The following is a 56,209-nucleotide window of genomic DNA, read 5'->3' as shown; positions in this document are numbered from 1 at the left end:
CGTGGGCGCTCGTCCGGCGCTACCCGGACCGCCGGTCACGCCGGACGAGCGCCCACACCATCAGGCCGGGTCGACGACGATCAGGCCGAGGTAGGCCCGCAGGTCCGCCGCCATGTCCACGCGCTGCGCGCGCGGACCGTCCAGCGAGTAGAGCCACTGGATCTGCAGCCCGTCCATGAGCGCCACGAGCGTGCACGCCGCGACGGCCGGGTCCACGCCGTCGCGGAGCCGCCCCGCGTCACCGAGCCGCTCCAGCTCGCCGCGCATGCGCGACACGGTGTCGCGGTACCGCGCCGCGAAGAAGTCGTGCGCCGGGTGGTCCGTCGACGTCGCCTCCGCCGCGAGCCCGGCGAACACCTCGACCACGGGTCGCCGCAGCGCGTTGCGCTCCACCAGCCGCACGATCGCCTCGAACAACGAGCGCCCCTGCGCGAGGTCGGTGTCGATGTCGGCGAAGTCGACGGCGTCCCGGTGCTCCAGCACGGCCTCCAGCAGCGCCGCCTTGGTCGGGAAGTGGTGCAGCAGGCCCGGGTGCGAGATGCCCACCCGCGACGCGATCTCGCGCAGCGAGGCCCCGTGGTAGCCGACCTCTCCGAACATGCCGATCGCCGCCTGCAGGATCTCCTCGCGCTTGGCCCGGCCCTTGGCGTACCCCCGGCGGGGCGCGGCCTCGTCCTCGATCGTCGTGTCGCTCACGTCGACCATTCTCCCCTCGATTCCCCCGCTCGTCCGACGGGTCGATCCGCCCCACCAGGACTCTTGGCACCAATACCTACCATGCGGTAGCCTCACTTTCCGACCAAGCGGTAGGCATTGGTCGAGCGCGGGTCCGACGGCGGGCCCGGCAGAGAATCAGGAGTCGTCCATGGCAGACGTTCAGGCCCCCGCACCGGCCGGCCAGTCCCCCGCGTCCCCGACCCACGTCCCGGAGGACGGCCGCGCCGCCGCCGGCACCGGGACGGTCGTCGCCTACGTCCTCGCGTTCTTCGCGCTGTACATCGCGGTGCTCACCCCCGTGGTCAGCACGCTGGCGCTCAAGGTCGACGCCCTGTCCACGCCCGAGACCCGCGCCACCAACCTCGCGCTCGTCACCGGCGTCGGGGCCTTCTTCGCCTTCGTCGCCAACCCCGTCGCCGGCGCCCTGTCCGACCGCACGACGTCGCGGCTCGGCATGCGGCGGCCCTGGCTGCTGTGGGGCGTGCTGCTCGGCGCCGTCGGCCTCCTGCTCATCGCGTTCGCGCCGGCGATCTGGATGGTCGTGATCGGGTGGGCCGTCACGCAGGCCGCGATGAACGGCACCCAGGCCGCGCTCCAGGCGCTGCTGCCCGACCAGGTCGCCGAGACCCAGCGCGCCCGCGTCTCCAGCCTGCTCGGCATGGCCCAGCAGCTCGCCCCTCTGGTCGGCATCGCGCTCGCCTTCGGGTTCACCGCCGCCGGGGCGAACGAGATCTGGATCTTCCTCGTCCCCACGTTCCTGGCCGTCGTCGGCGTGCTCGCCCTCGTGGCCGTCCTCAAGGACCGCCACCTCGACCGGGCCGACGTCGCCCCGTTCCGCCTCGGCGCGTTCCTCAAGGGTTTCTGGGTCTCCCCGCGACGGCACCCCGACTTCGCATGGACCTTCCTCGGCCGATTCCTCATGCTGTTCGGTTTCGCGCTCTACAACACCTACCAGCTGTACTTCCTCATCGACCGGTTCGGCTTCGACAACGCCACGGCGCTGAGCTGGCAGCTGCGGCTCATGGTCGTGCAGGCCGTCGTCATGGTGGTGGCGTCCCTCGTGGGCGGCGTGCTGTCCGACCGCACGGGCCGCCGCAAGGTCTTCGTCGTCGTCGCCACCCTGCTGGCCGGCGCCGGCCTCCTCACGTTCGCGCTCGTGCAGGGCCCGAGCATGCTCTACCTGGGGGCGTCCCTGTTCGGCGCCGGCCTCGGCGCCTACTTCGCCGTCGACCTCGCTCTCGTCACCGACGTGCTGCCGAACGCCGAGACCGAGGCCGCGAAGAACATGGGCGTCTTCAACATCGCCAACGCGCTGCCGCAGTCCGTGGCCCCGGCTCTCGCCCCCGCGTTCCTCGCCATCGGCGCCGGCGGCAGCAACTACACCGCCCTGTTCGCCATCTCCGCGGTCATCGTCGCCCTCGGCGCCGTGGCCACCCTGTTCATCCGAGGAGCCCGCTGATGACCGCACCGACCGGCACCGCCGACGCACCCGTCCCTGCCGACGCCCCGTACCGCGACGCGTCGCGCCCCGTCGCCGAGCGCGTGGCCGACCTGCTCGCCCGCATGACGCTCGAGGAGAAGGCCGGCCAGCTCTTCCAGACCATGATCGAGGTGGGCGAGGGCGGCGCGCTGTCCGAGGGCCCGTCCGCGATGGGCGTGCCCGCCACCACCGACATGGTGGTGAAGCGCCAGATGACGCACTTCAACGTGCTCATGGCGCCGCCCACGGCCCGCGAGTTCGCGCTCTGGCACAACCGGCTCCAGGAGCTCGCGGCGTCCACCCGCCTCGGCATCCCCGTGACGGTGTCCACCGACCCGCGGCACGCGTTCACCGACAACCCCGGCACCGCGCTGCTGTCCGGGCCGTTCTCCCAGTGGCCGGAGACGCTCGGCCTCGCCGCCACCCGCGACGAGCGCCTGGTCGAGGAGCACGCCGACGCCGCGCGCCGCGAGTACCTGGCCGTCGGCATCCGCACGGCCCTGCACCCGCAGGTCGACCTCGCCACCGAGCCCCGCTGGTCCCGCGCGAACGGCACGTTCGGCGAGGACGCCGAGCTCACCGGCCGGATGGGCAGCGCGTACGTGCGCGGTTTCCAGGCCACCGGCGACGTCGCCCGCGCGGCCGGCCTGCCCGGCACGTTCGGCGCGCGCTCCGTCTCGACCATGACCAAGCACTTCCCCGGCGGCGGGCCGCAGCAGGACGGCGAGGACCCGCACTTCGCCTACGGCCGCGAGCAGGTGTACCCCGGCGGGCGCTTCGCCGAGCACCTGGAGCCGTTCACGGCGCTGCTGGCTGCGGGGACGCGGCAGATGATGCCGTACTACGGCATGCCGGTGGGCCTCGAGGCGGACCTCGGCGACGGGCCCGAGGCCGTCGAGCAGGTCGGGTTCGGCTTCAACCGGCAGATCCTCACGCGCCTGCTGCGCGACGAGCTCGGCTTCGACGGCGTCGTGTGCACCGACTGGGGCCTGGTGTCCGACGCCGAGATCCTCGGCCAGACGTTCCCGGCCCGCGCCTGGGGCGTCGAGCACCTCGCTCCGGTCGACCGGCTGGAGAGGATCCTCGCGGCCGGCGCCGACCAGCTCGGCGGCGAGGCGTGCCCCGAGCTCGTCGTGGAGCTGGTCCGCGCGGGTCGGGTCACCGAGGCACGGGTCGACGAGTCCGTCGCCCGCCTGCTGCGGGAGAAGTTCGAGCTGGGCCTGTTCGACGGCGCCCGCTACGTCGACGCCGACGCCGCGGCGTCCGTCGTCGGTCACCCGGACCTCGTGGCCGCGGGGCGGCGCGCCCAGTCGCGGTCCGTGACCCCGCTGGCGTCCGCGGCCGACGGCGCGGCCCGCCTCCCGCTGGCCCGCGGCCTCCGCGTGTTCGTGGAGGGCGCCGCCGACGTCGTCGACGGGCTCGAGGGCGCGACCCTGGTCGCCTCCCCCGCCGAGGCCGACGTCGCGCTGGTGCGCCTCAAGGCGCCGTACGTCGACCGCGGGCCCGGCTTCGAGGGCTTCTTCCACGCCGGCTCGCTCGACTTCCCCGCGGAGGTCGTCGCGCACGTGGCCGAGATCGCCGCGCAGGTGCCGACCGTCGTCGACGTCTACCTCGACCGGCCCGCGATTCTCGCCCCCGTGCTCGAGGCGCTGGGCGACCGCGGGTCGCTGGTCGCGAACTTCGGGGCCTCCACCCCGGCGCTGCTCGACGCCCTCACCGGTGTCGTCCCCGCCGAGGGCCGCCTCCCGTTCGACCTGCCCCGGTCGACGGCCGCCGTGGAGGCGTCCCGCGAGGACGTGGCGTTCGACACCGCCGACCCGCTGTTCCGGTTCGGCCACGGCCTGGCGCTCTGACCGGTGGTGGGCGCCCGCCGCGCCCGGCGACGGCCGATGGGAGGATGAGGCGGTGACGTCCTCCTCCCCGGCCCCCGCCCGCACCGTCCGGGACGCCGCGGCAGGGATCGCCGTCCTCGGCGTCGCCAACTTCGTCGCCATCACCGCCGAGGTGCTGCCGGTGGGCCTGCTGCCGCAGGTCGCGCGCGGCGTCGGCGTGAGCGAGTCGACGGCAGGCCTGCTGGTCACGGTCTACGCGTTCGTGGTCGCCGCCTGCGCGGTGCCGCTGACGATCGCCACCCGGTCGCTCGCCCGCAAGCCTCTGCTGCTCGCGACGCTCGCCACGTACGCGGCGAGCAACCTGCTGGTGGCCGTCGCGCCGTCGTACGCCGTGGTCGCGGGCGCGCGCGTGCTCGGCGGGCTGGGGCACGCGGTGTTCTTCTCCGTGTCGATCGCGTACGCCGCGCGCCTCGTGAGCCCCCTGTACACCGGCCGTGCCCTCACCCTCGTGACCGCCGGAGGCACCCTCGGCTTCGTGCTCGGCGTGCCGCTGTCGACGTCGCTCGGGGCCGCGGTGGGCTGGCGCTGGTCGTTCGGCGTGCTCGCCGCCGTCTGCACGGTGACCGCCCTGCTGGTGGCGCGCCTGCTGCCGTCGGTCGCCGTCGAGCCCTCCGCCCCGCGCGACGCCGCGGCCGCCCGCCGCGGGCGCGCCCGCCTCGGACTCGTGGTCGGCACGAACACCGTGCTCTTCGGCGGCCAGTACACCGTGTACACGTACATCTCCGTGCTGCTGCTGGCCGCCGGGCTGTCGGAGGCCGCCGTCGGGCCGGTGCTGCTGGTGTTCGGCGCGCTCGGGCTGGTCGGGCTCTGGGCCGCGGCCCGCTACCTCGACCACAGCCCTCGCGCCCTGACGATCGCGTCCATGGCCGCGATCGCCGTGGCCCTCGTCGCCGTCGCGCTCGCGCTGCCGGGCGCCGTCGGCGTGCTGGTCGCGGCGGGCGTCTGGCTCGCCGCGTTCGGTGCCATCCCCGCCACGTTCCAGGCCGCGGCGCTGCGCACCCAGGGCGCCACGCCCGACATCGCCGGGGCGTTCGTCAACGCGACCTCGAACTTCGGCATCGGGCTCGGCGCGGCCGTGGGCGCGGTGGTGGTCGCCGGTCCCGGGCCGCGCGCCCTGGCGCTGACCGGGGCCGCGATCGTCGCCGTCGCGCTCGTGGCGGTGCTCGTCGCCCGCCAGGCGTTCCCGCGCCACGCGACGTCGTAGGCGTCGGCAGGCCCGGGCGAGTCGTTCCGACGATCCGTTCCCGGGTCGTCACGACGCCGTGACGCGCCCGTAGCACCCGGGTGCGAGCGTGTCCCCATGAACCTGTCGGGGTCCCTGCCGGGAGCGCGGCGCGGCGGCAGCGCCGCGCCCCTCGTGACCGACTACTTCGCGGCGCCCACCGATGCCGTCGCGGCGACGGTGGTGCACCAGGAGGCGGGGCCGTCGGTCCTGGCGCGAGGCTCGGGCCGGCCGCTCTTCGACACCGTGCGGCTGCCGGCGGTGGAGCCGTTCGTGATGCTGGGACGCGTCGCGGAGGCGCTGTGCGCGCGGCCGTACGCGGAGGTCACGGCCCATCCGCGGCACGGCGTCCTCGTGGACGGCGCGGACGAGGGCCCCTGGGTGGTGGCCGTCTCGGACCAGCTCGCGGAGGCGCTGGCCGCCGCGGCCCCGGACCGGCTGCTCGACGTCGCACGCTCGTGGGCCACGGCGAGCGGCGGGAGCCTGCCCGCCGCCGACCGGCTCGCGCCCGCCCTGGTCGCGCTGGGCGGGCTCGCCGACCGCGCACGCCAGGTGCGCCACGGGCTGTACTGCTGGGCGCAGCTCACGCCGTGGGGCCCGCCGGCCGTCGGGACCCCGGCCGGCGGCCCGGTCAGGACGTCGCGCCCGGCCTGAACATCGACGACGCCTTGCGCAGCGTCTCGCGGGCCCGACGGCGGTCGCCCGCGGCGTCGTAGGCGAACGCCAGGTGATACCAGACCTTCCAGTCGTCCGGGTCCTGCTCCGCCGCGGCCCGGCGCTCCTCGAAGGCGGCGTCCGCGGCCGCGCGGTCCACCCGTCCACCGGGCGAGCGCGGCAGGTCGTCCACCGGCAGCTCGCCCGCGGCCGCGAGCACGTCGGCCATGTGCTGCACCCGCGTCGCGAGGCGGTACTCGCGCGCGATGAGCACGATGACGAGCAGCGGGATGACCAGCACGGCCAGGCCGATCGCGATCAGCACCGGCTCGCCGGTGCCGATCATCGACACGCCGCGCCCGGCGATCTGCCAGACGTACAACGCGAGCAGCGCGGTGACGGCGACCGCCCCCGCGAGCCCCCGCGGCAGCCGCCGGCGCGGCGCGTCGCTCACGACAGGTCCAGCACGTTCTCGAGGCCCACGGTCAGCTCGGGCCGCGAGACGACCTCGCGCACCGCCAGCAGCACGCCGGGCATGAACGACACCCGGTCGAACGAGTCCTGCCGGATCACGAGCTGCTCGCCGACGTTCCCGAACAGGATCTCCTCGTGCGCCACGAGGCCCCGCAGCCGGACGGCGTGGACGCGCACCCCGTCGACGTCGGCGCCGCGCGCCTCGACGCCCGTCTCGGTGGCGTCCGGCATCGCGGCCAGGCCGGCCTCGGACCGCGCGCGGGCGATCGCCGCGGCGGTGTGCCGCGCCGTGCCCGACGGGGCGTCGACCTTGTCGGGGTGGTGCAGCTCGACCACCTCGGCGGACTCGAAGTACCGCGCCGCCTTGGCCGCGAACGTCATCGCCAGCACGGCCGACAGGCCGAAGTTCGGCGCGATGAGCACGCCCAGCCCGTCCTGTCCGGCCCGCGCGGCGTTGACGCGCTCCAGGTGCTCCGTGACCCGGCCGCGCGAGGCGTCGTCCCACCCGGTCGTCCCGACGACGGCGTGCGCACCGGCGTCGAGCACCGCGTGCACGTTCGCCTCCGTGGCGGCCGGCACCGTGAAGTCGATCGCCACGTCGGCGCCGGCCAGGGCGTCGGCGTCGACCGCGTCGCCGGCGTCGAGGCGCGCGACCAGCTCGAGGTCCGCCGCCTCCTCGACCGCCCGGCACACGGTGGCGCCCATCCGCCCGGCCGCTCCGAGCACGGCCACCTTGATGCTCTTGGTCATGGGTGAGTCTCCGATCTCGTTCTTCATGTCGTCGGGACCGGTCTCAGTCGCCGAACGGACCGACGCGCACGACGGACCGCGGCCGCGCGGCCAGGTCGGCGGCGAGCTCGCGGACGTCGTCGACGGTCACGGCACGGACCCGCTCGAGGGACTCCTCCAGGGTCAGCAGCTCGCCGTACACCAGCTCGGCCTTGCCCAGCCGGCTCATGCGCGACCCGGAGTCCTCCAGGCCGAGCACGAGGCCGCCCGAGAGCTGCCCGATGCTGCGCTCCAGCTCGGCGTCCGTGATGGGCTCGGTCGCCATCCGCTCCAGCTCGGCGACGAGCAGCTCGGTGACCTGGTCGACCTTCGCGGGCGAGCAGCCGGCGTACAGGCCGAACGTGCCGAGCCCGCCGTGACCGGAGGCGAACGAGTACGTGGTGTACGCCAGTCCGCGGCGCTCGCGCACCTCCTGGAAGAGGCGCGACGACATGCCGCCGCCCAGGACGGCGTTGAGCACGGACAGCGTGAAGCGGCGGTCGTCGGTGGCTGCGAGGCCCGTGGACCCCACGATGACGTTCGCCTGCTCCACCTGGCGCCGCACGGTGAGCTCGACGCCCTCCGTCGGGACGCCGACGGGGTCGGCGGCGGTCGGGCGCCGGTCGCGCGGGGCCGCCCCGGCGGCCAGGTCCCAGCCGCCGGTGGTCAGCGCATCCGTCACCTGCCCGACGAGGGCGTCGTGGTCGACGCCGCCCGCGGCGGAGACCACCAGGGTCTCGGGCCGGTAGTGCCAGCGGTAGTGCTCCCAGACGGCGTCGCGCGGCACGGCCCGGATCGTGTCCGGGGTGCCACCGATCGGCCGGCCGAGCGGATGCGTGCCGAGCACGGCGGCGGAGAACTCCTCGTGCACGACGTCGCCCGGGTCGTCGTCGTTCATCGCGAGCTCTTCGAGGATCACGCCGCGCTCGGTCTCGAGCTCGCCCTCGTCGAGGCGCGCCGAGGTGACCATGTCGGCGATGACGTCGACCGCCATCGGCAGGTCGGCGTCGAGCACGCGGGCGTAGTAGCAGGTGTGCTCCTTGCCCGTGGCCGCGTTGGCCTCGCCGCCGACGGCGTCGAAGGCCTCGGCGATGTCCATCGCCGAGCGGCGGGGCGTGCCCTTGAACAGCAGGTGCTCGAGGAAGTGCGTGGAGCCGAAGTGGCCGTCGGTCTCGTCGCGGGAGCCGACGCCGACCCAGGCGCCCACCGTGGCCGAGCGCAGGCCCGGCATCGACTCGGTGAGCACACGAACACCGCCGGGCAGGACGGTGCGACGGATCGTCGCACCGTCCTGCCCGGCGGTCAGGTCGGCACCGGGCTCGCCCGCGGGGACGAGCGGAAGGTGCCAGGACATCAGAGCGTCAGGCCTCCGCGGGGGCGTCGGCGGCGGGCTCGTCGGCCTTCTCGTCCTCGGTCACCGCGACGAGCGAGAGCTTGCCGCGCGGGTCGATCTCGCCGATCTCGACCTGGACCTTCTGGCCCACGGACAGCACGTCGTCGACGTTCTCGACGCGCTTGCCGCCCACGAGCTTGCGGATCTGGCTGATGTGCAGCAGACCGTCCTTGCCCGGCGAGAGGGAGATGAACGCGCCGAACGACGTCGTCTTGACGACGGTGCCGACGAAGCGCTCGCCCACCTCGGGGACGTGCGGGTTGGCGATCGCGTTGATCGCCGCGCGGGCGGCCTCGGCCGAGGGGCCGTCGGTGGCGCCGATGTAGACGGTGCCGTCGTCCTCGATGGAGATGTCCGCGCCCGTCTCCTCCTGGATCTGGTTGATCATCTTGCCCTTGGGCCCGATGACCTCGCCGATCTTGTCGACCGGCACCTTCACGGAGATGACGCGCGGGGCGTTCGGGGACATCTCGTCGGGCACGTCGATCGCCTCGGCGAGCACCTCGAGGATGGTCAGGCGCGCGTCGCGGGCCTGGGTCAGCGCGCCGGCCAGGACCGACGCCGGGATTCCGTCGAGCTTGGTGTCGAGCTGGATGGCCGTGACGAACTCGCTGGTGCCGGCGACCTTGAAGTCCATGTCGCCGAACGCGTCCTCCGCGCCCAGGATGTCGGTCAGGGCCGCGTAGCGGGTCTCACCGTCGACCGTGTCGGAGATGAGGCCCATGGCGATGCCCGCGACCGGCGCCTTCAGCGGCACACCCGCGTTGAGCAGCGACAGCGTCGAGGCGCAGACGGAGCCCATCGAGGTGGAGCCGTTCGACCCCAGCGCCTCGGACACCTGGCGGATCGCGTAGGGGAACTCCTCGCGCGACGGCAGCACGGGCACGAGGGCACGCTCGGCCAGCGCGCCGTGGCCGATCTCGCGGCGCTTCGGGCTGCCGACGCGGCCCGTCTCACCGGTGGAGAACGGCGGGAAGTTGTAGTTGTGCATGTAGCGCTTGCGCGTGACCGGCCCGAGCGAGTCGATCTGCTGCTCCATGCGCAGCATGTTCAGCGTGGTGACGCCCAGGATCTGGGTCTCGCCGCGCTCGAACAGGGCGGAGCCGTGCACGCGCGGGATGACCTCGACCTCGGCCGACAGGGTGCGGATGTCCGCGAGCCCACGACCGTCGATGCGCACACCGTCGGTGAGAACGCGCTGGCGGATGAGCTTCTTCTGCAGGGCGCGGTACGCGGCCGACAGCTCCTTCTCGCGGCCCTCGAAGCGCTCGCCGAGCGCGCCGAGCAGGCCCTCCTTGAGCTCGTCCAGACGGTTCTCGCGGTCCTGCTTGTCCGCGATCGCGAGCGCGTCGCGCAGCGTCGTGGAGACCTCGTCCTCGACGGCGGCGAACGCGTCGTCCTGGTAGTCGAGGAAGACCGGGTAGTCCTTGACCTCCTTGGCCGCCTGGGCGGCGAGCGAGGCCTGCGCCTCGCAGAGGGCCTTGAGGAACGGCTTCGACGCCTCGATGCCCTGGGCGACGACCTCCTCGGTCGGCGCGGCGACGCCCTCGGTCTTGATGAGCTTCCAGGCGTCGTCGGTCGCCTCGGCCTCGATCATCGCGATGGCGACGTCGTCGCCCACGATGCGGCCGGCCACGACCATGTTGAAGACGGCGCGCTCGAGGTCCGAGTACTTCGGGAACGCGACCCACTGGCCGTCGATCAGCGCGACGCGCACGCCCGCGACCGGGCCGGAGAACGGCAGGCCGGAGATCTGCGTGGACGCCGACGCGGCGTTGATCGCGAGGACGTCGTAGGCGTCGTCGGGGTGGATGGCCAGGACGTCGATGACGACCTGGACCTCGTTGCGCAGGCCCTTCACGAACAGCGGGCGCAGCGGGCGGTCGATGAGGCGGCAGGCCAGGATCGCCTCCGTCGAGGGGCGGCCCTCGCGGCGGAAGAACGAGCCGGGGATCTTGCCGGCGGCGTACTGCCGCTCCTCGACGTCCACCGTCAGCGGGAAGAAGTCGAACTGGTCCTTGGGGTGCTTGCCGGCCGTCGTGGCCGACAGCAGCATCGTCTCGCCGTCCAGGTACGCGGCGACGGAGCCGGCGGCCTGGCGGGCGAGGCGGCCCGTCTCGAAGCGGACGGTGCGGGTGCCGAAGCGGCCGTTGTCGATGACGGCCTCGGCGAACTGGATCTCGGGACCCTCCACGGGTGCCCTCCTTGATCTCGAGGGCGCCGCCGCGGCTCGGCGGTCTTCGATCGAGGCCCACGGAGCCGGGCCCGGCCGCGGGGCCGGACGGTTCGGGGGGCCACTACCGAGGACCGGACGAGGATCCGGCGGCGCGATGGTGGTTATGACAGGGACATCACACCAGACCAGCCCGGCCCCCGCGAGGGTGACCGGGCTGGCAGGCGGAGTCAGCGGCGCAGACCGAGGCGCTGGATCAGCGCGCGGTAACGCTCGATGTCGATCTTCTGCAGGTAGGCCTGCAGGCGGCGGCGCTGGCCGACGAGGAGCAGCAGGCCACGACGCGAGTGGTGGTCGTGCTTGTGCTCCTTGAGGTGCTCGTTCAGGTCGTTGATGCGCTGCGTGAGGAGCGCGATCTGCACCTCGGGCGAGCCGGTGTCGCCCTCGTGAGTGGCGTACTCGGTGATGATGGACTGCTTGGTGGCAGCGTCGAGCGGCATGGCTCTCCTTCGGTGTCGTTGCGCGGTGCTCCGGGACTCGTTCACCGGGGCGCTCTGGATCCGCGGCCGTTCGTACGGCCCCACCATGCTACCAGCGCGCCGCCCGCCGGATCCCGGCGGGCGGCGCGACGTGTGCCACGACACAACGACGAGCGGCTCAGTCCCCGTCGTGCCCCGCCGGGAGCCCGCCGACCTGGCGGAACGTCGTGCCGTCGTCGAGGGCCAGGACGCCGGCGAAGCGGAGCAGGTCGCCGATCGTCGTGATCATCTTCCCGCCGTCGATCCGCACCCCCTGCGCCGGGGTCCAGCCCACGGAGAGGTACGAGGCGTCGTCGGCCCGGAGCAGGTAGACGAAGGTCTCGCACAGGATCCGGCTGCCGACGTCCCCGAGGAAGTTGCCGTTCCCCTGGATCTCCGCCTCCTTGAGCACGTAGTACCACAGCGGCGTCCCGTCCAGCGCCGACAGGGCGTCCTTGACGTCCTGGGACGCACCCCGGGTGAGCTGCTCGGGGGTCAGGGCCGGCACGTGCAGCGCCTCCGCCACCGCCTCGCCGGTGGGCAGGGACAGCCAGTACCCGCGCAGCAGGTTCCGCTGCGCGAGCTGCTTGAGCAGGGCGCTGACCCCCGGGGCCAGGCCCGGGTCGTTGCCCTCCTTGAGCATCGTCGCCAGGCCGTTGGCGAGGAACGGGTCGATCTTCGCCGCCGAGCGCCGGCGGTCCGGGTCGCCCTTGTCGACGAACCGGGCCCAGTCGATCGGCCAGTTCGACGGGAGCACCTCGCCGGGAGGCGCGCCCGTGGGCACGAGGCCTCCGCCGCCGGTGAACTCGAACAGCTGCACCAGGCTCCCGAACGCGGCCCGCGGCGGTGCGGCCGGCGGGGCGACCTTCCCGAAGTTGAGGTTGTAGTCGTAGCCGCCCCGCACCATCGAGTGCCCGAAACGGAAGGCCGCGACCGCGAACTCGAGCGGCATCGCGATCTTGCGGCGGGGCCGGAACAGCAGGGAGGGCTCCACGAGCACCTCGTCGAGCACCCCCGGCTTGGTCAGCGTGCGCAGGTAGTCGTGCACGACCAGCCACTGGTAGTGGTGCTGCGTGAGCTGCTGGGCGCGGTCGAAGACCGCCCGCTCGTCCACCGTGAGCCACGGCTCGGTGCGGCGGACCCACTCGACGACGGCGTTGTGGAACCGGATGAACCCGAGGTGGAGCTGGGCCACGACGAGGTTCTCGTCGTTGCGCCCGTCCGGGATCTTCGCGGACCCGGGGGCCGGTCGGTCGCTTTCGGGGACGTCGAGCTCCGCGATCTCCTCGGACGAGAACCGCGGCAGGTCGCGCTGCGGGTCGTCGCCCGGGGGGACCAGCTCGAACCCCGGGATCGGGGTCGTCGCCACGCGGCCGAGCGCGAGCTTGGTCGGGTCGGTCGTGGCGTACGCGGCCTCGCTGCGGGTTGTCCTCCGACCGGGCTCGCCCGGGAACCGCGGTCCGCTGCCGTACAGGCTGTCGAGGTTGAGGAACGGGTGCCGGCCGTTGTGCAGGCTGCGGACCACGACCTCGGGCGGGAACGCCGTGAACGGGTCGGACACGATGTCGCCCAGCACCAGGTCACCGGGTCGCGGCCGCTCCCCCGCCCCTGGCGGGCCGTCGGGCCCGTTGGTGTTGAGGGTGATGTCGTGGTCGATGAACTGACCCCAGTAGGTGTAGATCGCGGGGACCGTGGAGTCCAGGGCCGGGTTCGGCGGACCTGCCGGCTCGATCATCCCCGCGCCGAGCTTCTTCAGCGCCGCGGCGACCGCGTCCACGGTCGGTCCACCGATCGGCCCCTCGGGCGGGTCGTCGCCGTCGCCGACCGGCAGGTGAGCGGCGGGGAAGCGCCCGCGCAGGCCGCGGAAGAGGTAGTCGAACGACGTCGTCGCCTCGAAGCGGTCCTCGACGATGTCGCGCAGGACGGCGAGCTCCGTCTCGTGCAGCAGGGGTGCGGGCGACGACCCCGGGTCGGGATCGGGTCGCGGACGGGGTCGAGGGCGCGGGCGGACCTGGCCGCCGTGGCGCACGCTGCGCACCGTCCGGCCGACCGGGTCCGAGTGGAGGTCGTGCCCGGGCTCGGGCGCTTCCTGCTCGATGGCTTGCTGAGCCGCCATGGCTCTGCCCCTCTCGGGAGAAGCGGGCGCCGGGCGCCGCCCGACGCGGGGCGAGTCCCGGGCCGCCGCCGCTCAGGGAGGGAGACGGCCCGGGACAGCGCGCTGCGACGCGGCCACCGCAGTGGATCAGGGAGTGCGATGGCACGCCGCGACGGGTCCGCGGTACCACCGCGGCCCACGGACCGGGCACGCCCGCTCCGTCACGCCAGGAGAGAGGGCCGCCGACCGCGCCCGTGACCGGTCACGCGCGCTTTCACCCGCTCCCGCGTCGCGGGAGGCGTCAGCGCAGGATCGCAGCGCGGGATCTCAGCGCAGGATGTCGCGTGCCCGCGCGACGTCGGCGTGCATCTGCTCGATGAGCGGCTCGACGCCGTCGAACCGCAGCGTGGGACGGAGCCGCTCCACGAGCTCCAGCACGACCGTCTCCCCGTACAGGTCCAGGTCATCGCGGCCGAGCACGTAGGCCTCGACGCGACGCTCCACGCCGTCGAACGTCGGGTTGGTGCCCACGGAGATGGCCGCGGGCAGGTCGGCGTCAGGGTTGCCCGGGTCCTCCTGCGCGAGCTGCGGCCGCAGCAGCCGGCCCGCGTACACGCCGTCGGCGGGGACCATGCCCTCGGCGTGCCCGAGGTTCGCCGTCGGGAAGCCGAGCTCGCGCCCGCGCGCGTCCCCGTGCACCACGGTGCCGCGCACGCGGTGGGGCCGGCCGAGCACCTCGGCCGCCTGGGCCACGTCACCCTCCGCCAGCAGCGCCCGCGCGGCCGACGACGACCAGCGCTCGCGCGCCCCGGCGCTGCCGGGCGCGCACTCGCCGACGTCGTCCACGGCCACGACCTCGAAGCCGTGGGTGCCGCCGAGCTCCACCATCGTGGCCAGCGTGCCGGCGTTGCCCTTGCCGAAGCGGACGTCGTGCCCGACGACGACGGAGCGCGCGCCCAGGCCGTCCACCAGGTAGCGGGTGACGAACTCCTCCGGCGTCTGCGCAGCGAGATCGAGCGTGTACGGCACGACCAGCACGGCGTCGAGGCCCGCACGGGCCAGGAGGTCGAGCCGGTCGCGCAGCCCCGTCAGCAGCTCGGGCGCCGTCTCCGGACGGTGCACCTGGGCCGGGTGCGGGTCGAAGGTGAGAGCCACCGCGAGGCGGTCGTCGGCGCGGGCCAGGTCCACGAGGCGCCCCAGCACGGCCTGGTGGCCGCGGTGGACGCCGTCGAAGTTGCCGATCGTGACGACCGACGGGCCGAAGCCGCCGGGGACCTGGTCCAGGTCCGTGAACACCTGCACGCGTCGCGCTCCGTCTCGTCGAGGTCGGCTGCCGGCGCCCCCTGCGGGCACCGACCGTCAAGAATAGACCGACGATCCCGCACCGGACGGACGCGCGCCCCGCTCATCGCGGCAGCACCGCCGCGGCGGCGGCGAGGTACCGCTCGGGGTCGAAGTCGTCGAGCATCGCCCGCTGCATGAGGAACCCCTGGCCCAGGCCCAGCATCACGGGCAGCAGGAGCTCGGCCGCGGCGTCCGGGCCGTCGGGGGCGAGGTCGGGCCGCGTGGCGTACCAGGTGCGCAGCGCGCCGCGGAGGACGCCCTTGAGCGTCGACACGACCTCCTGGACGACGTCGTGGATCACCTCGTCGACGGTGGACTCCGCCCAGAGCTGCACGAGGAGGCGGCCGTCCTCGAGGTCCCGGCTCATGCCGCCCGTGAGGATGGTCAGCACCGTCAGCGGCGGGGGCGGCCCCCCGGTGCCCGAGGCGTCCTCGATCTCCGCCCCGCGCCGGGAGAGCACCTCCTCGGCGACGGCGGCGAAGAGGGCCTGCTTGCCGTCGTAGTGGCCGTAGATCGCCCCCGCGGACAGCCCCGACTCCGCGACGACGTCGGAGATGGAGGTGCGCTGGTATCCCTTGGCCGTGAACGCGCGGAGCGCCGCCGCCCGGATCTGCGCGCGTCGCGCCTCGCGGTGCGCGTCGGTCACACGTGGCATCGGACCCCTTCCCGAGGGCGGTGGCGGACGGTTGACAAGTCTAGGGACCGGCGCGCACTCTTGCGATAAAGAACGAACATTCGTTTTTTGAGATTCGCACCTCCGGGAGCCCCCCATGTCGTCCACCTCGGACACCACCGCACCACCCGTCGAGCGCCCTGCGCCGCACACGCCGTGGGGCCGCGTCGTCGGCCTCGGCGTCGCGGTCGCCGCCGTCGTCGGCGTGCTCGTGCTCGCCTTCTCCTGGCCCGCCGTCACGGCCGAGCCGAAGGACCTCCCCGTGGCCGTCGCCGGCCCGCCGCAGGCCGTCGCCGGCGTGGGGGCCGCCCTCGTCGAGGCGCAGCCCGGCGCCGTCGACCTCCTCCCGGTCGCGGACCGCGACGCGGCCGTCGCCGCGATCCAGGAGCGCGACGCCTACGGCGCGATCGTGCTCGGCGAGGCGCCCGAGGTGCTCACGGCCTCGGCGGCCGGCAGCGTCACGAACCAGCTCCTCACCGGGCTCGCGCCCCGGCTGCAGGCGGGTCTCGCGCAGCAAGCGGCCGCCGCCGGAGGTGACCCGGCCGCCGCCCCGTCCGTCACCGTGACCGACGTCGTCCCCCTGTCCCCGGACGACCCGCGCGGGACCGGCCTGACCGCGGCGATGTTCCCCCTGCTGCTGGGCGGGATGCTCGGCGGCATCGCGATCTCCGTGCTGGTGGTGGGCGCCCTGCGCCGGGTGCTCGCCGTCGCCGTGTACGCGGCGGTGGGCGGGGGCGTCCTCGTGGCCGTGCTGCAGTCGTGGTTCGGGGCGCTGCAGGGCGACTGGTGGACGAACGCAGGGGCCGCGGCGCTCGCGCTCGCGGCCGTGGCCGCGCCGATCACCGGGTTCGTGGCGCTGCTCGGGCGGGCCGGGATCGCGGTCGGCGCGGTGACGATGATGCTCGCCGCCAACCCGATCTCCGGCGCCACCATGCCGCCGGAGTTCCTCCCGTGGCACTGGGGCGAGATCGGCCAGTGGTTCCCGCCGGGTGCGGGCGCCACCCTGCTGCGCGACCTGTCGTACTTCCCGTCGGCGGACGCCGCGCCCGCCTGGCTCGCCCTCGGCCTCTGGGCCGCGGCGGGGGTGCTCCTGTCGCTGGTGGGCCACCTGCGCACCGCCGGCGGCGTCGAGCCCGACGCCGAGGCCGCGCGCGACGAGGCGCTGGAGCGCGCCGCGCGCCATGGCGAGCCGGCGCTCCACGCCTGACGGACGCCCCCGACCGCGCCGGTCGCGGGGTGCGCTTCAGCCGCCGGCCGGGGCGAGGACGAGGACGGGCTTCGCCAGCGCCTCGCCGCGGCGACGGGTGTCCTCCAGCAGTGCGACGAGCACGCCGTCCGGGCCGATCGCGGCGACCGTGCCGCGCTCTCCGCTCGCAGGCACCCACTGGCCGTAGCCGAGGGCGCGAGCCTCGTCGGCCGTCAGCTCCCTCACCGGGAACGTCGCGCGGGCGGCCTCCGCGAGCGGCAGCGTCGCGAGCACGCCGTCGGCGTCCGCCTGGGCCTCGAGCTCCTCGAGCGTGCGTGCCGCGGCGAGCTCGTAGCCGCCCACCCTCGTGCGGCGCAGCGCCGTGAGGTGGCCGCCCGTCCCGAGCGCGGCGCCCAGGTCGCGGGCCAGCGCGCGGACGTACGTCCCCGAGGACACGACCACGGTCACGTCGACGTCGAGCACGGCCACGCCGTCGTCCGTCGTCGCGGGGCGTGTGCCGAGCACGTCGAAGCGGCTCACGGTGACCGGGCGGGCCTCGAGGACCACGTCCTCCCCCGCCCGGGCGCGCGCGTAGGCACGCTTGCCGTCCACCTTGATCGCGCTCACCGTCGTGGGCACCTGCCGGATGTCCCCCGTCAGGACGGCAACCTCGCGTGCCAGGTCGGCGCCGTCGACGCCGGCGCCGACCCCGAGGGCCTCGACGACCTCGCCCTCCGCGTCGTCCGTCGCGGTGGCGACGCCGAGGCGGATCGTCGCGTCGTACGCCTTGTCCGCGCCGACCACGTAGGTGAGCAGCTTCGTGGCCCGCCCGACCCCGACGACGAGCACGCCCGTCGCCATCGGGTCGAGGGTGCCCGCGTGGCCGACCTTGCGCGTCCCGGCCAGCCGGCGGCACCGCCCGACGACGTCGTGACTGGTCCAGCCCGCCGGCTTGTCGACGACGAGGAACCCGTCAGGAGCGGTCGGGCGGCGGGGCGGGCGCGCGTGGCCGTCGGTCATGAGTTCTCCGGGGTCGTCCGTGGCGGTGGTGGGGAGCGGGGCGCTCAGGCGAGCGTGGCGTCGAGCTGCGCCTTCGTGAGGACGGCGCGGACCTCGAGCCCCAGGTCCGCGAGGGGTTCGGCGGCGGCCGGGCTGCGATCGATCGCGCAGAGCACAGTCTCGACGACAGCGCCGGCGGCCCGCAGCGCGAGCGTCGCGTCGCGGACCGCGCCGCCCGTGGTGACGACGTCCTCGACGAGCGTCACCCGTCGCCCGGCAACGGGCGGGCCCTCGGCCAACTTCGCGGTGCCGTACCGCTTGGCCTCCTTGCGGACGAACAGCGCGGGCCGCCCCGTCAGCGCGCTGAGCACCGTCACCAGCGGCACGCCACCCAGCTCGAGGCCGCCGAGCAGGTCCGTGCCGTCCGGGACCAGCGGCGCCATCCGCGCCGCGACACGGGCCAGCAGCACCGGGTCCGTCTCGAACAGGTACTTGTCGAAGTACTCGGACGCCGTCTGCCCGCTGCGCAGCCTGAAGGTGCCGGAGCACCGGCACGCCCGGTCGACGTCGCGGGCCAGGTCGGGGTCGTCGTCGCGGAATGTCATACCCCCACCCTGGCGCAGGACGCCGACCGGGCGTTGGCTCACGCCTCGTCCTCGTCGTCCTCGCGCGGCTTGCGGTACGGGTCCTCCTCGCCGGCGAAGCCCTTGCCCTCGCGCAGGGCGGCGAGCTCGGCGTCCCGGCGCTGCGCCTCGAGGAGCGCGGCGTCCAGGTGCGCGGCGTTCTCCGGCATCGAGTCCAGGAAGAACTCGAGGGTCGGGGTGAGCCGCACGCCGGTCTGCTTGCCGACCTCCGAGCGGATCACGCCCTTGGCGCTCTCCAGGGCCGCCGCGGTGCCCGCCCGCTCCTCGTCCGTGCCGAGCACCGTGTAGAACACCGAGGCGTTCTGCAGGTCGCCCGTGACCCGGACGTCCGTCACGGTGACGAAGCCGAGACGCGGGTCCTTGATCCGTGTGTCGAGCAGCTGCGCGACGATCTCCTTGATGCGGTCCGCGAGCTTGCGGGCACGCGGGTTCTCGGGCCTTTCGCCCTTGGGTCCGGGCATGGGTGTCTCCCTCTCTCGACGCCGACGGCGCCCCGCCCTGCCCTGCTCCTGTCGAAGCGGGGCGGGTCGGGACGCCGTCGGGCTGTACCTTGCGGCGCGACCGTCAGGCGCGCGGCTTCTCGCGCATCTCGAAGGTCTCGATGATGTCACCCTCGGTGACGTCGTTGAACGACCCCAGGCCGATACCGCACTCGAAGCCCTCGCGGACCTCGGTGACGTCGTCCTTCTCGCGACGCAGCGACTCGATCGTGAGGTCGTCCCCGACGATCTTGCCGTTGCGCAGGACGCGCGCCTTCGTGTTGCGGCGGATGGTGCCCGACCGGACGATCGAGCCCGCGATGTTGCCGAACTTCGAGGAGCGGAAGACCTGGCGGATCTCCGCCGTGCCCAGCTGGGCCTCCTCGTACTCCGGCTTGAGCATCCCCTTGAGGGCCGCCTCGACGTCGTCGATCGCCTGGTAGATGACCGAGTAGAACTTGACCTCGACGCCCTCGCGGTCCGCGAGGTCCTCGACGCGCTCGCCGAACTTCACGTTGAAGCCGATGATGACCGCGTTGTCGACCGTGGCCAGGTTGACGTCGTTCTGCGTGATCGCACCCACACCGCGGTGGATGACGCGCAGCTCGACCTCGTCGCCGACGTCGATCTTGAGCAGGGCGTCCTCCAGGGCCTCCACGGCACCGGAGACGTCGCCCTTGAGGACCAGGTTGAGGGTCTCGACCTTGCCCTGCTGGAGCGCCTGCGTGAAGTCCTCGAGGCTGATGCGCTTGCGGCGCTTGGCCAGGAGGGCGGCACGCTCGGCGGCCTCGCGCTTCTCGGCGATCTGGCGGGCCGTGCGCTCGTCCGGCGCCACCAGGAAGGTGTCGCCGGCGCTCGGCACCGACGCGAGACCGAGCACCAGGACCGGCCGGGCCGGGCCCGCCTCGGTCACGGCTTCGCCGTGCTCGTCGAACATGGCGCGCACGCGGCCGTGAGCCGTGCCCGCGACGATCGCGTCACCGACGCGCAGGGTGCCCGACTGGACGAGGACGGTCGCGACGGCGCCGCGGCCCTTGTCGAGGTTGGCCTCGATGGCCACGCCTCGGGCGTCCTTGTCCGGGTTCGCCCGCAGGTCCAGCGAGGCGTCCGCCGTGAGCAGCACCGCCTCGAGGAGCTGGTCGATGCCCTGGTTCTGCTTCGCGGAGACGTCGACGAACATCGTCTCGCCGCCGTACTCCTCGGCCACCAGGTTGTACTCGGTGAGCTGCTGGCGGATCTTGTCGGGGTTCGCCCCCTCCTTGTCCACCTTGTTCACCGCGACCACGATCGGCACGTTGGCCGCCTGGGCGTGGTTCAGCGCCTCCACCGTCTGCGGCATGACGCCGTCGTCGGCGGCGACCACGAGGATCGCGATGTCCGTCACCTGGGCACCACGGGCACGCATGGCGGTGAACGCCTCGTGACCCGGGGTGTCGATGAAGGTGATCGGACGGTCGACGCCCTCGTGCTCACGACGCACCTGGTACGCACCGATGTGCTGGGTGATGCCGCCGGCCTCGCCGGAGACGACGTCGGTCTGGCGGATCGCGTCGAGAAGACGCGTCTTGCCGTGGTCGACGTGACCCATGACGGTGACGACCGGCGGACGCGGCATGAGCTCGTCGTCCGACTCGCCCTCGAGCTCGGCGTCGAGGTCGATGTCGAAGGCCCCGAGCAGCTCGCGGTCCTCCTCCTCGGCCGACACCATCTCGATGACGTAGCCGAGCTCGGAGGCCAGCGTGCCGAACGTGTCCTCGTCCAGCGACTGCGTCGCGGTCGCCATCTCACCGAGGTGGAACAGCACCGTGACCAGGCTCGCGGGGTTCGCGTCGATCTTGTCGGCGAAGTCGTTCAACGACGAGCCGTGACGCAGGCGGACGACGGTCGAACCGTTGCCGCGGGGCACCTGCACGCCGCCGAGCGACGGCGCCTGCATCTGCTCGAACTCCTGCCGCTTCGCGCGCTTCGACTTCCGCCCACGGACCGGACGGCCGCCTGCACGGCCGAACGCACCCTGCGTGGAACCGCGACCGGCACCGCCGCGACCGCCGGGACGGCCGCCGAAGCCGCCGCCACCGCCGGGACGGAAGCCGCCGCCACCACCGCCGCCGGGGCCACCACCGCGACCGCCGCCACGGCCGCCGCCCGCGGGCGCGGGGCGCTCGCCGGGACGCGGCATCGAGGTCTTGCCCGGCATCATGCCGGGGTTGGGGCGCGGGCCGCCGGGACGAGGCGCCGCGGGACGCGGGCCGCCGGGGCGGGGACCGCCCGGACGGGGACCGCCGGGACGCTCGCCCGAACGCTCGGGCGCGGCCTCGCCGCGGTCCGGGCGCTGGCCGGGGCGCGGCATGCCCTGGCTCGACGCGAACGGGTTGTTGCCCGGGCGCGGGCCACCGGCGCCGCCGGGGCGCTGCCCCTGGCGCGGCATGCCCTGGCTGGACGCGAACGGGTTGTTGCCGGGGCGCGGGGCGCGGCCGCCCTTGCCGTCACGACCACCGTCACGGCCGCCGTCGCGCTGCTCGCGCGCGGCCGGCGCCGGCTTCGGCGCCGCGGGACGCGGACCGGGGGTCGGCGCACCGGGACGGGTGGCGGGCTTGGCCGGGGCCTCCGGCGCCGCCGCGGCGGGGGTCGCGGCCGCCGCCGGGGCGGCGGGCGCCTCGGCCTCGGGCGCGGGGGTCGGCTTCTGCGCGGCGGGCTTGGGGGCGGGCTTCGCCGGAACCGCCTGCTGCTCGGCGCGGGGCGCCGCAGCCTTCGGCTCGGCGGACTTGCTCGCCGGGGCGCCCGAGGACGCGGGGGCCGCGTCCTTGTACTTGTCGCGCATGGCTCGCTCGACCGGTGCCTCGAGCGTCGAGGACGCCGAACGGACGAACTCGCCCGCCGACTTCAGGTCGGCGAGCAGGGTCTTGCTCTCCACCCCGAGCTGCTTGGCCAGCTCGTGAACGCGGATCTTCGCCACAACTCTCCTGTCTCGGCCCTCCTGCGAGACAGGGAGGACCGTCGTTAGTACCGAGTACTCATCGCACGGAACTCATCGGGTGCCCATCGGCTTCTGACCCGCTTCCTTGTCGACTTCAGTGGGTGCGGCCGAGCGTGCTCGGTCGCGATGGTCCGGCCGCCGGGTGGCGGTGCGGACCGGAGGGACTCAACGGTCTCGCCGCTCCAGGTGTTCCCGGACGCCGGAGAGGTCGAGGGGACCGGTGACGCGCAGAGCGCGCGGCACGGCCCGACGACGCTCGGCGAGCGCCAGGCAGGCGGGCGTCGGATGGATCCAGGCGCCACGCCCCGGCAGGCACCCTCGCATGTCGACCACGAGGACTTCCTCGCGTCCCGACGGCTCGAGCACCAGCCGCAGAAGAGCGGACCGCTGGTCACGCTCCCGGCACCCGACGCACGTCCGCACCGGGCCGGAGGTTTCCGGAGGGGTGCGAGGGGAGGTCGAGGGCTGGGCGCGTGGCCCGGTCCCCGACAGTCTAGCGCGACGACCCACGTGCCGTGACCGGCCTCAGTCCTCGGCCCCGCGGCTCGCCGCGGCCCCACCTGCGTCGTCGCCCTCGGCAGCGCCCCCGGCGGGCGCCGCCTCGTCCGACCGGATGTCGATCCGCCAGCCCGTCAGCTTCGCGGCGAGACGGGCGTTCTGCCCCTCCTTGCCGATCGCGAGCGACAGCTGGTAGTCCGGCACCACGGCCCGCGCGGCCTTGGCGTCGGCGTCGACCACGGTGACGGAGGTCACACGGGCGGGCGAGAGCGCGTTGGCCACGAAGCGGGCCGGGTCGTCGCTGTGGTCGACGATGTCGATCTTCTCCCCGTGCAGCTCCGCCATGACGGCACGCACGCGCGCGCCCATCGGGCCGATGCAGGCGCCCTTGGCGTTCAGCCCGGCCACCTTGGACCGGACGGCGACCTTGGAGCGGTGGCCCGCCTCGCGGGCGATCGCCGTGATCTCGACGGCGCCGTCCGCGATCTCCGGGACCTCGAGCTCGAACAGCTTGCGCACGAGGCCCGGGTGCGTGCGGCTCAGCACCACCTGGGCGCCCTTCATGCCGCGGGACACCTCGACCACGTAGGCGCGCAGCCGCTCGCCGTGCACGTACTCCTCGGTGGGCACCTGCTCGTGCGGGGGCAGGACGGCCTCCGTGCCGCCGACGTCCACGAGGACGACGCGCGGGTCGCGGCCCTGCTGGATGACGCCCGCGAGGACCTCGCCCTCCTTGCCGCGGAACATGCCGAGCACCTGGTCGTCCTCGGCGTCGCGCAGGCGCTGCACGATGACCTGCCGGGCCGTCGCGGTCGCGATGCGGCCGAAGTCGGCGGGCGTGTGGTCGAACTCGGGCCCGAGCTCGATCGTGGGCCGCGCCTCCGGGTCCTCGGGGTCCGGCGTACGGATCTCCTCGCGCGCCCACACGGCGACGTGCCCGGACTTGCGGTCCACCTCGACGCGGGCGCGCGGGTAGGCGTCGGGCGTGCGGTGGTAGGCCGACAGCAGCGCCTGCTCGATCGCTTCCACGAGGACGTCGAGGCTGATGTCCCGCTCCCGCTCCAGCAGCCGAAGCGTGCTCATGTCGATGTCCATCGTCAGCCCTCCTCGTGACGGGCGGAGCCCGTGGTGTGGTCCCGGGCGGCGCCCGTGTCCGTGTCTGTCTCGTGGGGCGCCTCGTCCAGGCGCTTCAGCTCGACCTCGATCTTGCCCTGGCGCACGTCGGCGAGGGGCACCCGGGTGCCGTCCTCGAGCACCAGCACCGCGTCCTCGCCCGCGTCGCCCGTGCCGGGCTCGACCTCCGTCAGGCGGCCCGACGTCGTGCCGCCGGCGCGCAGCCGCAGCACGACCAGGCGGCCGCGCGCGCGCCGGAAGTGGCGCAGCTCGGTCAGCGGCCGGGAGGTGCCGGGCGTCGAGATCTCGAGCGTGTACGCACCGGGGACGACGTCGTCGGCGTCCAGCGCCGCGGAGACCGCGCGCGAGACGTCGCCGAGCGTGTCGGAGTCGAGGCTGCCCAGCACGTCCTCGGGGAGGTCCACGGTGACGCGCACGACCGACTTCGCGCCGGCCTGCGTGACGACGACGTCCTCGAGGTACAGGCCCGCGCCGTCGACCGCCGGGGTGACGACCCGCCGCACCGCCTCGGCCTTCGCTCCGCCCGCCGTGGTGCGGCCGTGCTGCGCTGCCATCCCTGCCTCCCGTGGGTCACGTCGTGGACTGCCGTGTGCTCCCGCGCCGGGACGTCCCGCGGCCGGTGTGTCGTTGTGTGCAGCGACCAGCGTAACGAACGACGGGGCCGTCCCGCGCCGTCCGGCGCCCGTGACGGGCGGAGGAACGTCACACGGACGGGGTCGCGCGCGTGGCATCATCGGCCTCGATGGAACCTCAGCCCGCCCCCGACCGGTCCGCCGCCGACGACGTGACCGGCGCGGGCGTGCCCACCGCCCGGCAGCACCGCCCCGTGGCCGTCGCCGCGGGGGCGCTGCTCGCCGTCGGGCTCCTGGCGGGGTGCGGCGTGCGGCTGGAGGCCCCGCCCGCGGGCGAGCCGGTGCCCGACAGCCTCGAGGTGGTGCGCCGCACCGCCGTCGCGGACGCCCTCCTCGTGGCCGACGGCGCCGAGGCCGCGCTCGAGGAGCTCCCCACGTCGCGCAAGCGGGTCGTCGCCGAGCTCACGCGCATCGCCGCGGACTCGCGCGAGCAGGCCGAGGCGCTGGGCGGCGAGTACGACTCCGGGCTCGCCACCGGCGCCCCCACGGACGCACCGTCCTCGGCCTGGGACAAGGCGACCCCGGCCGACGTCGTCGAGGCGCTCGACGACGCGGCCGCCCGGTCGCGGACGGCCGCCGGGAGCACCGGCGACGGGCCGCTGGCCCGGCTGCTGGCGTCGGTCGGCGCGGCGCAGACCGTCTCGGGCGAGCGCCTCGCGGCGCTGGTCGACGTCGACGGTCCCGACATCGTCGAACCCCGCGTGCCGGAGCCTGCGGACGCCGACGCGGGCGACGAGGGCGACGAGGGCGACGAGGGCGACGAGGGCGACGAGGACGACGCCGAGGAGGACGCCCCGCAGGAGGCGGCCTCCCCCGGCTCCCCGACGGACGACGCCACGGCGACCGGGCAGGACGCCGGGGACAGCAGCGCGCAGGACGACGACACCGTGCCCGAGGGGCTCACACCCCACGACCTGAGCACTCTCGTCGTGTCCGAGGACGCGACCCGCTACGCGCTGCAGCTGCGCGCGGCGATCGGCTCCGGCACGACGCGCGACCGGCTGCTCGAGCGGGTCGCCGTGCACGCGCAGCGGGCGGACGGGTGGGCCGCCGTGGCGGGCACGCAGGCGACGGCGGACGACCCGCGGCGCGCCGCCTACGCCGTGCCGCGGGTCGCGGACCAGGGGGACAAGGCCCTGGTGATCGACCTGGAGACCGACCTCGCCACCGACTACGCGACCCTCGTGGGCACGACGGCGGCCGGCACCCGCGCGGTGCTCGTCGACCTGCTGGTCGACTCCGCCGTGGCCCTCGACGACTGGGGCGCCGAGCCCGAGCCGTTCCCCGGCCTGCCGGAGCAGGCCGGGGACGACGCGGCCGCCTAGGCTTCCGCGGGGACCGTCCGGTGGGTCAGTCCGCCAGCAGGGCGGCCACGCGCTCGGTCACGACCCGCGCGGCGTCGGCCACCGGGACCTGCTCCGACGCCCCCGCGCGGGGTCGCACCTCCACCAGGCCGTCCGCCAGGCCGCGGCCGACGACGACGATCAACGGCACCCCGAACAGCTCCGCGTCGGCGAACTTCACGCCGGGCGACACCTTGGGGCGGTCGTCGTAGATCACCTCGACGCCCGCGTCGACCAGCTCGGTGGCGAACTTCTCGGCGGCGTCGAAGACCTCGGTGCCCTTGCCCGTCGCGACGACGTGCACGTGCGCGGGCGCCACCTGGGCGGGCCAGGCGAGGCCCTTGTCGTCGTGGTTGTCCTCGGCGATCGCGGCGACCGCGCGGGTGACCCCCACGCCGTAGGAGCCCATCGTGACGGTGACGGCCTTGCCGTTCTCGTCCAGCACCTTGAGGTCGAGCGCCTCCGCGAACTTGCGGCCGAGCTGGAACACGTGGCCCATCTCGATGCCGCGGGCCGTCTCGAGGATGCCGTCGCCGTTGGGGCACGGGTCGCCGGGCCACACCTCGGCGACCTCGATGGTGCCGTCCGCAGTGAAGTCGCGGCCCGCGACGAGGTCGAGCACGTGGCGCCCGGCGACATCGGCACCGGTCACCCAGCGGGTGCCCTCGACCACGCGGGGGTCGAGCAGGTAGCGGACCTTCGACGGCTTGTCCTCGCCCAGGGCCCCCGGCCCGATGTACCCCTTGGCGAGGTCCGGCCGGGCGGCGAAGTCCTCGTCGCCGAACGGCGTGAACTCGGCCGGGTAGAACGCGGCCTCCATGCGCTTGACGTCCACCTCGCGGTCGCCGGGGACGCCGATCGCGACGGCCTCGGTGCTGCCGTCGGGGAGGTCCAGCCGGAACAGGACGTTCTTGAGCGTGTCCCCCGCCGCCCAGGGGCGGTCCTCGCGCGGGAAGCGCTCGTTGAGGTGGTCCACCAGCGAGTCGATCGTCGGCGTGCCCGGGGTGTCCTCGGCGTGGGCCTCGGCGGTGCCCTCGAACGGGACCGGGTCGGGCACGGGCGCCCGCGCGGCCTCGACGTTCGCGGCGTAGCCGCACGCCTTGCACTCGACGTAGGTGTCCTCGCCGATCGCCGACTTGGCGAGGAACTCCTCCGACTTCGAGCCACCCATCGCGCCGGCGTGCGCCGACACGATGACGTACTCGAAGCCGAAGCGGTCGAAGATCCTCTGGTAGGCGGCGCGGTGCTTGGCGTAGCTCGCGTCGAGGCCGGCGTCGTCGACGTCGAAGGAGTACGAGTCCTTCATGATGAACTCGCGGCCGCGGATGAGGCCCGCCCGGGGCCGCGCCTCGTCGCGGTACTTGGTCTGGATCTGGTACAGCGACAGGGGCAGGTCCTTGTACGAGGAGTACAGGTCCTTCACCAGCAGGGTGAACATCTCCTCGTGCGTGGGCGCGAGGAGGTAGTCGGCCTCCTTGCGGTCCTTCAGCCGGAAGATGTTGGGCCCGTACTCGGTCCAGCGGCCGGTGGCCTCGTACGGCTCCCGCGGCAGCAGCGCCGGGAAGTGCACCTCCTGCGCGCCGATCGCGTCCATCTCCTCGCGGACGACGGCCTCGACCTTGGCGAGGACCCGCAGGCCCAGCGGCAGCCAGGAGTAGACGCCGGGGGCGGCGCGGCGGATGTAGCCGGCGCGCACCAGCAGGCGGTGGCTCGCGACCTCGGCGTCGGCCGGGTCCTCCCGCAGGGTGCGGACGAAGAGCTGGGACAGGCGGAGCAGGTCGCCCCGGGGCTGACGGGCGGACACGATCGACATGGGGGCAAGCCTAGCGGCGCCCCGGGGTTCCCCCGGTCGCCCGGATCCCCGGTCGCCCGCAGGATCCTTCCCCTGGTCGGCGTCGGGCCCGGCTGGCAGCATGGCCGCATGCCCGAGCTTCCCGAGGTGCAGGCGCTGGCGGAGTTCCTCGACGCTCGTACGTCCGGCCACCGCGTCGTCGCCGCCGACGTCGCGGCCATCGCCGCGCTCAAGACCTTCGACCCGCCGGTGACGGCGCTCGTCGGGCAGGAGGTCCGCGGCGTCGCGCGCCACGGCAAGTGGCTCGATCTCACGGCCGGCCCGGACGGCGACCAGGTGCACCTGCTGTTCCACCTCTCCCGCGGCGGGTGGGTGCGCTGGTCGGACCAGGCTCCCACGACACCGGTCCGCCCGCGGATGGGCGGATCGTCGCGCGGGTCCGCGCTGGCCCTGCGCGTGCGGCTGGACGACGGCGCCGGGTTCGACCTCACCGAGGCGGGCACCCGCAAGCGCCTGGCGGTGCACGTGGTGCGCGACCCGCGGGAGGTGGAGCAGGTCGCCACGCTCGGCGTGGACCCGCTCTCGGACGACTTCACCCCGGAGGCGCTCGCCGCGCTGATGCAGGAGAGGAACCAGCAGGTCAAGGGCCTGCTGCGCGACCAGCGCGCGATCGCCGGCATCGGCAACGCCTACTCCGACGAGATCCTGCACGTCGCGAAGGTCTCGCCGTTCAAGCTCACCCGGTCGTTCACGCCGCCGGAGGCCGCGGCGCTGCACGACGCCGTCGCGACCACCCTGCGCGACGCCGTCGCGGCGTCGTCGGGCAAGCCGGCCAAGGAGCTCAAGGACGCCAAGCGCGCCGGGATGCGCGTGCACGGCCGGACGGGCGAGGCGTGCCCCGTCTGCGGCGACGTCGTGCGCGAGGTGAGCTTCGCCGACCGTTCGCTGCAGTACTGCGCCACCTGCCAGACCGGCGGGCAGGTGCTCGCCGACCGGAGGATGTCGAGGCTGCTGAAGTAGCCGGTCAGCCCGCCGCGACGGCGTCGCGCGAGGCGACGAAGGCGTCGACGCACGCACGGACCTGCTCGGGCGTGTGCGCGGCGGACAGCTGCACGCGGATGCGGGCCTCGCCGCGCGGCACGACCGGGAACGAGAAGGCCGTGACGTACACGCCGCGCTCCCCCATCGCCGCCGCCACCCTCGCCGCGAGCACGGCGTCGCCGAACATCACGGGCACGATCGGGTGCTCGCCGGGCAGCAGGTCGAAGCCCGCCTCCGTCATGAGCCGGCGGAACAGGGCGGCGTTCTCGGTCAGGCGGGCGCGCAGGTCCCCCGACCCCTCCACGAGGTCGAGCGCCGTGAGGGTGCCCGCCACGATCGTCGGCGCGAGGGTGTTCGAGAACAGGTACGGGCGGGCGCGCTGGCGCAGCAGGTCGACGATCTCCTGGTGCGCCGCGACGTAGCCGCCGGACGCGCCGCCGAGGGCCTTGCCGAACGTGCCCGTGAGGATGTCCACGCGGTCGGCGACTCCGAGCAGCTCCGGCGTCCCCCGCCCGTGCTCGCCCATGAAGCCCACCGCGTGCGAGTCGTCGACCAGGACGAGGGCGGAGTACCGGTCGGCCAGGTCGCAGATCTCCCGCAGCGGCGCCAGGTAGCCGTCCATCGAGAAGACGCCGTCGGTGACGACCACGACGTGCCTGGCCCCGCCGTCGCGGGCGGCGCGCAGCTGGTCCTCGAGGTCGGCCATGTCCCGGTTGCGGTAGCGGAAGCGGGCGGCCTTGGACAGGCGGATGCCGTCGATGAGCGAGGCGTGGTTGAGGGCGTCGGACACGATCGCGTCGTCCGCGCCGAACAGCGTCTCGAAGACCCCGCCGTTGGCATCGAAGCACGACGAGAACAGGATCGAGTCGTCCGTCCCGAGGAACCCCGCCAGGCGCTCCTCCAGGGCGCGGTGCTGGTCCTGCGTGCCGCAGATGAACCGGACGCTGGCCAGCCCGTAGCCCCACGTGTCGAGGGCGTGCCGGGCCGCCGCGACGATGCGCGGGTCGTCGGCCAGCCCGAGGTAGTTGTTGGCGCAGAAGTTCAGCAGCTCGGCGCCGTCCGCGCGGATGCGCGCGCCCTGCGGGCCGGCGATGCCGCGCTCGTGCTTCGTGAGGCCCGCGCTCTCGATCTCGGCGAGCTGCCCCGCCAGGTGCTCCCGGAACGTCCCGTACATCGCTACGCCTTCCCCTCGTCGTCCTGCGCCTCGTGCTGCGCGCCGTCCCGCGCACCGTCGTCCCAGTCCGTCCAGTCGAGCACGACCTTGCCGCCGTGCGCGGACGCCGCGGCCTCGAAGCCATCGCGCCAGCGGCTCGCGGGGAGCCGGTCCGTGACGACGGACGCGATCGCCGTGCGCAGCGTCGCGCTGGTGCGCAGCATCGCGTCCATCGCCTGCCAGGTCTCGAACATCTCGCGCCCGTAGATGCCCTTGAGCGTGAGCATGTGGGTCACGACCGTGCCCCAGTCGACGGCGATCGGCCCCGACGGCAGGCCGAGCATCGCGATCCGCCCGCCGTGGTTCATGTTGGCGATCATCTCCGGCAGCGCGCTCGGCGCGCCGCTCATCTCGAAGCCGACGTCGAACCCCTCGCGCAGCCCCAGCTCGCGCTGCGCGTCGGCCACCCGCGCCGTGCGGACGTCGAGGGCGGCATCGGCGCCCATGGCCTTCGCCATCTCGAGCCTCGCCGGGCTGACGTCGGTGCCGACCACGAGGTGCGCGCCCGCGTGCCGCGCGACGGCGATCGCCATGAGCCCGATGGGGCCGCAGCCCGAGACGAGGACGTCCTCCCCGATCACCGGGAACGCGAGCGCCGTGTGCACCGCGTTGCCCAGCGGGTCGAAGATCGCCGCGACGTCCAGGTCGACGTCGGCGTGGTGCACCCACACGTTCGTGGCCGGCAGCACGACGTACTCGGCGAACGCGCCGTCGCGGTGCAGGCCGAGGCCCTGGGTGCGGATGCACATCTGGCGGCGCCCGGCGCGGCAGTTGCGGCAGGTGCCGCACACGATGTGCCCCTCGCCCGACACGAGGTCGCCCACGGCGACGTCGTGCACCATCTCACCGACCGCGACGACCTCGCCGACGAACTCGTGGCCCGGCACCAGCGGCGCCGCGATGGTCGAGGCGGCCCAGTCGTCCCAGCGGTCGATGTGCAGGTCGGTGCCACAGATGCCGGTGCGCAGCACGCGGATCTTCACGTCGCCGATGCCGGCCTCCGGCTCGGGACGCTCCACCAGCTCCAGCCCGGGGCCCGGCCCCGGCTTGTACAGCGCCCTCACTCGGCACCCACCAGCGCCTCGGACACCCGTGCACCCCACGTCGCATGCGTCGTCACGCCGCGTACCATCTCACGATCCGGACGGATCCGGTAACGCCGGCACGTCAGAACAGCACCGTCGTGAACGTGCCGACCTGCTCGAAGCCCACGCGTCGGTAGGTGGCGAGCGCCGGCGCGTTGAACGCGTTGACGTACAGGGAGACCACGGGAGCCACCTCGCGCCGCGTCGCGACGACGACGGCGGCCATGCCGGGCGCGGCCAGGCCGCGGCCGCGGCGCAGCGGGTCGACCCACACGCCCTGCACCTGCGCGACCCCGCCCGCGACCGCGCCCAGCTCTGCCTTGAAGGCGACGAACGGCCCCGGCCCCGGCCCCGTGCCCGTGCCCGGGGCGGAGCCGGGCGCCTCCATGCGCACGAACGACCGCCCCTCGGCCACGAGGGAGCGCACCCGCAGGGCGTACGCGCTGCCGGGCGACGCGGCCGGCGCGTACCCGACCTCCTCCGCGAACATGCGCACGCAGGCGGGCAGCACGGCATCCACCTCGCCGAGGGTGGAACGGCGCACCAGCGCGTCAGGCTCGACGTCCGGGTCGCGGGCGATCGCCAGCGACGGCTGGTCGGCGCGCACCTCGCGCGCAGGGGGCCAGCGGGGCGCGAGCAGGTCCCACAGCGCGAGGGCCGCCGTCCGGTCCCCCACGATCGACGACGAGCGCCGGCCCTGCGCGCGGGCCGTCGCGGCGAACGCGGCGACGGCGTCGTCCGCGTCGCGACCCACGAGGTCCGGGGACAGCACGGGGACGAGGTTCGCCCCGGACCAGCAGACCGCGACGAGCGGGCCCGTGGCGGGGAAGCCCCACGCCTGCCCGCCTGCCGCGGCGAAGCCCGCCACTGCCGCCACCTCGAGCCGCGCCGCGGCGAGCACCGACGTCACCGGGTCGCGGGCGCACAGGGCGCGCGCCTCGGCGAGGTCCTCCTGGCCGAGGACACGGGCCCGGGGTCGCCGCGCGTCGAGGCCGCGCGCGTCGCCGCGCGCCCGCACCGCCGGTCGCCAGCCGCCCATCACGCCCCCTTCGCCGTCGTGGGCCCTCCCGCCATCGTCCCCGATGCGGCCCCTCGGTGCGGCCCCTCGGGCCGAACCGTCAGCCGACCGTGACCTCCGGGGCCCCGGCCTGGGCCTCGTTCTCGGGGGCGGGCATCGTCTCGGCGATGCGCATCGCCTCCTCGATGAGGGTCTCGACGATCATCGCCTCCGGGACGGTCTTGATGACCTCGCCCTTGACGAAGATCTGGCCCTTGCCGTTGCCCGACGCGACACCGAGGTCGGCCTCGCGCGCCTCGCCCGGGCCGTTGACGACGCAGCCCATGACCGCGACGCGCAGCGGGACCGTCATGCCCTCGAGACCCGCCGTGACCTTCTCGGCCAGCGTGTAGACGTCGACCTGGGCCCGGCCGCACGACGGGCAGGAGACGATCTCGAGCTTGCGGGGCCGCAGGTTCAGCGCCTGCAGGATCTGCGTGCCGACCTTGACCTCCTCGACCGGCGGCGCGGACAGCGACACCCGGATCGTGTCGCCGATGCCCTGGCTCAGCAGCGCGCCGAACGCGGTGGCGGACTTGATCGTGCCCTGGAACGCGGGGCCCGCCTCGGTGACGCCGAGGTGCAGGGGCCAGTCGCCGCGCTGGGCGAGCAGCTCGTACGCGCGCACCATGACCACCGGGTCGTTGTGCTTCACGGAGATCTTGAAGTCGTGGAAGCCGTGCTCCTCGAACAGGCTCGCCTCCCACACCGCGGACTCGACCAGCGCCTCCGCGGTCGGCTTGCCGTACTTCTCCAGCAGGCGCTTGTCGAGGGACCCGGCGTTGACGCCGATCCGCAGCGAGACCCCGGCGTCGGAGGCGGCCTTGGCGATCTCCTTGACCTGGTCGTCGAACTTGCGGATGTTGCCCGGGTTCACACGCACGGCGGCGCAGCCGGCGTCGATCGCGGCGAACACGTACTTGGGCTGGAAGTGGATGTCCGCGATCACGGGGATCTGCGACTTCTTCGCGATGGCGGGCAGCGCGTCGGCGTCGTCGATGGTCGGCACCGCGACGCGCACGATGTCGCAGCCCGCGGCGGTCAGCTCGGCGATCTGCTGCAGCGTCGCGTTGATGTCCGTGGTCGGGGTCGTCGTCATGGACTGGATGCTGATCGGTGCGTCGCCGCCGACGGCCACTTTGCCCACCTGGATCTTGCGGGACTTGCGGCGCGGGGCCAACGTGGGCGCGGGCGGGGTAGGCATGCCGAGATTGATCGCAGTCACGGTGCCAGTATCGCGCCTGCGGGCGGGTGCTACGCACGCGGGCACCTGACGGGCACGGAATCACCGCGCGTTCGTCCGCAGGACCTTCACCCGGCGCGGGCCCGCTCGGGTCCGGGCGTCAGCCCAGGCGGACCGGGTCCACCAGGTCCGCGACGATGAGGATCGCTCCCGTGCCCACGAGCACGACGAACATCACGTACGCCACCGGCATCATCCGCGCGACGTCGGCCGGGCCTGGTCGCGGGAGCCCGCGCAGCCGCGCGACCGTGCGCTTGGCGCCCTCGTACAGGGCGTTGACGACGTGCCCGCCGTCCAGCGGCAGCAGCGGGATGAGGTTGAAGACGAAGAGCGCCACGTTGAGCGCGGCCAGCAGGCTCAGCAGGAACTGCAGCGTGCTGATCACGGGCGCGTCCGCGGCGACGGCGTCCACGGCCATCCGGCCGACCCCGACGACCGACACGACGGAGTCCTGCGACCGCGGCTCGTCGGTGAACGCCTGCACGGCCGCGTCGCCGATGCGCACCGGGAGCGTGACGATCATGCCCGCCGTGCCCGAGACCTGCTGCCAGACCGCCTCCGGGACGGTCGAGACCGGCAGCGGCTCGTACTCCTGGGTCGGTGTGACGCCCAGGAACCCCGCCGTCTCGGTGACCGGCTGCCCGTCGGCGCCGACCTTCGCGGTGCCGTCGGCCTCGACCACGGGGACCTGCCGGTCCGACGTCGTCACGGTCAGCGGGACCTCGGCGCCGTCGCGCAGCACCACCACCGGGACCTGCTGGTCGGGGGCGTCCGCGATGGCTCCGGAGAGCTCGTCCCACGACGTCACCGCCGTGCCGTCCCACTCGACGATCTCGTCGCCCGGCTGCAGGCCCGCCGCGGCGGCCGGCGAGGGCGCGGCGCCGTCCCCGCACACCGGCGCCCCGTCCGCCGTGGTCGACGTGGGCGTGCACTCGCTCACCGCACCGACGGTCGTGGTCACGGTCGGCGCACCGATGCCCACGAGCACGACGAACGTGAGCACCACCGCGATGAGGAGGTTCATCACCGGGCCACCCAGCATGACGACCAGCTTCTTGGGCGTGGACAGGTGGTAGAAGGCGCGGTGCTCCTCGCCGGGGAGGATCTCGCTCACGGACGCGTCGCGCGCGTCGGCGATCGCCTGCCCGAAGAACCCCCCGCGGCGGCGGGTGCCCTCGGGCGCGGGCGGCATCATGCCGACCATCCGCACGTAGCCGCCGAGCGGGATGGCCTTGACCCCGTACTCCGTCTCCCCCTTGGTGCGCGACCACAGCGTGGGGCCGAAGCCCACCATGTACTGGCTCACCCGCACGCCGAACTTCTTCGCGGGGACCATGTGGCCCACCTCGTGCAGGCCGATGGAGAGGGCGAGGCCCACCACCATCACCGCGATGCCGACCACCCAGGAGAAAACGTCCACGGCCTCGAGCCTAGGACACCCGCGGCCACCCGCCGCACGCCCCTGCCGCGCGCGCGTGGAGGGTTCGTCAGGACCGCGCGAGGATCTCGTCGGCGCGCGCCCGCGCCCAGCGCTCGACGCCCTCGACGACATCGAGGGTGACGTCGGCGGCGGCCACCCCGTCGTGCTCGGCCAGCACCCGCTCCACGGTCTCGACGATGTCGAGGAAGCCGATGCGCCCGCCGAGGAAGGCCGCGACGCCCTGCTCGTTCGCGGCGTTGTAGACCGCGGGGTGCGTGGCGGACGCCGCGACGGCCGCGCGGGCCAGCCCGACAGCGGGGAACGTCGTCTCGTCGAGGGGCTCGAACGTCCACGACGCCGCTCGGCTCCAGTCGCACGGCGGCGAGACGACGTCGAGGCGATCCGGCCAGGACAGCCCGAGCGCGATGGGCAGCCTCATGTCGGGCGGGGAGGCCTGCGCGAGCGTGGAGCCGTCGTGGAACTCGACCATCGAGTGCACGACCGACTGCGGGTGCACCACCACGGTGATGTCCTCCGCCGGCACGTCGAACAGCAGGTGCGCCTCGATGAGCTCGAGGCCCTTGTTCATCAGCGAGGCGGAGTTCACCGTCACCACGGGCCCCATGGCCCAGGTGGGGTGGGCGAGCGCCTCGTCGACCGTGACCTTCTTGATGTCGTCGCGGCTGCGGCCGCGGAACGGCCCGCCGGAGGCCGTGAGGACCAGCCGTCGCACCTCGTCGCGCGCGCCCCCGCGCAGCGCCTGGGCGATCGCCGAGTGCTCGGAGTCCACCGGCACGATCTGCCCGGGCGCGGCCGCGGCCTTGACCAGCGAGCCGCCCACCACGAGCGACTCCTTGTTCGCCAGCGCCAGCGTCGAGCCGCCCGCGAGCGCCGCGAGCGTGGGCCGCAGGCCCACCGACCCGGTGATGCCGTTGAGGAGGACGTCGCTGCCGCGACCCGCGAGCTCGGTCGCCGCGTCGGGCCCGGCGAGCACCTCGACGTCGCCCGCCGCGGCGCCGAGCCGCTCGACCAGGGCGGCCCGCAGGTCGTCCGCACGGGCGTCGTCCGCGACGGCCACCGCGCGCGCCCCCACGGTCGCGACCTGCTGCGCGAGCAGCGCGACGTCGGACCCGCCCGCGCTCAGCGCCTCGACCCGGAACCGCCCGGGGTGGGCACGCACGACGTCGATCGCCTGGGTACCGATCGAGCCGGTGGAGCCGAGGAGCGTGACGGTACGGGTGTGCTGGTCGGACACCTGCTCGGTCCTGTGGTCGGGCGTGTGGTCGGGCGTGTGGTCGGGCGTGTGGTCGGGCGTGTGGTCGGGCATGGCGCCCATCATCCCAGGCGTTCTCGCGCCTCTACCGCCCGTCGCCCGGTTGGCCGACACACCGCGGAACGGCGTGGAATTAATTCACCCGCTCCGGTGCTTGACTTCCGGACGGGACCTTCCCCGCGCCCGGTCGCGACGGGATGTGACGCCGGTTACGTTCGCATCCATGTGTACTTATCGCGTGATAGTCGGCAAGCGCGCCATGGCCACCTTCGCCGGGATCGCCACCCTCGTCACCGGGGCGGTCGTCGGGCTGGCGGCACCCGCCGCCGCGGACGGCGACGGCGAGACCCACCGCATCTTCGCGACCCGCGAGGGCCTGGTGGGCAAGCACACCGCGAACGGCCACAAGATCGAGAAGCGGGACCACTTCGTCGCCCTGCCTTCGCGCCGGGCCCTGTCCGCGGACGGCGACGGCGCGTTCAGCGTCCGGGCGTGCCGGGCGGACAGCACGCGGTGCGAGTACGCGCCGGTGTGGGACGTCGGCCCGTGGAACACCACCGACGACTACTGGAGCTCCACCCGTCATGCCGCCCGCGACCTGCCGCGGGGCACCCCGCAGGCCTCCGCGGCCTACCGGCTCGGCCACCACGGCGGCAAGGACCTCTTCGGGCGCACCGTGACCAACCCGGCGGGCATCGACCTCGCGGACGGCACCTACCGGGACGGCCTGGGCCTGCGTTCCAACGCCTGGATCGACGTGACCTACCTCTGGCAGGGGTCCGCACATACGGGGATCGTCTCGGCCGACGGCGGCACCCTCAACGTCCGCACCGGGCCGGGCACCGGCTACCGGTGGACCGGCGCCGCCGCCGACGCCGCGCGCGTGCCGCTGCTGTGCAGCGCGCGCGGGCAGACGGTCACGGGCACCCGCGGCACGACGAACCTCTGGTACCGCATCGGCCCGAGCAACTGGGTGTCCGACGCCTACCTCGACACGGGCAGCGGCGACGCCCTCGCCCCCGCCTGCTGACGGACGGGGCTCAGACCCCGGCGGGCCTCTCTGCCACCGTGCCACCGGCGCGGCCGCCGTCGCCCTCCACGGCTGCCGGCGTCGACCAGACCCGCGCCCCGGCGCCGAGCGCGACGGCGGTCACGGCGACCACGACGGCGGCCGGGACCGGCAGCGCCCCGACGCCGCCGCCGGCCACGACCCACGACGCCAGCGCGGCACCGACGGCGATGCCGCCGTTGAACACCACCGGGATCAGCGCCGACGACGTCGCCCGCCGCTCGGGCCCGCCGAGGCGCAGGATCAGCGTCTGCGCCAGGGGCGGCAGCGCGCCCGACGACACGCCCCACAGCACGACGACGGCCACGCCGAGGGCGGGATGCACGTCCACCACCGCCAGCCCGAGCAGGGCGAGCGCGGTCCCGCCGGCGGCGAGCGCGAGCACCGGCGCGGTCCGGGCCCCGAACCGGCCGGCGAGGACCACGCCCAGGGCGGACGCGAGGCCGAACACCAGGAGCAGCCCGCTCACGCCGCCCGGCAGCGCGTCGGCCGGCACCTCGACGATGCGCGTCACGTACGTGTACGCGCCGTAGTGCCCTACCAGCAGCACCCCGACGATCGCCGTGACCGTGATCATCGGACCGGGCCCTCCGGCCGGCGCGGGCCCCGGGGCGCCCGGAGTCACCCCCTCACCGGGCCGGGCCGTGGCGGGCGCGGCCGCACGCGCGACGACGAGCCGCACCAGGACGGCGACCACCAGCGTCAGCAGCGCGAGACCGGCGAACGCCGCCCGCCAGCCCACCGCACGGGTCACGAGGCTGGCGAGCGGCGTTCCGAGCACCATGCCCAGGGTGGCGCCGCCCAGCACCACGGCGATCGAGCGGGCGAGCAGCCGGTCGGGCACCAGGTCGGCGACGTGCGCGTTCGCGGACGCCCACAGGAGGCCGACGGCGGCCGCGCCCACCAGCCGCGCCCCCACGGCGACGCCGTAGGTCGGCGCCAGCGCCGTGGCGAGGGAGGACGCGGCCAGGACGCCGAGCGCGACCGTGATCACGGCACGCCGGTCCGTGCCGGCGACGAGCCGCACGAGCGGGAAGCTCGCCACCACGACGGTGGCCGCCCACACGGACACGAGCAGACCGGTGCTCGCCTCGTCCACCCCGAGCCCGGCGCTCATCTGCGGCAGCACGGCGGTCGGCAGCATCTCGGCCGTGACCATGGTGAACGTGGCCGCGCCGAGGACGAGGAGCGAGAGCCACGGGAGCCGGTCGGACATGGTGGGGGTCGTGCGTGGTGTCGTCATGCGACCGACGCTAGAGTTTGACATTGATGTCAATGTCAAGCGTGACCTCGGTCACCTCGGGAGGAGCACGATGAAGATCGGCGAGCTCGCGCGTCGCGCGGGAGTGGCACCGCGCCTCGTGCGCTACTACGAGCAGCAGGGCCTGCTCGTGGCCGACCGCGCGCCGAACGGGTACCGCACCTACTCCGACGACGACGTCGAGCGCGTGTCCAGGGTGGCCGGGATGGTGCGCGCCGGCATCCCCACGCGCCTGATCAAGGTGCTGCTCGACATGGAGGAGACGAGCACCGCCGAGGCGCCGACCTGCCCCCGCACCGTCGCGGAGATGCTGGCCGGCGAGCTCGTCGGCATCGAGGACAAGATCGCCTGCCTCACCCGCAGCCGCGACACGATCCGTGACGTCCTCACCCGCACCGAGCAGGCCGCCCTCCTGTCGGAGGCCGCGGCCACCTCGCCCGCCGGCCGGTGACGGACGCGACGAGGGCCGCCGACTCGTCGTCGGCGGCCCTCGTGGCGTCGGTCCTGGTGCGGCGGCGGGATCACTCGACCCCGAGCAGCACCTCGATCGCGCGGGCGAAGAAGCGGTCCACGGGACCCTCCGCGTAGCCGTCCGAACCCTTGGCCCGGCCGAACGTCGCGGAACGGATCTCCCCGGAGGACAGCGGCTCCTGCCGGTCGAAGTACGCGACGAGCCGGTCGCACAACGCGTCGACGTCGTCGGGGTCGTAGCCCTGCTCGCCGCGCTCGGCCGGGGCGAACTTCTCGCCGTCGGGCCGGCCCAGGCGCCCGTACATCGTGCGGGCGCGGTCCGCCAGCGCGGCCATCCAGGCCTCCTGACCGTGCGCTGCCACGTACTCGGCGCGCTGACGGGCGATGAACGCCGCCTCGAGCCGGTCCAGCGCCGCGTCGACCTCGTGCGTGTCGTAGCCACCGCGCACCAGGTCGAACGTCGACACCTGGATGTCGGCGTGCGACAGGGGCTCCGCGGTGCGTCCCTCGTACGCCTGCCGAGCGTGGTCGAAGAAGTCCTCGACCTCGTCCCGCTCGTACCCGGTGCGCATCGCGGACACCGTGCTGAACAGTGCGCTCACTCGTCCTCCTCGGCCGCCAGCTGCCCGCAGGCGCCGTCGATGTCGCTCCCGCGGGTGTCACGGATCGTGGTGGGGATGCCGTGCCCGCGCAAGCGTGCCACAAACTCGTCCTCGACGGCACGCTCGCTCGCGGTCCAGATCGAGCCGGGCGTGGGGTTCAGCGGGATGGGGTTGACGTGCACCCAGCCGCGCCCGCGGGCGTTGAGCTTCTCCCCGAGCAGGTCGGCGCGCCAGCCGTGGTCGTTCATGTCCTTGATCAGCGCGTACTCGATCGACACGCGCCGCCCCGTCACCTCGAAGTAGCGCCGGGCGGCGTCGAGCGCCTCGTCCACGCTCCACCGGGTGTTGATCGGCACGAGCTCGCTGCGCAGGTCGTCGTCCGGAGCGTGCAGGCTGAGGGCGAGCGTCACCGGGATCTCGAGCTTCGTGAGCTTCTCGATCGCGGGCACCAGCCCCACGGTCGAGACGGTGATGTTCCGCGCCGACATGCCGAAGCCCTCGGGCTGCGGCGCGACCAGCGCGCGCACCGTCTCGAAGACCGCCTTCGGGTTGGCCAACGGCTCGCCCATGCCCATGAAGACGAGGTTGTTGAGCCGCGTGGGCCCACCGGGGATCTCGCCCTCCGCGAGCGACCGGTTCGCCGCGCGCACCTGCTCGAGGATCTCCGCCGTCGACAGGTTCCGCGTGAGCCCGAGCTGGCCCGTGGCGCAGAACGGGCACGCCATGCCGCAGCCCGCCTGCGACGACACGCACAACGTGGTGCGGTGCGGGTAGCGCATGAGCACCGACTCGACCTTGGCGTCGTCGAAGAGGTGCCACAGCGTCTTGACGGTCGTGCCGCCGTCGGCCTCGAGGCGCCGGGTGGGGCGGATGAGCTGCGGGAACATCGTGGTCGCGATGGCCTCGCGCGTCTTCGCGGGCAGGTCGGTCATCTGCTCCGGGTCGGACGTGTAGTGCTGGAAGTAGTGCGTCGCGAGCTGCTTGGCCCGGAACGGCTTCTCCCCCATCTCCTCCATCGACGCGACGCGCTCGGCCGGCGTGAGGTCGGCGAAGTGCTTCGGCGGCTTGCCCCGGCGGCGCGGCGCCATCTGCAGGGGCATCGGCGCGGTCTCGTCGCCGGGCCGGACCGCGGGGATCCCGAGGTCGGCGCCGGACGTCGCGGGACGGGCGGTGGTGGGGGGCATGACGGTTCCTTACAGGGCGCCGGGCGGCGCCATGGTGAGCACGAGGTACACGAACGGGGCGGTGACGACCAGCGAGTCGAGGCGGTCCAGCACGCCCCCGTGACCCGGGAGCAGCGAACCCATGTCCTTCAATTCTAGGTCCCGCTTGATGAGCGACTCGGCGAGGTCGCCCACGGTGGCCGTGATCGCGGTGAGCACACCGAGCACGATGCCGAGCACCGGGCTCGCGTCGAGGGCGAGCACCGCGCCCGCGACGCCCACGGCCGTGGCCAGGACCAGCGATCCTGCCAGGCCCTCCCAGGTCTTCTTCGGGCTCACGGTGGGTGCCAGCGGGTGGCGGCCCATCGTCACGCCGGCGATGTACCCACCGGTGTCGTTCGCCACGGCCAGGAGGATGAACAGGGCCACCCGGAGCTCGCCGTCCGGCTGCGCGAGCAGCAGCATGACGAAGCCCGCCAGGAACGGCACGTAGGTGGCCGCGAAGACCGCGGCCGCGCAGTCGCGCAGCGCCTGCGGCCCGGGGCCGTCCAGCACCCGCCAGACGACGACGGCGCCGACGGTCAGCACGTACGCGACGAGCAGCGCCTCGGGCCCCGCCGTGTAGGCCGAGACCACCATGCCCGCGCCGCCCACGAGCAGCGGCAGGATCGGCAGGTGGATGTCCCGGCGGGCGAACGCCTGCCGCAGCTCCCACAGCGCGGCACCGACCGCGACCGCGGCGACGGCGACGAACGGCTCCGGCCGGAACCACAGGGACGCCGCGACGCCGACGAGCAGCAGGACGCCGACCGTGATGGCCACGGGGAGGTTGCGGCCGGCGCGCGACGACGTCGGGTCGGCCGCCCCGCCGGTGGCCGGGTCGAGCGGGGACGCGTCCTCGCCCGGTTCGAGGGGATGGGTCACCATCAGACCTCGAGCAGCTCGCTCTCCTTGCCGGCGAGCAGCACGTCGATCGCGTCGACGTGCTTCTTCGTCAGCGACTCGAGCTCCTTCTCCGCCCGGGTGACCTCGTCCTCGCCGGCCTCGCCGTCCTTGACGATGCGGTCCAGCTCCTCCTTGGCCTTGCGGCGGACGTTCCGCACGGAGATGCGGGCGTCCTCCGCCTTCGTCTTGGCCATCTTCACGTAGTCGCGGCGACGCTCCTCCGTGAGGGCGGGCATGACGATGCGGATCGCGTTGCCGTCGTTCGACGGGTTGACGCCCAGGTCGGACTCGCGGAGCGCCTTCTCGATGGTCGTCATCGAGCTCTTGTCGAACGGGGTGATGAGCACCGTGCGCGCGTCCGGGATGTTGAACGACGCGAGCTGCTGCAGGGGCGTCGGGGCGCCGTAGTAGTCCACGGTGATCTTCGAGAACATGCCCGAGTTGGCGCGACCCGTGCGGATCCCCGCGAACTCCTCCTTGGCGACGTCGATCGCCCTGTCCATCTTCTCCTCGGCCTCGAGGAGGGTGTCGTCGATCACCGGTGCTCCATTCTCGTCGTCGTGCGTCGTCGTGCTGCTGAAGTGTCGTACGGCTGGTGCGGCGTCAGTGGGTGGTGACCAGCGTGCCAATCTTCTCGCCCAGCAGCGCGCGGGTCACGTTACCCGGCTCCTCGAGGCCGAAGACACGCATCCGCACGTCGTTGTCGCGGCACAGGGACAGCGCGGTGGCGTCCATCACGTTCAGGCCGCGCACCAGGGCGTCGGTGTAGGTGAGGTGCTCGAGGCGCTCGGCGTCCGGGTCCGTGCGCGGGTCGGCCGAGTAGACGGCGTCCACGCCGTTCTTGCCCATGAGGACCTCGTCGCAGTGCGTCTCCAGGGCACGCTGGACCGACACGGTGTCGGTGGAGAAGTACGGCATGCCGGCGCCCGCGCCGAAGATGACGACGCGACCCTTCTCCAGGTGCCGGATCGCGCGCAGCGGGATGTACGGCTCGGCGACCTGTCCCATGGTGATCGCGGTCTGCACCCGCGTCTTGACGCCGTCCTGCTCGAGGAAGTCCTGCAGCGCGAGGCAGTTCATCACCGTGCCGAGCATGCCCATGTAGTCGGCGCGCGCCCGGTCCAGGCCCGCGCGGGAGAGCTCGGCGCCGCGGAAGAAGTTGCCGCCGCCGGAGACGATCGCGACCTGCACGCCCTGCCGGACCGCGTCGCCGATCTCCTGGGCGATCCGCCGCACGACGTCGGTCGCGAGGCCCACGCTGCCGCCCCCGAACGTCTCGCCGGAGAGCTTGAGGAGCACGCGGCGCGCGGGTGCGGTCTCGCCCGTCGCCCCGCCCGTCGCCTCACCCGTCGTGGTCGTCGGCTCGGTCTGGTTGGTCTCGGTCACGTGCGTCACCGTCGCTCTCTGATCTGTTCCGCATGCCCTGCGGCATGTTCCGCGTCCGCCGGCCGTCGCGCTCGACGGACCGGCAGGTCGGGCGGGTGCGCGCCCGGTGGTCCTGTGTCGCCCTCCGCGCATCCTGGCACCGGACGGCGGCTCCCGCCCCGTCAGCGGGCGGGCGCGGGCGGGTACGCGAAGGCCCGACCGCACCGCGCACGGTGCGGTCGGGCCTGAGCGCTGGGAGGCGTCAGCTGCCGACGCGGAAGCGGACGAAGCCGAGCAGGGCGCCGCCGGTGGTGGCGACGTGCTTGGCGACGGTCGTCTTCGTGTCCTTGGCCAGCGGCTGGTCCACGAGGACGGCGTCCTTGAAGAAGCCGTTGAGGCGACCCTCGACGATCTTCGGGAGCGCGGCCTCGGGCTTGCCCTCGGCGATCGAGACCTCGCGCGCGATCTCGCGCTCCTTCTCGACGACGTCCGCGGGGACGTCCTCGCGGGACAGGAACCGGGGCGCCAGCGCGGCGATGTGCTGCGCGACGTCCTTGGCGACCGGCTCGGCGGCGTCGTCGGTGGCGACGAGCACGCCGATCGACGGCGGCAGGTCCTTGGCCGTCTTGTGCAGGTAGGTCGTCACCTTGGGGGCCTCGAGGCGGGCCACGCGACGCAGCACGACCTTCTCCCCCATCGTGGCGCCCTGAGCGGCGATCGTGTCGGCCACGGTGCCCTCGGCGGCCGGGGCGGCGAGGCCGGACTCGGCGTCCGTGGCACCCGCGGCGGCGACGGCCTCGAGGACCGCGTCGGCGAGCGCGATGAACTTCTCGTTCTTGACGACGAAGTCCGTCTCGGCGTCGAGCTCGATCATCGTGGCGACCTGGCCGGCCGCGGAGTCGGCGACCTTGACGGCCACGAGGCCCTCGGTGGTCGCGTTGCCCTCGCGCTTGGCGGCGCGGGCCAGACCCTTCTTGCGGATGATCTCGATCGCCTGGTCGGTGTTGCCGTCAGCCTCGTCGAGCGCCTTCTTGACGTCGAGCATGCCGGCACCGGTGCGCTCGCGCAGCGCCTTGATGTCAGCGGCGGTGTAGTTCGCCATGGATGTCCTCCGTGCTGGTTCGAGGTCCGCCCGGACCCGGTCGGGGTGCCGGGCGGAGTGGGTCGTGCGGCGGTCCGCGGGCCGGTCACCCGGGGGTGACCGGCCCGCGAGGACTCACTCGGACTTCTCGGCGGCCTGCTCGCCCTCGGCGGCAGGCGTCTCCTCGGCGGCGGGGGCCTCCTCGGCAGCCGGGGCGGCCTCGGTCGCCTCGGCGGCCGGCGCCTCCTCGGCGGCGGGGGCCTCGGCCTGCGCGGCCTCGGCACCGGCCAGGAGCTCGCGCTCCCACTCGGCCAGCGGCTCGGCCTCGGCGGTCTCCGCGGCCTCGCCCTTCTTGCCGGAGTGGCGCTGCAGCAGGCCCTCGGCCGCGGCGTCGGCGATCACGCGGGTGAGCAGCGTGACGGAGCGGATCGCGTCGTCGTTGCCCGGGATGGCGTAGTCGACGTCGTCGGGGTCGCAGTTGGTGTCGAGGATCGCGACGACGGGGATGCCCAGCTTCTTCGCCTCGTTGACGGCCAGGTGCTCCTTGTTCGTGTCCACGATCCAGACCGCCGAGGGGGTCTTGGCCATGTCACGGATGCCGCCCAGCGTGCGCGCGAGCTTGTCCTTCTCGCGACGCAGGACGAGGAGCTCCTTCTTCGTCAGCGCCGAACCGGCGACGTCGTCGAAGTCGATCTCCTCGAGCTCCTTGAGGCGCTGGAGGCGCTTGTGCACGGTGGTGAAGTTGGTGAGCATGCCACCGAGCCAGCGGTGGTTCACGTACGGCATACCGACGCGGGCGGCCTGCTCGGCCACGGGCTCCTGCGCCTGCTTCTTGGTGCCGACGAACAGGATGCTGCCGCCGTGGGCGACGGTCTCCTTGACGAACTCGTAGGCGCGGTCGATGTACGACAGCGACTGCTGCAGGTCGACGATGTAGATGCCGTTGCGCTCCGTGAAGATGAACCGCTTCATCTTCGGGTTCCAACGGCGGGTCTGGTGTCCGAAGTGGACACCGCTCTCGAGGAGCTGGCGCATGGTCACGACGGCCATGACACGTCCTTTCGCCGCGTGCGCCGGATCCTCCGGGCTGCACGCGCGTCGGGCGACCGGGCTGCTGCTGCAGGCTCCGGTCGCGGTACTCGGTTCGTCGGTGACGGGCATCGGGCCCGGCACCCCTGGCGTCACGCCGGGTCGGCACCGTTCCCAGGGGACCCGGGGACGGACCGCTGCCGACGCGGCCGCACCCTGCACCCGGCGGGCCGGGTCGCGGGGCGCGTGCGTGACGCGCGATGTCGACCGGTTCGCGTCCGCTCCCCCGGCCCGGCGAGCCCGCAGGACGTCGAGGACGGTCCACGGGATCCACCGGGATGAATCGGGGGGCGAGGCGCAAGCCGATCGCGGCAGCCAGTCTACCCGACGGTTCCGGGCCTCTCTGCCCACCGGCGATCGCCCACCTGCCGCACCGCCCGACGCGGCCGGCGCCACCCGGCGGATGACGCGGCGCGGGGCGCGAACGCCTCGAGCCTGCCCCCAGGAGTCGGCCGCCGCGGGCGGATCCACAGCGCTTCGGCCGACGCTCGAAGCGGTCCGCCTGCTCCGCCAGCCTGCTCCCATGAAGCTTCCCACCACGACCGTCCGGGCACCGGCCCGCCGTGGCCGGCAGGTCGGTCGTGCCACCGCGTGCCCCGTCGGGTCGTCCGTCCCCGCCACGACGGTCGCCAGACCCCTCATGAGACTCGTCATCGGGCTCGCCACGGTCGGCGTCGTGGGCCTCCTGGCCGCCGCGCCGCTCGCCGGCGCGGCGCCTCCGGTCCCGGCCCTGCACGCTGACGGCGACGGCGGCGGATGGACGCGTCCCGTGCCCGGCGACGTCGTGCACCCGTTCGACCCTCCCGCCGAGGAGTGGGCCGCGGGCCACCGCGGGGTGGACCTCGCCGCCGCGACGGGCGAGCGGGTGCGGTCACCGGCCACGGGAACGGTGTCGTTCGCCGGGCAGGTCGCCGGCAAGCCCGTCGTGGTGGTCGCGCACCCCGGTGGCCTGCGGTCCACGTTCGAGCCCGTTACCGCCTCAGTGGGTCTCGGCGACCCGGTGGCCGCGGGCGACGTCGTGGGCGCGCTCACCGCCGGGCCGGGGCACTGCGCGCCCGCCGGGTGCCTGCACTGGGGCGTCCTGCGCGGCGAGGTGTACCTCGACCCGCTCGCGCTGCTCGGCCAGGCGCCACCGATCGTGCTGCTGCCCGGCGGTCCGTGAGCGGAGGCGGGCGCGCCGGTCGGGCCGACGCTCACGAGCCTGTACCGACGGACGGGACGGGCGAACGGAGGCCCGCACAGCTCAGGCGCGCGGGAACGCCTGCACGAACACCTGGCGCAGCCGCTCGTCGTCCACGTGGGTGTACCGCTGCGTGGTGCCGAGGTCGGAGTGCCCCAGCACCTCCTGGACGGACCGCAGGTCCGAGCCGCCCTGCAGCAGGTGCGTCGCCGCGGAGTGCCGCAGCGCGTGCGGGGCCACGTCCTCCACGCCCGCCTGGGCCGCGAGCTGATGCACCGCGTCGCGGACCTGTCGCTGCCCCCAGCGGCCACCGCGCGCCCCCAGGAGGAGCGCGGCCCCGGACGTCGGCTGCAGCAGGGCCGGCCGGCCGTGCGCCAGCCACTCGGACACCGCGCGCGCCGCCGGGACGCCGAACGGCACCACCCGCTCCTTGCCGCCCTTGCCGAGCACCCGCACGAGACGGTCCGTGAGGTCGACGGCAGGCACGTCCACCTGCACCAGCTCGCCGACGCGGATGCCGCTGCCGTACAGGAGCTCGGACGCGGCCCACGCGCGCAGGGCCGCGGGGCGATCCTCCGGCTCCGCGGCGTGCGCGACCTCGCGGGCGGTGTCGAGCAGCGTCGCGGCCGCGTCCGCGCTCAGCACCGTCGGCAGGGTCCGCGACACCTTCGGGCTCGCCAACCGCGCCGTCGGGTCCGTCTGCACCAGCCCCACGCGGTACGCCCACCGCAGGAAGGTCCGCGCCGCGGCGCCGCGACGGGCGATCGTCGCCCGGGCCAGGCCGCGCTCGGCCTGCGCGGCGAGCCAGCCGCGCAGCACGACCACGTCGACCCCCGGCAGGCCGTCGACCCCGTGCCGCACCGCGTACCGCAGGAGCGACCCGACGTCGGCACGGTACGCACGACGCGTGTGCGCCGAGTGCCCGCGCTGGACCTCGAGATACTCGTCGAAACGCGCCAGCGCCCCCGCGAGCGGCGCCGGCAGCGGCGGCAGGTCCGGATCGGTGTCCATCCAGGTCAGTGTGCCCCTGAGCCGTCTCAGGACGGGTGAGGCGCCGCGCGTGTCGAGGTCGTCCACCGGTGCGACACCCCTCGTGCGCCCCCCTGGCGGACGACCTCTCGCACCGGCCCGCCGCCTCAGCCGTTCGACGTCGTCCTGCCCGCCCCGCCGTCGGCACGGCGGACCCGGCGCCACCGGCCGGCCTCCTGGGCGGCGAGCCCGTGCAGCTCGAGTGCACCGAGACCGGCGAGCAGCTCGCCCGGGGCGAGGCCGGCCACCCGTGCCAGCGCGTCCAGGGCGGTCGCGCCCCGTGCCGGCAGCGCGTCCCACACCTGGCGCGCGCGCTCGCCGAGGGCCTCGACCTCCGCCGGCATCCGTCGGCGCGACAGCGCACGGGCGGCGCGCCCCGGTACGGGAGCCCCGTCGTGCGGGGCCGGCGCCGCCTCGCCGTCGTACGGACCGGCGAGCTCGGCCACCTCGGCGGCGTCCGTCACGCAGACCGCCGCCCCGTCCCGCAGGAGCGCGTGGCACCCGGTCGAGGTCCCCGACGTCACCGGGCCGGGCACGGCACCGAGGGGGCGCAGCAGTCGCGTCGCGTGCCGTGCCGTCGACAGCGCCCCCGACCGCCAGGCGGCCTCCACCACGACGGTCGCGCACGACACGGCGGCGATGATCCGGTTGCGGGCGAGGAAGCGCTGCTTGAACGGTGCCGACCCGGGCGGGACCTCGCTCACCACCGCACCCGCGCCGTCCGCCAGGCGTCGCAGGAGATCCTGGTTGCCCGGCGGGTAGAAGCGGTCCACGCCGCCGGCGAGCACCGCCAGGGTGGCAGCCCCGCCGGCGACCGCACCGCGATGGGCCGCGGCGTCGATCCCGTACGCCCCGCCCGACACGACGGCAAAGCCGCGGTCGGCGACACCGGCCGCCAGGTCCGCCGCCACGTGGTCCCCGTAGGCGCTCGACGCCCGCGCCCCGACGAGTGCGACCGACCGCTCCGTCAGCGCGGCGAGATCGGCGTCGCCGCGCACCCACAGGGCGAAGGGCTCTTCCGGGCCCAGCGCGGCGAGCCGGGCCGGCCAGCGTGCGTCCCCGGGCACCAGCAGCGTGCCGCCGAGCCGTTCGAGGACCCGCAGCTCCCGCCGCGGGTCGAGCCGCTCGAGCCGCGGCGCCCACCGGGCGACCCCCTCCATGAGCCGGTCGGCCGCGACCTCGCTGCCCAGCGGCTCGACCGCGGACCCCCGCAGGGCGCGTGCCGGGTCGCGGACCGCGTCGACGACCCACTCCAGCGCCGCCGGGGCCCCGAGGTGCGTGACGAGGGCGCCCGCCACCGCGTCGGCCGGCTCGGCCAACCGGCTCCACGCGGCGCGGGCGAGCACCGGGTCGTCCGCCGCGAAGGGCAGCCCTCCGGCGCCGAGCGACCGCGTCGCGGTCGGTCTCGGTTCCGCGGCCGGCCCCACGACCGCCCCCACGACTGGCTCCACTGCCGGCTCACGCATGGCTCCCCCTCGTGCGCATCGTCACGGCCGTGGAGACGTCGTCGACCGTCGGTGCGGCGCGCCCCGCGAGGTCGGCGTGCGTCCACGCGATCCGCAGCACTCGGTCGGCCCCGCGCAGGCTGAGCACCCCCCGGTCGACCATCTGCTCGATCGGCTGCAGCACCCCCGGTGCTCGTGACCGCTCCCGCAACCACCGCCCGGGCACCTCCGCGTTCGTGGTCCAGGGTGTCCCGGCCAGCCGCTCGCGGGCTGCGGCCCGCGCCTGGGCGACCCGGGCCGCGACCACCGCCGACGACTCCCCCTCCGACCGTGCCGTCCGTTCCGCCCGCGTCACGGGCAGGACCTCCACCTGAAGGTCGACGCGGTCGAGCAGCGGCCCCGACAGACGACCGAAGTACCGGCGCTTCGCCATGGGCGTGCAGGAGCAGTCCAGCCCTTTGTTCACCGACGCCATCCCGCACGGGCAGGGGTTCGCCGCCAGCACCAGCTGGAAGCGTGCCGGGTAGCGGGCGGCTCCCCCGGAGCGGTGCAGCACCAGCTCCCCCTGCTCGAGCGGCTGGCGCAGCGTCTCCAGCACGCGGGACGGGAACTCGGGGGCCTCGTCCAGGAGCAGCACCCCCCGGTGCGCGCGGGACACCGCGCCGGGCCGGGCCAGGCCGCTGCCCCCGCCGACGATCGCCGCCGGGGTGGCCGTGTGGTGCGGGTCCTCGAAGGGCGGGCGCGTCAGGAGGCCGTTCCCGGGGTCGAACGTCCCGGCCACCGAGTGCACGGACGTCACCTCCACGGCCTCGGAGGGCGTGAGGTCCGGCAGGATGCCCGGCAGCCTGGCGGCGAGCATCGTCTTGCCCGCGCCCGGTGGCCCGACCAGGAGCAGATGGTGCCCACCGGCGGCCGCGACCTCGAGCGCCATCCTCGCGTGCACCTGCCCGACCACCTCCGCGAGGTCCCCCGGCGACCGGCGCGGCGCGGACTGCCGCGCCGCCCGGACCGGGTCCAGCACCGGCGGCTCGGCGAGCTCCCCGCCGTGGAGCAGCACCACCTCGGCCAGGCTCGACGCCGCGTGGACGCGCGCACCGGGGACCAGCCGGGCCTCGTCCGCGTCCCCGGTCGCGACCACGACGTCGGGGCAGCCCGCCTCGACGGCCGCGGCGACCGCAGGGAGCACCCCGCGCACGGGCTGGAGGCGCCCGTCGAGGCCGAGCTCTGCCAGGTGCACCACCCGGTCCAGCCCGGCCCGGGGTACCACGCCGTCCCCCGCGAGCACGGCGACCGCGATGGCGACGTCGAACGACGAACCGGACTTGCGCAGCGACGCGGGCGACAGGTTGACGGTGATCTTGCGGTGCGGCCACTTGATGCCGGTGGAGAGCACCGCGGCCCGCACCCGCTCGCGCGACTCGTTGAGCGCCGTGTCCGGCAGCCCCACCAGAGTGAACCCGGGGACGGACGCCGCGAGCTGCGCCTGCACCTCCACGACGTGCCCGGTCAGCCCGGTGAGGGCGACCGCCGCCGTCGTCCCGAGGCCCATCAGAGCACCCCCACGAGGTGCTCGACCTGCGCGGCGCCCGCCCGCGGCAGCACCACGGCCACCACGTCGACCCGGATCTCGCGGCAGCGCACGTCCCGGTGCTCCACCAGCCACTGCCCCGTGAGCCGGCGGATCCGGGACAGCTTGGCGGCCGTCACCGCCTCCGCGGGGTGGCCGAACGCGGTGCCCCGTCGCGTCTTCACCTCGAGAGCGACCAGCACGTCGCCGTCGCGCGCGACGAGGTCGAGCTCGCCTCCCGTGCCGTGCCAGTTGCGCTCGAGCACCTCCATGCCCTGCGCCTCGACGTGGCGCGCGGCCACCCGCTCCCCGTACCGCCCGACGGCGTCCTTCGCCCGCATCGAACCACCTCCGCGGGGAAGCCTCGCGGCCCGGTGCAGGGCCGACGCGCACGCGGACGGTGTCCTGTGGACGAGGGGCGCAGGGGGGCCGCCTGGGGGCAGCCTCCGTGCCTACCGGCGCCTCGTGGCGTCGACAGGGAGCGAGCTACAGGGCGAGCTCGGCCTTCGCGAGCTCCTCCACGTTGACGTCCTTGAACGTCACCACGCGCACCGACTTCACGAACCGCGCGGAGCGGTAGACGTCCCATACCCACGCGTCGGCCAGCCGGAGCTCGAAGTAGACCTCCCCGGCGGCGGACCGCACCTGCAGGTCCACCTGGTTGGCGAGGTAGAACCGCCGCTCCGTCTCCACGACGTACGAGAACAGGCCCACCACGTCGCGGTACTCGCGGTACAGCGCGAGCTCCATCTCGGTCTCGTAGTTCTCGAGGTCTTCGGCGCTCACAGGGCCATCATCCCATCGGGCGGGTCGAGGGCGAGGCCTGCGGCGGGCGTGCCGGGCGCCGGGACCGCGCCGTCGTCCGCGAGGGCGCGCAGGTTCCACGACCGGCGGTGCTGCGGCGTCGGGCCGAGCCGGCGCAGCGCGTCCAGGTGGGCGGGCGCCGAGTACCCCTTGTTCTGGTCCCACGCGTACGCCGGGTACTGGCGCGCCAGACGCACGAGCAGCCCGTCGCGCTCCACCTTGGCGAGCACGCTCGCGGCCGCGACCGAGGAGCACTGAAGGTCCGCCTTGACGAGGGTGCGCACCCCCGGCTCCGGCGCCTCGGGCCCGAGCGGGTCGAGGGCCGCCGCCTCGAACAGGTCGACGTCGCCCCGGCTCAGCCAGTCGTGCGAGCCGTCGAGGAGCACCACGTCCACGTCGCCGCACGTCCGCCGGACCTGGGCGAGCGCCCGCCGCCCGGCGAGCCGCAGCGCGGCCACGATCCCGTGCGCGTCGATCTCCGCCGGCCCCGCGTGCCCGACGGCCCACGCGACCCCCCAGCGCTGCAGCTGCGGCACCATCGCGACCCGCGCCGCCGGGGTGAGGAGCTTCGAGTCGGTCAGCCCCTGGGGCGCCGTCCGCGTCGCCGCGTCCACGACGACGACCCCCACGCTCACGGGCCCGGCGAGGGAGCCGCGCCCCACCTCGTCCATGCCCGCGACCAGCCGTGCGCCTCCCGTGAGCAGCGCACGCTCCTGGCGCAGCGTCGGGCTCCGGCGCTGCTTGGCGCCGGCGCCGGCCGTGCGGCGGCGGGGCGGCGTGGGCCGGCGCACCGTCTCCGGCCCGGACGTCGCCCGGACGGGCTCGGCGCCGTCCTGCCCTGCGTCCTGCTCGGGGCCGCGCTCGACCAGCGACGTCACGGCTCCGGGACCTTCGCGAAGACGTCGCCCGGGTTGCGCAGGAGCTTCGCGTCGCCCAGCGGCCACACGGTGGCGAACGCCGACCCGACGACGTTGTCCATCGGCACGAACCCGCCGCCGGGCTTGCCCGTGTTGTAGCGGGAGTCCTGCGAGTTCTGCCGGTTGTCGCCCATGACGAACAGGAAGCCGTCAGGCACGACCGTGTCGAACGGGTCCTGGCTCGGTACCGAGCCCGGCTTGATGTACGACTCCTCGTCGATCGGCTCGCCGTTGATGCTCACGCGGCCCTGGTCGTCGCAGCACGTCACGTGGTCGCCGGGCGTCCCGACGACCCGCTTGATCAGGTGGTCGCCCGTCTCCTGCGGCAGCAGCCCCACGAACGTCAGGACGTTCGTCACCGCCTGCCCCACGGGGGTCCGCTCGGGCGGCTCGTACGGCGGCAGCCAGCCGCCGGGGTCCTTGAACACCACGATGTCGCCACGGTGGACGTCGAACACGTCCGGCACCATGCGCGAGACCATCACCCGGTCGCCGATCTCCAGCGTGTCCTCCATCGACCCGCTGGGGATGTAGAACGCCTGAACCAGGAACGTCTTGATGAGCCACGACAGGACCAGCGCGCTGACCACGATGATCGCGGTCTCGCGCAGGACACCGAGCCCGCGACTCGGGGTCGGGCCTTCGGCGGGGGCGGGGCGGCCCGCTCCGACCACGGCGTCGAAGCCCTCGACCCCGTCGCCGGAGCCGCTGCCCGCGGGGTCGTGGGGACGGGGATCGCGCGCGCTGGGCCGGTCTGTCACGGGATCGGAGTCTGCCACGCCCTCACTCTTTCACTCGCCACCGTCCACGGCGAAACCGCGACAGGCCCCCGCTCGCGCTCCGGCGGCGGCCCTGGCCGACCCCGGGGACGACGACGGACGGGCGGCCCTGCCATCGGCAGGAACCGCCCGTCCGGGGGTGCGCGTCAGCGCGTCGCGACGCGGCGCATCACGCCGCACGGCCTCACTTCGAGGTCGGCGCGGTCTCGCGCTTCTCGCGGATCTTCGCCTTCTTGCCGCGCAGGTTGCGCAGGTAGTACAGCTTCGCCCGGCGGACGACGCCGCGGGAGACGACCTCGATCGAGTCGATGGTCGGGGCGTGCAGGGGGAACGTCCGCTCCACGCCGACGCCGAAGCTGATCTTGCGGACGGTGAACGTCTCGCGGACGCCGCCGCCCTGGCGCGCGATGACGATGCCCTGGAACGCCTGGACGCGCGAGCGGTTGCCCTCGACGACCTTGACGTTGACCTTGACGGTGTCGCCGGCGCGGAAGTCCGGGACGTCGGAGCGCAGCGAGGCTGCGTCGACGGAGTCGAGCGTGTGCATGGTGGTCTCCCCGCCCTGCCACAGGTCAGGAGCAAGATCGTGGCGCGCCCGCAGGGGCACGCGGAATCTGACGTGTCGGTGGGTGCGTCGGCTCCTCGACCAGGCGGGCTGACCAGCAGCCCGTCGTGACCTCCCCTGTGGCAGAGGCCGGGTCGGCGAACGCACCAGCGCCCTATTCTGCCACACGTCCCGGCGCGGAACCCGGCTCGGGCTCCGCCGCGGGACGGAGGCGTCCGTCACGCACCTCCCAGCCGAGGCCGGCGAGGACGGCGCGGTCCGCCTCGTCCAGCGACGCGGGGTCGAGCGCGGCCACCATGTCGGGGCGCCGTGCGGCGGTCCGCTCCAGCGCCCGGTCGCGACGCCAGCGCTCGATCCGGGCGTGGTGGCCGGACAGGAGCACCTCGGGCACCTCGAGCCCCGCCCACTCCGGCGGCTTCGTGTACACCGGGTACTCCAGCAGGCCGGCTGCGCCGTGCGACTCCTCGACCAGCGAGTGCGGGTTGCCGACGACGCCCGGCAGCAGCCGCCCGAACGCCTCGATCATCACGAGCGCGGCCACCTCCCCGCCGTTGAGCACGTAGTCGCCGATGGACAGCTCGCTGACGCGGTGGCCGGCGGCGCGGGTGCGCTCGGCGACGCGCGCGTCGATGCCCTCGTACCGCCCGCACGCGATGACCACGTGCTCCTCGGCCGCCAGCGCCTCCGCGTGCCGCTGCGTGAAGACGTCGCCCGACGGCGTCGGCACGACCAGGTGCCCGCCCCCGCCCGCCGGCAGGACGTCGTCGAGCGCCCGCCCCCAGACGTCCGGGCGCATGACCATGCCCGCTCCCCCGCCGAACGGGGTGTCGTCGACCGTGCGGTGCCGGTCGGTGGTCCAGTCCCGCAGGTCGTGCACCCGCAGGTCGAGCAGCCCGGCCTGGCGCGCCTTGCCGACCAGCGACAGGTCCAGCGCGGCGAGGTAGTCGGGGAAGATCGAGACGACGTCGACGCGCACGTCAGCCCTCGCCCTGGGCGTCGTCCGCCCGGTCGACGACGGCGGACGCCGCGTCCCGGGCGAGCAGCCCGCCGGGGGGCGTCAGGACGACGCGCCCGCCCGCGACGTCGACCTCCGGCACGATGGCGCGGACGAACGGTACGAGCGTGCGCTCGCCGCCGGTCTCCCGCACGACGAGCGCGTCGTGCGCCGGCAGGTGCTCGAGGCCGGTCACCTCGCCGACCACGGTCCCGTCCTCGAGCTCGGCCCGCAGGCCCTGGACCTCGTGCGGGTACCAGGCGTCCTCCTCGTCGGAGACGTCGGCCTCGACGACGAGCTCGACGCCCCGCAGCGCCTCGGCCGCGGTGCGGTCGGCCACCTCCGCGAAGGACACGAGCCAGCGGCCCTGGTGCACCCGCGCGGCGGTCACCGTCAGCGGCCCGGCCTCGGCCGGCTCGGTCGCGAGGGTGAGCCCCACCGCGAGCCGCTCCTCGGGGTTGTCGGTGCGCAGGTCGAGGCCGACCTCGCCCCGGAGCCCGTGCGCCCGCCCGACGCGCGCCACCACCAGCTGCATGACCACTCCTGTCTCGAACTGTTCTCGTGGGCCGGTGACCACCGGTCCCAGCATGCCTCGCGGCAGACGACGAGGCCCGGCCCCACTCTCGGTGGGGTCGGGCCTCGTCAGTGCTACGGCAGCGGGTGCGGCACGCGTCAGCGCCGGTCGACGTCCACGACGTCGACCCGCACGGGGCCGTCCGTCGCGAGGGCGCCGACCACCGTGCGCAGCGCCTTCGCCGTCCGTCCGCCCCGGCCGATCACGCGGCCGAGGTCGTCGGGGTGCACCCGCACCTCGAGCAGGTCGCCCCGGCGCTGCGTCCGCGAAGCCACCCGGACGTCGTCCGGGTTGTCCACGATGCCGCGCACCAGGTGCTCGAGGGCCTCGGCGAGCATCAGGCCTCGGCCTCAGCCTCGGTGGCCTCGGCCGCCGGCTCCTCGGCCTTCTTCTCGGCAGCCTTCGCCTTGGCCTTCTCGGCCTCGGCGGCGACGGCCTCGACCGCGGCGGCGCTGTCAGCCTTCGCGGTCTTGGTCTTGAGGGTGCCCTCGGCGCCCGGAAGACCCTTGAACTTCTGCCAGTCACCGGTGATCTTGAGCAGCGCGGCGACCTGCTCGGTCGGCTGCGCACCGACGCCGAGCCAGTACTGCGCCCGCTCGGACTTGATCTCGATGAACGACGGCTCCTCGGTCGGGTGGTACTTCCCGATCTCCTCGATGACGCGCCCGTCGCGCTTGGAGCGCGAGTCGGCCACGACGACGCGGTAGTACGGGGCCCGGATCTTGCCGAGGCGCTTCAGACGAATCTTGACGGCCACTGTGGTGGTGTCTCCTGGTTCTGGTGGGGCGACCTCACGCGCCGCCGGGTGGGGTCCTGGCGGTGTCCGGAGGTCAGGAACGCGACCTGCGCAGGAGAGAGGGGCCTGGGCACGCCGAGTACCCCGCCATTGTGCCAGACCGGGCGTGCCCGCTCCAACCACGGGTGACGCACCTCTCGCCCCGGCGCGGGGAGGTCAGCCGCGGACGACCTGCCCGCGCAGCACGACGGCGGTCGGGTGCCGCAGCACCTCGATGTCCTCGCGCGGGTCGGCGGGGTAGACCACCAGGTCCGCGCTGGACCCCTCGACGAGGGCGCCGAAGCCCAGCAGCTCGCGCGCCCGCCAGGTCGCCATCGCGACGACGTCGGCGGCGGGGATGCCGGCCGCGACCAGCTCGGCGCACTCGTCCACGACCCGCCCGTGCCCGAGCGTGCCGCCGGCGTCGGTCCCGACGAGCAGGGGCACGCCCGCCTCGTGGAGCGCGCGCACGTGCTCGTACCGGCGGGCGTGCATGCGCCGCATCCGCGCCGCGTACTCCGGGTACTTCCCCTCCGCCTGCCGGGCGATCTCCTCGAAGCGGGCCACCTGGAGCAGCGTGGGGGTCACGGGGATGCGCCGCGCCGCGACCTCGTCCACGAGCGCCCCCATGACGCCCGTCCCGTGCTCGATGCCGTCCACGCCCGCGGCGAGCAGGTCGGGCACGACCTCCTCGGAGAAGGCGTGCACCGTGACGCGCGCGGCCTCCGCGTGCGCGGCGGCGACCGCCTCCGTGAGCACGTCGCGCGGCCACAGCGGGCCGAGGTCGCCCGCCTCGCGGTCGATCCAGTCCCCGACCAGCTTGACCCAGCCGTCCGCGCGGCGCGCCTGGGCGCGCACCGCGTCGGGGAGCGCTCCCACGTCGTCGAGCTCGAGGCCGAAGCCCCGCAGGTAGCGCTTGGGGCGTGCCAGGTGCCGGCCGGCGCGCACGAGGCGCGGCAGGTCGGGGCGCTCCTGGACCCAGGACGTGTCCACGGGCGAGCCCGCGTCGCGCACGAGCAGGACGCCGGAGTCGCGGTCGGCGACGGCCTGGGCCTCCGCCGTCGCCTGGTCGACCGCGCCGTCGGGGCCGAGGCCCACGTGGCAGTGCACGTCCA

General features: G+C 74.4%; 54 protein-coding genes (1 of these 54 only partly in view). 10 read left to right on the top strand and 44 right to left on the bottom strand.

Annotated elements, in window-relative coordinates:
- Positions 1-60: 60 nt before the first annotated feature.
- Positions 61-696, bottom strand: a complete 636-nt coding sequence (locus ACH443_RS05140; protein ID WP_430589649.1) for a TetR/AcrR family transcriptional regulator — start codon at positions 694-696, stop codon at positions 61-63.
- Between the two features lie 169 nt (positions 697-865).
- Here ACH443_RS05140 and ACH443_RS05135 point away from each other — a divergent pair, with 169 nt between their 5' ends.
- The 4 genes from ACH443_RS05135 (at position 866) to ACH443_RS05120 (ending at position 5,965) form a co-directional block, all read left to right on the top strand.
- Positions 866-2,176 (top strand): MFS transporter, encoded by a 1,311-nt coding sequence (locus ACH443_RS05135; protein WP_430555869.1) that lies wholly within the window; start codon positions 866-868, stop codon positions 2,174-2,176.
- Complete coding sequence (locus ACH443_RS05130; protein WP_430589648.1) at positions 2,176-4,050, top strand: glycoside hydrolase family 3 protein; 1,875 nt, start codon at positions 2,176-2,178, stop codon at positions 4,048-4,050. Before ACH443_RS05135 ends, ACH443_RS05130 begins: the two co-directional genes overlap by 1 nt.
- A gap of 52 nt (positions 4,051-4,102) precedes the next feature.
- Positions 4,103-5,293, top strand: a complete 1,191-nt coding sequence (locus tag ACH443_RS05125; RefSeq protein WP_430589647.1) for an MFS transporter — start codon at positions 4,103-4,105, stop codon at positions 5,291-5,293.
- Positions 5,294-5,389: 96 nt separating this feature from the next.
- Complete coding sequence (locus ACH443_RS05120) at positions 5,390-5,965, top strand: hypothetical protein (RefSeq protein WP_430589646.1); 576 nt, start codon at positions 5,390-5,392, stop codon at positions 5,963-5,965.
- On the opposite strand, the gene ACH443_RS05115 is transcribed toward ACH443_RS05120, so the two are convergent.
- The 8 genes from ACH443_RS05115 to ACH443_RS05080 all read right to left on the bottom strand — a co-directional run bounded on the left by ACH443_RS05115 (position 5,943) and on the right by ACH443_RS05080 (position 15,385).
- On the bottom strand, positions 5,943-6,419 hold the full coding sequence (locus ACH443_RS05115) for a tetratricopeptide repeat protein (protein WP_429762250.1): 477 nt from the start codon (positions 6,417-6,419) through the stop codon (positions 5,943-5,945). The genes ACH443_RS05120 and ACH443_RS05115 overlap by 23 nt on opposite strands.
- Positions 6,416-7,189 carry a 4-hydroxy-tetrahydrodipicolinate reductase gene (gene dapB, locus ACH443_RS05110; RefSeq protein WP_430589645.1) on the bottom strand — a complete coding sequence of 258 codons (774 nt, stop codon included), beginning with the start codon at positions 7,187-7,189 and terminating at the stop codon, positions 6,416-6,418. The genes ACH443_RS05115 and dapB overlap by 4 nt, the downstream gene beginning before the upstream one ends.
- A gap of 43 nt (positions 7,190-7,232) precedes the next feature.
- Positions 7,233-8,561, bottom strand: coding sequence for a M16 family metallopeptidase (locus ACH443_RS05105; RefSeq protein ID WP_430555864.1), 1,329 nt, complete (start codon positions 8,559-8,561; stop codon positions 7,233-7,235).
- 7 nt (positions 8,562-8,568) lie between these two features.
- The gene (locus tag ACH443_RS05100) at positions 8,569-10,794 is read right to left on the bottom strand and encodes a polyribonucleotide nucleotidyltransferase (RefSeq protein ID WP_429762253.1); all 2,226 of its coding nucleotides are present in this window, start codon (positions 10,792-10,794) and stop codon (positions 8,569-8,571) included.
- A 209-nt stretch (positions 10,795-11,003) separates the two neighbouring features.
- Positions 11,004-11,273 (bottom strand): 30S ribosomal protein S15, encoded by a 270-nt coding sequence (gene rpsO / locus ACH443_RS05095; protein WP_429762254.1) that lies wholly within the window; start codon positions 11,271-11,273, stop codon positions 11,004-11,006.
- A 157-nt stretch (positions 11,274-11,430) separates the two neighbouring features.
- Positions 11,431-13,407 (bottom strand): heme peroxidase family protein, encoded by a 1,977-nt coding sequence (locus ACH443_RS05090; RefSeq protein WP_430589644.1) that lies wholly within the window; start codon positions 13,405-13,407, stop codon positions 11,431-11,433.
- A gap of 306 nt (positions 13,408-13,713) precedes the next feature.
- On the bottom strand, positions 13,714-14,688 hold the full coding sequence (locus ACH443_RS05085) for a bifunctional riboflavin kinase/FAD synthetase (protein WP_429762256.1): 975 nt from the start codon (positions 14,686-14,688) through the stop codon (positions 13,714-13,716).
- 103 nt (positions 14,689-14,791) lie between these two features.
- Positions 14,792-15,385 (bottom strand): TetR/AcrR family transcriptional regulator, encoded by a 594-nt coding sequence (locus ACH443_RS05080; protein ID WP_430555862.1) that lies wholly within the window; start codon positions 15,383-15,385, stop codon positions 14,792-14,794.
- Positions 15,386-15,500: 115 nt separating this feature from the next.
- Here ACH443_RS05080 and ACH443_RS05075 point away from each other — a divergent pair, with 115 nt between their 5' ends.
- Positions 15,501-16,610 carry a hypothetical protein gene (locus ACH443_RS05075; protein WP_430589643.1) on the top strand — a complete coding sequence of 370 codons (1,110 nt, stop codon included), beginning with the start codon at positions 15,501-15,503 and terminating at the stop codon, positions 16,608-16,610.
- A 36-nt stretch (positions 16,611-16,646) separates the two neighbouring features.
- Here the strand turns inward: ACH443_RS05075 and truB are convergent, their stop codons facing one another.
- The 7 genes from truB to rimP all read right to left on the bottom strand — a co-directional run bounded on the left by truB (position 16,647) and on the right by rimP (position 23,874).
- Entirely contained in the window at positions 16,647-17,609 is a 963-nt protein-coding gene (truB, locus tag ACH443_RS05070) for a tRNA pseudouridine(55) synthase TruB (protein ID WP_430589642.1), read from the bottom strand.
- Positions 17,610-17,653: 44 nt separating this feature from the next.
- A complete protein-coding gene (gene pyrE / locus ACH443_RS05065; RefSeq protein WP_430589641.1) occupies positions 17,654-18,193 on the bottom strand; it encodes an orotate phosphoribosyltransferase in 540 nt (179 codons plus the stop codon).
- Between the two features lie 38 nt (positions 18,194-18,231).
- Positions 18,232-18,693, bottom strand: a complete 462-nt coding sequence (rbfA, locus tag ACH443_RS05060; RefSeq protein ID WP_430589640.1) for a 30S ribosome-binding factor RbfA — start codon at positions 18,691-18,693, stop codon at positions 18,232-18,234.
- Positions 18,694-18,796: 103 nt separating this feature from the next.
- Positions 18,797-21,667: a translation initiation factor IF-2 gene (gene infB / locus ACH443_RS05055; RefSeq protein ID WP_430555858.1), complete on the bottom strand. Its 2,871-nt coding sequence runs from the start codon at positions 21,665-21,667 to the stop codon at positions 18,797-18,799.
- 186 nt (positions 21,668-21,853) lie between these two features.
- On the bottom strand, positions 21,854-22,111 hold the full coding sequence (locus tag ACH443_RS05050) for a YlxR family protein (RefSeq protein ID WP_430589639.1): 258 nt from the start codon (positions 22,109-22,111) through the stop codon (positions 21,854-21,856).
- Positions 22,112-22,213: 102 nt separating this feature from the next.
- Positions 22,214-23,281 carry a transcription termination factor NusA gene (gene nusA, locus ACH443_RS05045; protein WP_430589638.1) on the bottom strand — a complete coding sequence of 356 codons (1,068 nt, stop codon included), beginning with the start codon at positions 23,279-23,281 and terminating at the stop codon, positions 22,214-22,216.
- A 2-nt stretch (positions 23,282-23,283) separates the two neighbouring features.
- Positions 23,284-23,874, bottom strand: a complete 591-nt coding sequence (rimP, locus tag ACH443_RS05040) for a ribosome maturation factor RimP (RefSeq protein WP_429762264.1) — start codon at positions 23,872-23,874, stop codon at positions 23,284-23,286.
- A 188-nt stretch (positions 23,875-24,062) separates the two neighbouring features.
- Between rimP and ACH443_RS05035 the strand changes: the two genes are divergently transcribed.
- Complete coding sequence (locus ACH443_RS05035) at positions 24,063-25,277, top strand: DUF4439 domain-containing protein (protein ID WP_430589637.1); 1,215 nt, start codon at positions 24,063-24,065, stop codon at positions 25,275-25,277.
- Positions 25,278-25,302: 25 nt separating this feature from the next.
- On the opposite strand, the gene ACH443_RS05030 is transcribed toward ACH443_RS05035, so the two are convergent.
- Positions 25,303-27,108, bottom strand: coding sequence for a proline--tRNA ligase (locus ACH443_RS05030; protein WP_430589636.1), 1,806 nt, complete (start codon positions 27,106-27,108; stop codon positions 25,303-25,305).
- 108 nt (positions 27,109-27,216) lie between these two features.
- Between ACH443_RS05030 and ACH443_RS05025 the strand changes: the two genes are divergently transcribed.
- Positions 27,217-28,107: an Fpg/Nei family DNA glycosylase gene (locus tag ACH443_RS05025; protein ID WP_430589635.1), complete on the top strand. Its 891-nt coding sequence runs from the start codon at positions 27,217-27,219 to the stop codon at positions 28,105-28,107.
- 4 nt (positions 28,108-28,111) lie between these two features.
- Here ACH443_RS05025 and ACH443_RS05020 read toward each other — a convergent pair whose 3' ends face one another.
- The 6 genes from ACH443_RS05020 to dxr all read right to left on the bottom strand — a co-directional run bounded on the left by ACH443_RS05020 (position 28,112) and on the right by dxr (position 35,401).
- Entirely contained in the window at positions 28,112-29,302 is a 1,191-nt protein-coding gene (locus ACH443_RS05020) for a glycine C-acetyltransferase (protein ID WP_429762269.1), read from the bottom strand.
- A 2-nt stretch (positions 29,303-29,304) separates the two neighbouring features.
- Complete coding sequence (gene tdh, locus ACH443_RS05015) at positions 29,305-30,405, bottom strand: L-threonine 3-dehydrogenase (protein ID WP_430589634.1); 1,101 nt, start codon at positions 30,403-30,405, stop codon at positions 29,305-29,307.
- Between the two features lie 103 nt (positions 30,406-30,508).
- The gene (locus ACH443_RS05010; RefSeq protein WP_430589633.1) at positions 30,509-31,465 is read right to left on the bottom strand and encodes a GNAT family N-acetyltransferase; all 957 of its coding nucleotides are present in this window, start codon (positions 31,463-31,465) and stop codon (positions 30,509-30,511) included.
- Positions 31,466-31,544: 79 nt separating this feature from the next.
- The gene (gene ispG, locus ACH443_RS05005) at positions 31,545-32,687 is read right to left on the bottom strand and encodes a flavodoxin-dependent (E)-4-hydroxy-3-methylbut-2-enyl-diphosphate synthase (RefSeq protein WP_430555850.1); all 1,143 of its coding nucleotides are present in this window, start codon (positions 32,685-32,687) and stop codon (positions 31,545-31,547) included.
- A 139-nt stretch (positions 32,688-32,826) separates the two neighbouring features.
- Positions 32,827-34,146 (bottom strand): M50 family metallopeptidase, encoded by a 1,320-nt coding sequence (locus ACH443_RS05000; RefSeq protein WP_430589632.1) that lies wholly within the window; start codon positions 34,144-34,146, stop codon positions 32,827-32,829.
- Positions 34,147-34,213: 67 nt separating this feature from the next.
- A complete protein-coding gene (gene dxr / locus ACH443_RS04995) occupies positions 34,214-35,401 on the bottom strand; it encodes a 1-deoxy-D-xylulose-5-phosphate reductoisomerase (protein WP_430589726.1) in 1,188 nt (395 codons plus the stop codon).
- A 277-nt stretch (positions 35,402-35,678) separates the two neighbouring features.
- Between dxr and ACH443_RS04990 the strand changes: the two genes are divergently transcribed.
- The gene (locus ACH443_RS04990; RefSeq protein WP_430589631.1) at positions 35,679-36,449 is read left to right on the top strand and encodes a hypothetical protein; all 771 of its coding nucleotides are present in this window, start codon (positions 35,679-35,681) and stop codon (positions 36,447-36,449) included.
- Positions 36,450-36,459: 10 nt separating this feature from the next.
- On the opposite strand, the gene ACH443_RS04985 is transcribed toward ACH443_RS04990, so the two are convergent.
- Positions 36,460-37,731 carry an MFS transporter gene (locus ACH443_RS04985; protein ID WP_430589630.1) on the bottom strand — a complete coding sequence of 424 codons (1,272 nt, stop codon included), beginning with the start codon at positions 37,729-37,731 and terminating at the stop codon, positions 36,460-36,462.
- Positions 37,732-37,801: 70 nt separating this feature from the next.
- On the opposite strand from ACH443_RS04985, the gene ACH443_RS04980 reads away from it, so the two are divergent.
- Positions 37,802-38,200 (top strand): MerR family transcriptional regulator, encoded by a 399-nt coding sequence (locus ACH443_RS04980; protein WP_429762276.1) that lies wholly within the window; start codon positions 37,802-37,804, stop codon positions 38,198-38,200.
- 70 nt (positions 38,201-38,270) lie between these two features.
- On the opposite strand, the gene ACH443_RS04975 is transcribed toward ACH443_RS04980, so the two are convergent.
- The 7 genes from ACH443_RS04975 to rpsB form a co-directional block, all read right to left on the bottom strand.
- Positions 38,271-38,822 carry a DivIVA domain-containing protein gene (locus ACH443_RS04975; protein ID WP_429762277.1) on the bottom strand — a complete coding sequence of 184 codons (552 nt, stop codon included), beginning with the start codon at positions 38,820-38,822 and terminating at the stop codon, positions 38,271-38,273.
- Complete coding sequence (rlmN, locus tag ACH443_RS04970) at positions 38,819-39,910, bottom strand: 23S rRNA (adenine(2503)-C(2))-methyltransferase RlmN (RefSeq protein ID WP_429762676.1); 1,092 nt, start codon at positions 39,908-39,910, stop codon at positions 38,819-38,821. The genes ACH443_RS04975 and rlmN overlap by 4 nt, the downstream gene beginning before the upstream one ends.
- A gap of 105 nt (positions 39,911-40,015) precedes the next feature.
- Complete coding sequence (locus tag ACH443_RS04965) at positions 40,016-40,912, bottom strand: phosphatidate cytidylyltransferase (protein WP_430555845.1); 897 nt, start codon at positions 40,910-40,912, stop codon at positions 40,016-40,018.
- Positions 40,912-41,469, bottom strand: a complete 558-nt coding sequence (gene frr / locus ACH443_RS04960) for a ribosome recycling factor (RefSeq protein WP_429762278.1) — start codon at positions 41,467-41,469, stop codon at positions 40,912-40,914. The genes ACH443_RS04965 and frr overlap by 1 nt, the downstream gene beginning before the upstream one ends.
- 64 nt (positions 41,470-41,533) lie before the next feature.
- Positions 41,534-42,325, bottom strand: coding sequence for a UMP kinase (pyrH, locus tag ACH443_RS04955; RefSeq protein WP_429762279.1), 792 nt, complete (start codon positions 42,323-42,325; stop codon positions 41,534-41,536).
- Between the two features lie 232 nt (positions 42,326-42,557).
- Complete coding sequence (gene tsf, locus ACH443_RS04950; RefSeq protein WP_429762280.1) at positions 42,558-43,397, bottom strand: translation elongation factor Ts; 840 nt, start codon at positions 43,395-43,397, stop codon at positions 42,558-42,560.
- Positions 43,398-43,511: 114 nt separating this feature from the next.
- The gene (gene rpsB, locus ACH443_RS04945) at positions 43,512-44,426 is read right to left on the bottom strand and encodes a 30S ribosomal protein S2 (protein WP_429762281.1); all 915 of its coding nucleotides are present in this window, start codon (positions 44,424-44,426) and stop codon (positions 43,512-43,514) included.
- Between the two features lie 679 nt (positions 44,427-45,105).
- Here rpsB and ACH443_RS04940 point away from each other — a divergent pair.
- Complete coding sequence (locus tag ACH443_RS04940) at positions 45,106-45,627, top strand: murein hydrolase activator EnvC family protein (protein ID WP_430589629.1); 522 nt, start codon at positions 45,106-45,108, stop codon at positions 45,625-45,627.
- Positions 45,628-45,708: 81 nt separating this feature from the next.
- Here the strand turns inward: ACH443_RS04940 and ACH443_RS04935 are convergent, their stop codons facing one another.
- The 13 genes from ACH443_RS04935 to ACH443_RS04875 form a co-directional block, all read right to left on the bottom strand.
- Positions 45,709-46,656 carry a tyrosine recombinase XerC gene (locus ACH443_RS04935; protein WP_430589628.1) on the bottom strand — a complete coding sequence of 316 codons (948 nt, stop codon included), beginning with the start codon at positions 46,654-46,656 and terminating at the stop codon, positions 45,709-45,711.
- A gap of 125 nt (positions 46,657-46,781) precedes the next feature.
- Positions 46,782-48,140 carry a DNA-processing protein DprA gene (gene dprA / locus ACH443_RS04930; protein WP_430589627.1) on the bottom strand — a complete coding sequence of 453 codons (1,359 nt, stop codon included), beginning with the start codon at positions 48,138-48,140 and terminating at the stop codon, positions 46,782-46,784.
- Complete coding sequence (locus tag ACH443_RS04925) at positions 48,133-49,668, bottom strand: YifB family Mg chelatase-like AAA ATPase (protein ID WP_430555840.1); 1,536 nt, start codon at positions 49,666-49,668, stop codon at positions 48,133-48,135. Before ACH443_RS04925 ends, dprA begins: the two co-directional genes overlap by 8 nt.
- On the bottom strand, positions 49,668-50,027 hold the full coding sequence (locus ACH443_RS04920) for a YraN family protein (RefSeq protein ID WP_430589626.1): 360 nt from the start codon (positions 50,025-50,027) through the stop codon (positions 49,668-49,670). Before ACH443_RS04920 ends, ACH443_RS04925 begins: the two co-directional genes overlap by 1 nt.
- Positions 50,028-50,172: 145 nt before the next feature.
- Entirely contained in the window at positions 50,173-50,472 is a 300-nt protein-coding gene (locus tag ACH443_RS04915; protein ID WP_013838354.1) for a DUF2469 domain-containing protein, read from the bottom strand.
- Positions 50,469-51,281, bottom strand: a complete 813-nt coding sequence (locus ACH443_RS04910; protein ID WP_430589725.1) for a ribonuclease HII — start codon at positions 51,279-51,281, stop codon at positions 50,469-50,471. The genes ACH443_RS04915 and ACH443_RS04910 overlap by 4 nt, the downstream gene beginning before the upstream one ends.
- Before the next feature lie 83 nt (positions 51,282-51,364).
- Positions 51,365-52,186 (bottom strand): signal peptidase I, encoded by an 822-nt coding sequence (gene lepB, locus ACH443_RS04905; protein WP_430589625.1) that lies wholly within the window; start codon positions 52,184-52,186, stop codon positions 51,365-51,367.
- A 184-nt stretch (positions 52,187-52,370) separates the two neighbouring features.
- Positions 52,371-52,733 carry a 50S ribosomal protein L19 gene (rplS, locus tag ACH443_RS04900; protein WP_429762293.1) on the bottom strand — a complete coding sequence of 121 codons (363 nt, stop codon included), beginning with the start codon at positions 52,731-52,733 and terminating at the stop codon, positions 52,371-52,373.
- Between the two features lie 172 nt (positions 52,734-52,905).
- Complete coding sequence (gene trmD / locus ACH443_RS04895) at positions 52,906-53,727, bottom strand: tRNA (guanosine(37)-N1)-methyltransferase TrmD (RefSeq protein ID WP_430589624.1); 822 nt, start codon at positions 53,725-53,727, stop codon at positions 52,906-52,908.
- 1 nt (position 53,728) lies between these two features.
- Complete coding sequence (rimM, locus tag ACH443_RS04890) at positions 53,729-54,280, bottom strand: ribosome maturation factor RimM (RefSeq protein WP_430589623.1); 552 nt, start codon at positions 54,278-54,280, stop codon at positions 53,729-53,731.
- 137 nt (positions 54,281-54,417) lie between these two features.
- Positions 54,418-54,657, bottom strand: coding sequence for an RNA-binding protein (locus tag ACH443_RS04885; protein ID WP_429728397.1), 240 nt, complete (start codon positions 54,655-54,657; stop codon positions 54,418-54,420).
- Positions 54,657-55,076, bottom strand: coding sequence for a 30S ribosomal protein S16 (gene rpsP / locus ACH443_RS04880; RefSeq protein ID WP_429762296.1), 420 nt, complete (start codon positions 55,074-55,076; stop codon positions 54,657-54,659). The genes ACH443_RS04885 and rpsP overlap by 1 nt, the downstream gene beginning before the upstream one ends.
- Positions 55,077-55,271: 195 nt before the next feature.
- Positions 55,272-56,209, bottom strand: partial view of an amidohydrolase family protein gene (locus tag ACH443_RS04875; protein WP_430589622.1) — the 3' portion only. 166 nt of this gene lie beyond the right edge of the window; the window shows 938 of its 1,104 coding nt (coding positions 167-1,104); the start codon falls outside the window, past its right edge; the stop codon is at positions 55,272-55,274.

It is taken from the genome of Isoptericola sp. NPDC019571, from assembly GCF_044389385.1.
Taxonomy (GTDB): Bacteria; Actinomycetota; Actinomycetes; order Actinomycetales; family Cellulomonadaceae; genus Isoptericola; species Isoptericola nanjingensis.
This window is presented reverse-complemented; position numbering and strand designations above follow the sequence as displayed.

Bases quoted from the DNA above. Each gene is read 5' to 3' on its own strand.
- rlmN (WP_429762676.1), bottom strand. From the start codon at position 39,910: ATGGCGCCGCGCCGCCGGGGCAAGCCGCCGAAGCACTTCGCCGACCTC.
- rplS (WP_429762293.1), bottom strand. From the start codon at position 52,733: ATGCACACGCTCGACTCCGTCGACGCAGCCTCGCTGCGCTCCGACGTC.
- truB (WP_430589642.1), bottom strand. From the start codon at position 17,609: ATGACCGACGGCCACGCGCGCCCGCCCCGCCGCCCGACCGCTCCTGAC.
- tsf (WP_429762280.1), bottom strand. From the start codon at position 43,397: ATGGCGAACTACACCGCCGCTGACATCAAGGCGCTGCGCGAGCGCACC.
- ACH443_RS04935 (WP_430589628.1), bottom strand. From the start codon at position 46,656: ATGGACACCGATCCGGACCTGCCGCCGCTGCCGGCGCCGCTCGCGGGG.
- ACH443_RS04985 (WP_430589630.1), bottom strand. From the start codon at position 37,731: ATGACGACACCACGCACGACCCCCACCATGTCCGACCGGCTCCCGTGG.
- ACH443_RS05080 (WP_430555862.1), bottom strand. From the start codon at position 15,385: ATGCCACGTGTGACCGACGCGCACCGCGAGGCGCGACGCGCGCAGATC.
- ACH443_RS05105 (WP_430555864.1), bottom strand. From the start codon at position 8,561: ATGTCCTGGCACCTTCCGCTCGTCCCCGCGGGCGAGCCCGGTGCCGAC.
- ACH443_RS04885 (WP_429728397.1), bottom strand. From the start codon at position 54,657: ATGCTCGCCGAGGCCCTCGAGCACCTGGTGCGCGGCATCGTGGACAAC.
- pyrE (WP_430589641.1), bottom strand. From the start codon at position 18,193: ATGACATTCCGCGACGACGACCCCGACCTGGCCCGCGACGTCGACCGG.
- dprA (WP_430589627.1), bottom strand. From the start codon at position 48,140: ATGCGTGAGCCGGCAGTGGAGCCAGTCGTGGGGGCGGTCGTGGGGCCG.
- ACH443_RS05025 (WP_430589635.1), top strand. From the start codon at position 27,217: ATGCCCGAGCTTCCCGAGGTGCAGGCGCTGGCGGAGTTCCTCGACGCT.
- ACH443_RS04990 (WP_430589631.1), top strand. From the start codon at position 35,679: ATGGCCACCTTCGCCGGGATCGCCACCCTCGTCACCGGGGCGGTCGTC.
- ACH443_RS04920 (WP_430589626.1), bottom strand. From the start codon at position 50,027: ATGCGGGCGAAGGACGCCGTCGGGCGGTACGGGGAGCGGGTGGCCGCG.
- ACH443_RS05130 (WP_430589648.1), top strand. From the start codon at position 2,176: ATGACCGCACCGACCGGCACCGCCGACGCACCCGTCCCTGCCGACGCC.
- ACH443_RS05075 (WP_430589643.1), top strand. From the start codon at position 15,501: ATGTCGTCCACCTCGGACACCACCGCACCACCCGTCGAGCGCCCTGCG.
- rpsO (WP_429762254.1), bottom strand. From the start codon at position 11,273: ATGCCGCTCGACGCTGCCACCAAGCAGTCCATCATCACCGAGTACGCC.
- ACH443_RS04925 (WP_430555840.1), bottom strand. From the start codon at position 49,668: ATGGGCCTCGGGACGACGGCGGCGGTCGCCCTCACCGGGCTGACCGGG.
- ACH443_RS04965 (WP_430555845.1), bottom strand. From the start codon at position 40,912: ATGGTGACCCATCCCCTCGAACCGGGCGAGGACGCGTCCCCGCTCGAC.
- rbfA (WP_430589640.1), bottom strand. From the start codon at position 18,693: ATGCCCGGACCCAAGGGCGAAAGGCCCGAGAACCCGCGTGCCCGCAAG.
- ACH443_RS04980 (WP_429762276.1), top strand. From the start codon at position 37,802: ATGAAGATCGGCGAGCTCGCGCGTCGCGCGGGAGTGGCACCGCGCCTC.
- ACH443_RS05135 (WP_430555869.1), top strand. From the start codon at position 866: ATGGCAGACGTTCAGGCCCCCGCACCGGCCGGCCAGTCCCCCGCGTCC.
- ACH443_RS05120 (WP_430589646.1), top strand. From the start codon at position 5,390: ATGAACCTGTCGGGGTCCCTGCCGGGAGCGCGGCGCGGCGGCAGCGCC.
- ACH443_RS05030 (WP_430589636.1), bottom strand. From the start codon at position 27,108: ATGTCGATCGTGTCCGCCCGTCAGCCCCGGGGCGACCTGCTCCGCCTG.
- rimM (WP_430589623.1), bottom strand. From the start codon at position 54,280: ATGCAGCTGGTGGTGGCGCGCGTCGGGCGGGCGCACGGGCTCCGGGGC.
- ACH443_RS04940 (WP_430589629.1), top strand. From the start codon at position 45,106: ATGAGACTCGTCATCGGGCTCGCCACGGTCGGCGTCGTGGGCCTCCTG.
- dapB (WP_430589645.1), bottom strand. From the start codon at position 7,189: ATGACCAAGAGCATCAAGGTGGCCGTGCTCGGAGCGGCCGGGCGGATG.
- ACH443_RS05010 (WP_430589633.1), bottom strand. From the start codon at position 31,465: ATGGGCGGCTGGCGACCGGCGGTGCGGGCGCGCGGCGACGCGCGCGGC.
- ACH443_RS05035 (WP_430589637.1), top strand. From the start codon at position 24,063: ATGGAACCTCAGCCCGCCCCCGACCGGTCCGCCGCCGACGACGTGACC.
- rimP (WP_429762264.1), bottom strand. From the start codon at position 23,874: ATGGCAGCGCAGCACGGCCGCACCACGGCGGGCGGAGCGAAGGCCGAG.
- nusA (WP_430589638.1), bottom strand. From the start codon at position 23,281: ATGGACATCGACATGAGCACGCTTCGGCTGCTGGAGCGGGAGCGGGAC.
- ACH443_RS05090 (WP_430589644.1), bottom strand. From the start codon at position 13,407: ATGGCGGCTCAGCAAGCCATCGAGCAGGAAGCGCCCGAGCCCGGGCAC.
- ispG (WP_430555850.1), bottom strand. From the start codon at position 32,687: ATGCCTACCCCGCCCGCGCCCACGTTGGCCCCGCGCCGCAAGTCCCGC.
- rpsB (WP_429762281.1), bottom strand. From the start codon at position 44,426: ATGGCCGTCGTGACCATGCGCCAGCTCCTCGAGAGCGGTGTCCACTTC.
- ACH443_RS05020 (WP_429762269.1), bottom strand. From the start codon at position 29,302: ATGTACGGGACGTTCCGGGAGCACCTGGCGGGGCAGCTCGCCGAGATC.